This window comes from Streptomyces sp. R11, from assembly GCF_041051905.1.
Taxonomy (GTDB): Bacteria; Actinomycetota; Actinomycetes; order Streptomycetales; family Streptomycetaceae; genus Streptomyces.
Window position 1 is genome coordinate 5681421 of the sequence record NZ_CP163432.1, and the last position, 56357, is coordinate 5737777.

At 70.4% G+C, this 56357-nt stretch carries 55 protein-coding genes and 1 pseudogene (2 of these 56 cut by a window edge); 26 read left to right on the forward strand and 30 right to left on the reverse strand.

Going from position 1 to position 56357, the window contains the following annotated elements:
- The 3 genes from AB5J55_RS26405 to AB5J55_RS26415 all read left to right on the forward strand — a co-directional run.
- Window positions 1–350, forward strand: partial view of a hypothetical protein gene (locus AB5J55_RS26405; RefSeq protein ID WP_369273014.1) — the 3' end only. Its footprint begins 412 nt before the window's first position; the window shows 350 of its 762 coding nt (coding positions 413–762); the start codon falls outside the window, past its left edge; its stop codon occupies window positions 348–350.
- Between the two features lie 358 nt (window positions 351–708).
- Window positions 709–1371 carry an RNA polymerase sigma factor gene (locus AB5J55_RS26410; RefSeq protein ID WP_328424264.1) on the forward strand — a complete coding sequence of 221 codons (663 nt, stop codon included), beginning with the start codon at window positions 709–711 and terminating at the stop codon, window positions 1369–1371.
- On the forward strand, window positions 1371–2501 hold the full coding sequence (locus AB5J55_RS26415; RefSeq protein WP_369273015.1) for a hypothetical protein: 1131 nt from the start codon (window positions 1371–1373) through the stop codon (window positions 2499–2501). Before AB5J55_RS26410 ends, AB5J55_RS26415 begins: the two co-directional genes overlap by 1 nt.
- Window positions 2502–2702: 201 nt before the next feature.
- On the opposite strand, the gene AB5J55_RS26420 is transcribed toward AB5J55_RS26415, so the two are convergent.
- Complete coding sequence (locus AB5J55_RS26420; protein WP_369273016.1) at window positions 2703–3563, reverse strand: L,D-transpeptidase family protein; 861 nt, start codon at window positions 3561–3563, stop codon at window positions 2703–2705.
- A 178-nt stretch (window positions 3564–3741) separates the two neighbouring features.
- Here AB5J55_RS26420 and AB5J55_RS26425 point away from each other — a divergent pair, with 178 nt between their 5' ends.
- Both AB5J55_RS26425 and leuE read left to right on the forward strand, forming a co-directional pair.
- On the forward strand, window positions 3742–5322 hold the full coding sequence (locus AB5J55_RS26425; RefSeq protein WP_369273017.1) for a methylmalonyl-CoA mutase: 1581 nt from the start codon (window positions 3742–3744) through the stop codon (window positions 5320–5322).
- Window positions 5323–5388: 66 nt separating this feature from the next.
- Complete coding sequence (gene leuE, locus AB5J55_RS26430; protein WP_369273018.1) at window positions 5389–6036, forward strand: leucine efflux protein LeuE; 648 nt, start codon at window positions 5389–5391, stop codon at window positions 6034–6036.
- On the opposite strand, the gene AB5J55_RS26435 is transcribed toward leuE, so the two are convergent.
- Window positions 6037–7434: an FAD-dependent oxidoreductase gene (locus tag AB5J55_RS26435; protein ID WP_369276303.1), complete on the reverse strand. Its 1398-nt coding sequence runs from the start codon at window positions 7432–7434 to the stop codon at window positions 6037–6039.
- A 97-nt stretch (window positions 7435–7531) separates the two neighbouring features.
- Here AB5J55_RS26435 and AB5J55_RS26440 point away from each other — a divergent pair, with 97 nt between their 5' ends.
- Window positions 7532–8182: a TetR/AcrR family transcriptional regulator gene (locus AB5J55_RS26440; protein WP_328424254.1), complete on the forward strand. Its 651-nt coding sequence runs from the start codon at window positions 7532–7534 to the stop codon at window positions 8180–8182.
- A gap of 13 nt (window positions 8183–8195) precedes the next feature.
- Here AB5J55_RS26440 and AB5J55_RS26445 read toward each other — a convergent pair whose 3' ends face one another.
- The 5 genes from AB5J55_RS26445 to AB5J55_RS26465 form a co-directional block, all read right to left on the reverse strand.
- Complete coding sequence (locus tag AB5J55_RS26445) at window positions 8196–9125, reverse strand: class I SAM-dependent methyltransferase (protein ID WP_369273019.1); 930 nt, start codon at window positions 9123–9125, stop codon at window positions 8196–8198.
- A gap of 200 nt (window positions 9126–9325) precedes the next feature.
- Window positions 9326–10204, reverse strand: coding sequence for a sulfotransferase (locus AB5J55_RS26450; protein WP_369273020.1), 879 nt, complete (start codon window positions 10202–10204; stop codon window positions 9326–9328).
- A 132-nt stretch (window positions 10205–10336) separates the two neighbouring features.
- Window positions 10337–11506, reverse strand: a complete 1170-nt coding sequence (locus AB5J55_RS26455; protein WP_369273021.1) for an acyltransferase family protein — start codon at window positions 11504–11506, stop codon at window positions 10337–10339.
- 1101 nt (window positions 11507–12607) lie between these two features.
- Entirely contained in the window at window positions 12608–13942 is a 1335-nt protein-coding gene (locus tag AB5J55_RS26460; RefSeq protein ID WP_369273022.1) for a polysialyltransferase family glycosyltransferase, read from the reverse strand.
- On the reverse strand, window positions 13939–14916 hold the full coding sequence (locus AB5J55_RS26465) for a glycosyltransferase family 2 protein (protein WP_369273023.1): 978 nt from the start codon (window positions 14914–14916) through the stop codon (window positions 13939–13941). The genes AB5J55_RS26460 and AB5J55_RS26465 overlap by 4 nt, the downstream gene beginning before the upstream one ends.
- A 198-nt stretch (window positions 14917–15114) precedes the next feature.
- Here AB5J55_RS26465 and AB5J55_RS26470 point away from each other — a divergent pair, with 198 nt between their 5' ends.
- The 4 genes from AB5J55_RS26470 (at window position 15115) to AB5J55_RS26485 (ending at window position 19978) form a co-directional block, all read left to right on the forward strand.
- The gene (locus AB5J55_RS26470) at window positions 15115–16428 is read left to right on the forward strand and encodes a DUF6716 putative glycosyltransferase (RefSeq protein WP_369273024.1); all 1314 of its coding nucleotides are present in this window, start codon (window positions 15115–15117) and stop codon (window positions 16426–16428) included.
- 65 nt (window positions 16429–16493) lie between these two features.
- Entirely contained in the window at window positions 16494–17792 is a 1299-nt protein-coding gene (locus AB5J55_RS26475; RefSeq protein ID WP_369273025.1) for an NTP transferase domain-containing protein, read from the forward strand.
- Between the two features lie 13 nt (window positions 17793–17805).
- Window positions 17806–18744, forward strand: coding sequence for an N-acetylneuraminate synthase family protein (locus tag AB5J55_RS26480; protein WP_369273026.1), 939 nt, complete (start codon window positions 17806–17808; stop codon window positions 18742–18744).
- A 163-nt stretch (window positions 18745–18907) separates the two neighbouring features.
- Window positions 18908–19978 carry a hypothetical protein gene (locus AB5J55_RS26485; RefSeq protein ID WP_369276304.1) on the forward strand — a complete coding sequence of 357 codons (1071 nt, stop codon included), beginning with the start codon at window positions 18908–18910 and terminating at the stop codon, window positions 19976–19978.
- Here AB5J55_RS26485 and AB5J55_RS26490 read toward each other — a convergent pair whose 3' ends face one another.
- Both AB5J55_RS26490 and AB5J55_RS26495 read right to left on the reverse strand, forming a co-directional pair.
- Window positions 19979–20173: a DUF397 domain-containing protein gene (locus tag AB5J55_RS26490; RefSeq protein ID WP_369273027.1), complete on the reverse strand. Its 195-nt coding sequence runs from the start codon at window positions 20171–20173 to the stop codon at window positions 19979–19981.
- A gap of 8 nt (window positions 20174–20181) precedes the next feature.
- Window positions 20182–21036 carry a helix-turn-helix domain-containing protein gene (locus AB5J55_RS26495; protein ID WP_369276305.1) on the reverse strand — a complete coding sequence of 285 codons (855 nt, stop codon included), beginning with the start codon at window positions 21034–21036 and terminating at the stop codon, window positions 20182–20184.
- 228 nt (window positions 21037–21264) lie between these two features.
- Between AB5J55_RS26495 and AB5J55_RS26500 the strand changes: the two are divergent.
- Window positions 21265–21680 (forward strand): annotated as a pseudogene (locus AB5J55_RS26500) (ATP-binding protein).
- Window position 21681: 1 nt separating this feature from the next.
- Here AB5J55_RS26500 and AB5J55_RS26505 read toward each other — a convergent pair.
- On the reverse strand, window positions 21682–22371 hold the full coding sequence (locus tag AB5J55_RS26505; RefSeq protein ID WP_369276306.1) for a class I SAM-dependent methyltransferase: 690 nt from the start codon (window positions 22369–22371) through the stop codon (window positions 21682–21684).
- A gap of 154 nt (window positions 22372–22525) precedes the next feature.
- On the opposite strand from AB5J55_RS26505, the gene AB5J55_RS26510 reads away from it, so the two are divergent.
- The 3 genes from AB5J55_RS26510 (at window position 22526) to AB5J55_RS26520 (ending at window position 26255) form a co-directional block, all read left to right on the forward strand.
- A complete protein-coding gene (locus AB5J55_RS26510) occupies window positions 22526–22843 on the forward strand; it encodes a hypothetical protein (RefSeq protein WP_369273028.1) in 318 nt (105 codons plus the stop codon).
- 483 nt (window positions 22844–23326) lie between these two features.
- Window positions 23327–24547 carry a M20 family metallopeptidase gene (locus AB5J55_RS26515; RefSeq protein ID WP_369273029.1) on the forward strand — a complete coding sequence of 407 codons (1221 nt, stop codon included), beginning with the start codon at window positions 23327–23329 and terminating at the stop codon, window positions 24545–24547.
- A 658-nt stretch (window positions 24548–25205) separates the two neighbouring features.
- Window positions 25206–26255: a BMP family protein gene (locus AB5J55_RS26520; protein ID WP_369273030.1), complete on the forward strand. Its 1050-nt coding sequence runs from the start codon at window positions 25206–25208 to the stop codon at window positions 26253–26255.
- Here the strand turns inward: AB5J55_RS26520 and AB5J55_RS26525 are convergent, their stop codons facing one another.
- Window positions 26256–26432, reverse strand: coding sequence for a hypothetical protein (locus tag AB5J55_RS26525; protein WP_369273031.1), 177 nt, complete (start codon window positions 26430–26432; stop codon window positions 26256–26258). It lies immediately after the preceding gene.
- A 136-nt stretch (window positions 26433–26568) separates the two neighbouring features.
- Here AB5J55_RS26525 and AB5J55_RS26530 point away from each other — a divergent pair, with 136 nt between their 5' ends.
- The 6 genes from AB5J55_RS26530 (at window position 26569) to AB5J55_RS26555 (ending at window position 33591) form a co-directional block, all read left to right on the forward strand.
- A complete protein-coding gene (locus tag AB5J55_RS26530) occupies window positions 26569–27618 on the forward strand; it encodes a BMP family protein (RefSeq protein ID WP_369273032.1) in 1050 nt (349 codons plus the stop codon).
- 219 nt (window positions 27619–27837) lie between these two features.
- Complete coding sequence (locus AB5J55_RS26535; protein ID WP_369273033.1) at window positions 27838–29424, forward strand: ABC transporter ATP-binding protein; 1587 nt, start codon at window positions 27838–27840, stop codon at window positions 29422–29424.
- A complete protein-coding gene (locus tag AB5J55_RS26540) occupies window positions 29424–30548 on the forward strand; it encodes an ABC transporter permease (protein ID WP_369273034.1) in 1125 nt (374 codons plus the stop codon). The genes AB5J55_RS26535 and AB5J55_RS26540 overlap by 1 nt, the downstream gene beginning before the upstream one ends.
- On the forward strand, window positions 30545–31819 hold the full coding sequence (locus AB5J55_RS26545) for an ABC transporter permease (RefSeq protein WP_369273035.1): 1275 nt from the start codon (window positions 30545–30547) through the stop codon (window positions 31817–31819). Before AB5J55_RS26540 ends, AB5J55_RS26545 begins: the two co-directional genes overlap by 4 nt.
- Entirely contained in the window at window positions 31816–32223 is a 408-nt protein-coding gene (locus AB5J55_RS26550; protein WP_369273036.1) for a cytidine deaminase, read from the forward strand. Before AB5J55_RS26545 ends, AB5J55_RS26550 begins: the two co-directional genes overlap by 4 nt.
- Before the next feature lie 90 nt (window positions 32224–32313).
- Window positions 32314–33591: a thymidine phosphorylase gene (locus AB5J55_RS26555; protein WP_328879700.1), complete on the forward strand. Its 1278-nt coding sequence runs from the start codon at window positions 32314–32316 to the stop codon at window positions 33589–33591.
- Window positions 33592–33670: 79 nt separating this feature from the next.
- Here the strand turns inward: AB5J55_RS26555 and AB5J55_RS26560 are convergent, their stop codons facing one another.
- Window positions 33671–34591 carry an AEC family transporter gene (locus AB5J55_RS26560; protein WP_369273037.1) on the reverse strand — a complete coding sequence of 307 codons (921 nt, stop codon included), beginning with the start codon at window positions 34589–34591 and terminating at the stop codon, window positions 33671–33673.
- Window positions 34592–34808: 217 nt separating this feature from the next.
- Between AB5J55_RS26560 and AB5J55_RS26565 the strand changes: the two genes are divergently transcribed.
- On the forward strand, window positions 34809–35153 hold the full coding sequence (locus AB5J55_RS26565) for an STAS domain-containing protein (RefSeq protein ID WP_369273038.1): 345 nt from the start codon (window positions 34809–34811) through the stop codon (window positions 35151–35153).
- Here the strand turns inward: AB5J55_RS26565 and AB5J55_RS26570 are convergent.
- The 3 genes from AB5J55_RS26570 to AB5J55_RS26580 all read right to left on the reverse strand — a co-directional run bounded on the left by AB5J55_RS26570 (window position 35037) and on the right by AB5J55_RS26580 (window position 37918).
- The gene (locus AB5J55_RS26570; protein ID WP_369273039.1) at window positions 35037–36056 is read right to left on the reverse strand and encodes a sigma-70 family RNA polymerase sigma factor; all 1020 of its coding nucleotides are present in this window, start codon (window positions 36054–36056) and stop codon (window positions 35037–35039) included. The genes AB5J55_RS26565 and AB5J55_RS26570 overlap by 117 nt on opposite strands.
- Window positions 36057–36247: 191 nt before the next feature.
- Window positions 36248–36616 (reverse strand): ATP-binding protein, encoded by a 369-nt coding sequence (locus tag AB5J55_RS26575; RefSeq protein WP_369273040.1) that lies wholly within the window; start codon window positions 36614–36616, stop codon window positions 36248–36250.
- Between the two features lie 138 nt (window positions 36617–36754).
- Window positions 36755–37918 carry an adenosine deaminase gene (locus AB5J55_RS26580; protein WP_369273041.1) on the reverse strand — a complete coding sequence of 388 codons (1164 nt, stop codon included), beginning with the start codon at window positions 37916–37918 and terminating at the stop codon, window positions 36755–36757.
- A 173-nt stretch (window positions 37919–38091) separates the two neighbouring features.
- Here AB5J55_RS26580 and AB5J55_RS26585 point away from each other — a divergent pair, with 173 nt between their 5' ends.
- Window positions 38092–38853 carry an alpha/beta hydrolase gene (locus AB5J55_RS26585; protein ID WP_369273042.1) on the forward strand — a complete coding sequence of 254 codons (762 nt, stop codon included), beginning with the start codon at window positions 38092–38094 and terminating at the stop codon, window positions 38851–38853.
- 72 nt (window positions 38854–38925) lie between these two features.
- Here AB5J55_RS26585 and AB5J55_RS26590 read toward each other — a convergent pair whose 3' ends face one another.
- Complete coding sequence (locus tag AB5J55_RS26590; protein WP_369273043.1) at window positions 38926–39879, reverse strand: LysR substrate-binding domain-containing protein; 954 nt, start codon at window positions 39877–39879, stop codon at window positions 38926–38928.
- Between the two features lie 62 nt (window positions 39880–39941).
- Here AB5J55_RS26590 and AB5J55_RS26595 point away from each other — a divergent pair, with 62 nt between their 5' ends.
- Window positions 39942–41216: an MFS transporter gene (locus tag AB5J55_RS26595; protein WP_369273044.1), complete on the forward strand. Its 1275-nt coding sequence runs from the start codon at window positions 39942–39944 to the stop codon at window positions 41214–41216.
- A 119-nt stretch (window positions 41217–41335) separates the two neighbouring features.
- On the opposite strand, the gene AB5J55_RS26600 is transcribed toward AB5J55_RS26595, so the two are convergent.
- The 5 genes from AB5J55_RS26600 to afsQ1 form a co-directional block, all read right to left on the reverse strand.
- Window positions 41336–41545 (reverse strand): PspC domain-containing protein, encoded by a 210-nt coding sequence (locus tag AB5J55_RS26600; RefSeq protein WP_369273045.1) that lies wholly within the window; start codon window positions 41543–41545, stop codon window positions 41336–41338.
- A gap of 108 nt (window positions 41546–41653) precedes the next feature.
- Window positions 41654–42205 carry a VanZ family protein gene (locus AB5J55_RS26605; RefSeq protein WP_369273046.1) on the reverse strand — a complete coding sequence of 184 codons (552 nt, stop codon included), beginning with the start codon at window positions 42203–42205 and terminating at the stop codon, window positions 41654–41656.
- Between the two features lie 113 nt (window positions 42206–42318).
- Window positions 42319–42981, reverse strand: coding sequence for a hypothetical protein (locus AB5J55_RS26610; protein ID WP_369273047.1), 663 nt, complete (start codon window positions 42979–42981; stop codon window positions 42319–42321).
- On the reverse strand, window positions 42981–44564 hold the full coding sequence (locus AB5J55_RS26615; protein ID WP_369273048.1) for an ATP-binding protein: 1584 nt from the start codon (window positions 44562–44564) through the stop codon (window positions 42981–42983). The genes AB5J55_RS26610 and AB5J55_RS26615 overlap by 1 nt, the downstream gene beginning before the upstream one ends.
- A complete protein-coding gene (afsQ1, locus tag AB5J55_RS26620) occupies window positions 44561–45238 on the reverse strand; it encodes a two-component system response regulator AfsQ1 (RefSeq protein ID WP_031477770.1) in 678 nt (225 codons plus the stop codon). Before afsQ1 ends, AB5J55_RS26615 begins: the two co-directional genes overlap by 4 nt.
- A gap of 267 nt (window positions 45239–45505) precedes the next feature.
- Between afsQ1 and AB5J55_RS26625 the strand changes: the two genes are divergently transcribed.
- Window positions 45506–46252: a SigE family RNA polymerase sigma factor gene (locus tag AB5J55_RS26625; protein ID WP_369273049.1), complete on the forward strand. Its 747-nt coding sequence runs from the start codon at window positions 45506–45508 to the stop codon at window positions 46250–46252.
- A gap of 194 nt (window positions 46253–46446) precedes the next feature.
- On the opposite strand, the gene AB5J55_RS26630 is transcribed toward AB5J55_RS26625, so the two are convergent.
- The 5 genes from AB5J55_RS26630 to deoC all read right to left on the reverse strand — a co-directional run bounded on the left by AB5J55_RS26630 (window position 46447) and on the right by deoC (window position 51030).
- Entirely contained in the window at window positions 46447–46788 is a 342-nt protein-coding gene (locus tag AB5J55_RS26630; RefSeq protein WP_369273050.1) for a DUF6281 family protein, read from the reverse strand.
- A 61-nt stretch (window positions 46789–46849) separates the two neighbouring features.
- The gene (locus tag AB5J55_RS26635; RefSeq protein ID WP_369273051.1) at window positions 46850–47494 is read right to left on the reverse strand and encodes a uridine kinase; all 645 of its coding nucleotides are present in this window, start codon (window positions 47492–47494) and stop codon (window positions 46850–46852) included.
- Between the two features lie 189 nt (window positions 47495–47683).
- A complete protein-coding gene (locus AB5J55_RS26640; RefSeq protein ID WP_369273052.1) occupies window positions 47684–48604 on the reverse strand; it encodes an aldehyde dehydrogenase in 921 nt (306 codons plus the stop codon).
- Window positions 48605–50062 carry an aldehyde dehydrogenase family protein gene (locus AB5J55_RS26645; protein ID WP_369273053.1) on the reverse strand — a complete coding sequence of 486 codons (1458 nt, stop codon included), beginning with the start codon at window positions 50060–50062 and terminating at the stop codon, window positions 48605–48607.
- Between the two features lie 5 nt (window positions 50063–50067).
- A complete protein-coding gene (deoC, locus tag AB5J55_RS26650; protein WP_369276307.1) occupies window positions 50068–51030 on the reverse strand; it encodes a deoxyribose-phosphate aldolase in 963 nt (320 codons plus the stop codon).
- 237 nt (window positions 51031–51267) lie between these two features.
- On the opposite strand from deoC, the gene AB5J55_RS26655 reads away from it, so the two are divergent.
- A complete protein-coding gene (locus AB5J55_RS26655) occupies window positions 51268–51969 on the forward strand; it encodes a PH domain-containing protein (protein ID WP_369273054.1) in 702 nt (233 codons plus the stop codon).
- Window positions 51970–52295: 326 nt separating this feature from the next.
- On the opposite strand, the gene AB5J55_RS26660 is transcribed toward AB5J55_RS26655, so the two are convergent.
- The 4 genes from AB5J55_RS26660 to AB5J55_RS26675 all read right to left on the reverse strand — a co-directional run bounded on the left by AB5J55_RS26660 (window position 52296) and on the right by AB5J55_RS26675 (window position 55888).
- Complete coding sequence (locus AB5J55_RS26660; protein ID WP_369273055.1) at window positions 52296–53936, reverse strand: phospho-sugar mutase; 1641 nt, start codon at window positions 53934–53936, stop codon at window positions 52296–52298.
- A gap of 251 nt (window positions 53937–54187) precedes the next feature.
- On the reverse strand, window positions 54188–55012 hold the full coding sequence (locus tag AB5J55_RS26665) for a purine-nucleoside phosphorylase (RefSeq protein ID WP_369273056.1): 825 nt from the start codon (window positions 55010–55012) through the stop codon (window positions 54188–54190).
- 109 nt (window positions 55013–55121) lie between these two features.
- On the reverse strand, window positions 55122–55400 hold the full coding sequence (locus tag AB5J55_RS26670) for a hypothetical protein (RefSeq protein WP_362385170.1): 279 nt from the start codon (window positions 55398–55400) through the stop codon (window positions 55122–55124).
- 50 nt (window positions 55401–55450) lie between these two features.
- Window positions 55451–55888 carry a gamma-glutamylcyclotransferase gene (locus AB5J55_RS26675; protein WP_328879680.1) on the reverse strand — a complete coding sequence of 146 codons (438 nt, stop codon included), beginning with the start codon at window positions 55886–55888 and terminating at the stop codon, window positions 55451–55453.
- Between the two features lie 96 nt (window positions 55889–55984).
- Here AB5J55_RS26675 and AB5J55_RS26680 point away from each other — a divergent pair, with 96 nt between their 5' ends.
- Window positions 55985–56357, forward strand: the 5' end (the start) of a protein-coding gene (locus AB5J55_RS26680; protein WP_328879679.1) for an NAD(P)H-quinone dehydrogenase. The gene runs 1076 nt beyond the window's last position; 373 of the gene's 1449 nt are visible here — the first part of the coding sequence; the start codon lies at window positions 55985–55987; its stop codon lies off the right edge, out of view.

Below are 56357 nucleotides of genomic sequence, written 5' to 3' on the forward strand. Positions count from 1 at the left end.
CCCCCGACCGGCCGACCGCCGTGCACCCCTCCGCGGCGTCCGGTGCCGCCTCCGCCAGGCCCGGCCACCCGACCACCGCCCAGGACACCGAGGCCAAGTGCAGGGCGTACGCCCAGGTCGAGGATCGCGGCAACGCCATGGACTCGACGGCCTGGCAGCGGCTCGTCGCGGCGGCGGGCGGTGCGGACAAGGTGGCCGCGTACTGTGCCGAGCAGTTGGACCGGACGGGGAGTGGGCCGACGAACGCCCCCTCGAACAAGGCTGACGGGGGCGGCGTCACCGGCAACGGCCGGAGCCAGGGCCCGGGCGACAAGGGTGGGTCCGGCAAGAGCGCCGAGAAGAAGGACTGACTCCGCGCCGACGCAACACGGGCCTTGCGCGAGACGACCGGGGCCGCCACCCCCCACAGGAGAGGCCCCGGCCGTCGCGCGGCACGGGCCGCGCGGCGGCCCGTACTTTCTACAGCGCCATGACTGCGTTTTCTGTCACACCTGGGCGGACACATCGCGGAATCCGGGGTAGTTGCACGTTGTACGGACATGGACGAGCAGCGCTTTCAGGCCGTAACGTGCCTTTCGCGCCGGACGCGGAAGGTGTATGACCACCGCAACGACCTGCGGTTCCAGAACCGCAACCATCAACTGAGGAACCACGACGGCGAGAACCGGTCCGCGACAGCGGCACCGGCTTAGGCGCAAAAGGGGCGCAGTGCTGGGGGACGACGCGGAGCTGACCGCCGCGGTGCTTGCGGCACAGGACGGGGACGAGAGCGCGTTCCGGACTGTGTACCGCGCTGTGCACCCGCGGCTGCTCGGGTACGTACGGACGCTGGTCGGTGACCCGGACGCGGAGGACGTCGCGTCGGAGGCGTGGCTGCAGATAGCGCGTGACCTGGAGCGGTTCAGCGGGGACGCGGACCGCTTCCGTGGCTGGGCCGCCCGGATAGCCCGAAACCGCGCCCTGGACCACATACGCATGCGCGGCCGCCGCCCCGCGATCGGCGGCGACGAGACGGAGCTGACCGGGAAGGCCGCCGAGTCCGACACGGCGGGGGAGGCCATGGAGGCCCTGGCCACCGACGGCACCCTCTCCCTCATCGCCCGGCTGCCGCAGGACCAGGCCGAGGCCGTCGTCCTGCGCGTGGTCGTGGGGCTCGACGCCAAGACGGCCGCCCAGACGCTGGGCAAACGCCCGGGTGCCGTACGAACCGCCGCGCACCGGGGTCTGAAGCGGCTCGCCGAGCTGCTCGGCGACGATCCGGAATCGACCGGGGTGCTCGACGCCCTGCCTCCTCAGCGAGGAACCCGCGACCGCGCGGTGACGTCTGCGAGTGTGACGCATATGCGTTCGCGGACGCAGAAGGATGTGTGATGGCCGACGAGCAGTACAGGTGGCTGGACCGCGAAACGGCGGAGCGTTTGCTGCGCGGAGAGTCACTCGAAGCTGTCGATCCGGCCGACCGTGACCAGGCCGAACGTCTCGCCAAGACGCTTGAGGCGCTGACCGCCGAACCCCCGCTGAGCAGCACGGAACTCCCCGGAGAGGCCGCAGCGCTGGCGGCGTTCCGCGCGGCGCGAGCGGGCCGGGGCACCGAGTCCGCGACCGTCGGCCACGGCTCCGCGTCCGGTGCCTGCGAGGCCGGCGAAGCCCTCGACGCCGGGCCCGTCGACGTCGGGCTGGTCCGTATCGGTCGCGCCGACAACGGTGTCCGCCGAGCCCCCTGGGCCCGTCCCGTACGGCTCGGTCTTGCCGCCGCGCTGGCCGTCGGCATGGTCGGCGGGGTTGCGGTCGCGGCTGGAACCGGAGTCCTGACATCGCCGTTCGTCGAAGACGAAGGGAGCCGCCCGGCCGCCACGGTCTCGACACCGGCACCACCGGAACGCCCGCTCTTCTCGCCCTCGCCGGACGGCGGCGTGTGGGGCGGACCCACGCCCGACGACGATTCGCGGGCACCCACCGATCCGGGCACGACCGAGGGCGCCGAACCGGGCGGTTCTGCCCCGGACCGCGGATCGGCCCGCGACCGGGACGAGGCCGGGGGCGGCTGGTGGAAGGTCGTCACCGCGTACTGCCGCGACCTGCGCGACGGCAAGGAGCTGTCCAACGACCGCCGCCGAGCCCTGGAGCGCGCGGCGGGGGACTCCGAACGCGTGCGGAAGTACTGCGACGGCGTCCTCAAGGCCGTCGCCGACGGCACCTGGGGCAAGTCGGGCAGCGGCACGGACCGGGACCGCGACCGGGACCGGGAGCGGGAACGGGAACGGGACAGGAACCGAGACCGGGACGACGACGAGGGCGACCGTGCCGATTCGCGAGGCGACGGCCGGGGCGGCCGGCACGGCGACGACGACCGCGACCACCACGGTGACCGCGGCCGTGACCGTGACGGCGGCCGTGACGGCCACCGCACGCAAAGCGCCGTAGCAGCTCCGTCCACCGTGGTGGCGCGCGCGGAGGCCCTCCTGCCGGACCGCGTCGTCACTTCCGTAACAGGCCGCTGACCTGCGATTTTGTAATTGGTTGAAAATTCTTCGCCGCAGGAGTGACACTTTCGGCCGCCATGGCGCTGATGTGAGTGAGCCGACTGGTCATCGGCCGTCGCACAGAGCCGGGGTTCCCCCCGTACCTACGGCTCGTGCATCGGCGCGGGCGGGACACGTTCCCCCGGTCCCGCCCGCGCCCCACACCCACCCTCCCGCGCCTCACCAGTGGACGACGACCTTGTCGCCGGTCCTCACCTGCGCGAACATCTCCGCGATCGCCCGCTCGTCCCGTACGTTGACGCAGCCGTGCGAGGCGCCCGCGTAACCCGTGGCCGCGAAGTCCGACGAGTAGTGCACCGCCTGGCCGCCGCTGAAGAACATCGCGTACGGCATCGGCGAGTCATACAGCGTCGACACATGGTGCCGTGACTTCCAGTAGACGCTGAACACACCTTCCCGGGTCGGTGTGTACTGCGACCCGAACCGCACCGGCACCGTCAGGACCGACCGCCCGTCGATCATCCAGCGCAGCGTCCGGCTCGACTTGCTGATGCACAGCACCCTGCCGGTCAGGCACCGGGCGTCCGGCGCGTCGGCCGGCTGGCCGCCCATCAGATACAGGTCCCACTTGCCGGGCTCGCGTGTCATCCTCAGCAGCCGTTGCCAGGTGACCTCGTCGGTCTTTCCCGTTTTCGGCAGCCCCCGCTTGCCCTGGAAGCCCCTGACCGCCTGCTCCGTCAGATCGTCGTACGTCCCGGTCGGCCCGTCGAAGAGCCAGGCGATCTGACGCAGACGGGCCTGGAGCTCCCGTATGTCACGGCCCTCGTCACCCCGCGACCACAGCACGGCGGGTGGTGCCGCGGGCGTGGGCTTCGCGCTCGGCTTGTCGTCGGGCGGTGCCGACTTCGGGGACGGTGTGCCACTCGGGAGCTCTATGCGCACGGGCGAGCGCCGCTCCTCCTCGCCGGAGGCCTGCACGGTGCAACCGCACAGCACGGTCAGCGCGGCACCGCAGGCCAGTACGGCGGTCCCACTCCCCAAGCCCCTGCCCCGTGTCCGCCCCATACCCCTGGTACGCATCCCGGCCCCCGTCGTCTCACCGCGGCCACTCCCGACCGCCCGACCGCCCTGGTGTCACCTGAGATGCTCCCCGCACGTGACCGGTTGCGAACTACGCGGCATGGTTGGACACAGAGGTGAAGGAGACCGTCCGCATCCGCGGGCGGCAACCACCACGGCGACCTCGGAGGCACACACCATGACGCGCGAGTCCGAGTCCGGAGTGCCCATCGAGCCGGTCTACGGGCCGGACGTGCTCAGTGGGTGGGACCCGGCCGAGAAGCTGGGGGAGCCGGGCTCATACCCCTTCACCCGCGGTGTCTACCCCACGATGTACACCGGCCGCCCCTGGACGATGCGCCAGTACGCCGGCTTCGGCACGGCGACGGAGTCCAACGCCCGCTACCGGCAGCTGATCGCCCACGGCACGACCGGCCTGTCGGTCGCCTTCGACCTGCCCACCCAGATGGGCCACGACTCCGACGCGCCGATCGCGCACGGCGAGGTCGGCAAGGTGGGCGTGGCCATCGACTCGATCGACGACATGCGGGTGCTGTTCGGCGGGATCCCGCTGGACAAGGTGTCGACGTCGATGACGATCAACGCGCCGGCCGCGCTGCTGCTTCTGCTGTACCAACTGGTGGCGGAGGAGCAGGGGGTCCCCGCGGACCGGCTCACCGGCACGATCCAGAACGACGTGCTGAAGGAGTACATCGCTCGCGGGACGTACATCTTCCCGCCGAAGCCCTCGCTCCGGCTGATCGCCGACATCTTCCGGTACTGCCAGGCCGAGATCCCGCGCTGGAACACGATCTCGATCTCCGGCTACCACATGGCCGAGGCGGGCGCGTCCCCCGCGCAGGAGATCGCCTTCACGCTCGCCGACGGCATCGAGTACGTCCGCACGGCGGTGGCGGCGGGCATGGACGTGGACGACTTCGCGCCCCGCCTGTCCTTCTTCTTCGTGGCCCGTACGACGATCCTGGAGGAGGTCGCCAAGTTCCGCGCGGCCCGCCGGATCTGGGCCCGGGTGATGCGGGACGAGTTCGGCGCGCGGAACCCCAAGTCCCTGATGCTGCGCTTCCACACGCAGACGGCCGGCGTCCAGCTGACGGCCCAGCAGCCCGAGGTGAACCTGGTGCGCGTGGCGGTGCAGGGCCTCGCGGCCGTCCTCGGCGGCACCCAGTCCCTGCACACGAACTCGTTCGACGAGGCGATCGCGCTGCCCACGGACAAGAGCGCCCGCCTCGCCCTGCGCACCCAGCAGGTGCTGGCGTACGAGACGGACGTGACGGCGACGGTGGACCCCTTCGCGGGCTCGTACGCCATCGAGCGGATGACCGACGACGTCGAGGCGGCCGCGGTCGAGCTGATGCAGCGCGTCGAGGACCTCGGCGGCGCGGTGGCGGCCATCGAGCACGGTTTCCAGAAGGGCGAGATCGAGCGCAGTGCCTACCGGATCGCCCAGGAGACGGACTCCGGCGAACGGGTCGTCGTCGGCGTCAACCGCTTCAAGCTCGACGCGGAGGAGCCGTACGAGCCGCTCCGCGTCGACCCCGCCATCGAGGCCCGCCAGGCGGAGCGCCTCGCGGAGCTGCGCGCCGGGCGCGACCGGTCCGCGGTGGACTCGGCCCTGGCCGCGCTGAGGAAGGCCGCCGCGGGGGAGGACAACGTCCTGTACCCGATGAAGGACGCGCTGCGGGCCCGGGCGACGGTGGGGGAGGTGTGCAACGCGCTGCGGGAGGTCTGGGGGACGTACGTCCCGAGCGACGCCTTCTGATCCGCGCCGTCTCGCCCGCTGAAATCCGGGATCGGATTGTCGTACCTGCGTGCCACACTCCTTTTCATGTTCGGTGTCATCGACCTCCCCACCTACCTCGCGGGCCTGATCCTGATCGTCCTGCTGCCCGGTCCCAACTCGCTGTACGTACTGTCCGTCGCCGCGCGCCGGGGCGTCCGTCCCGGGTACACCGCCGCGGCCGGTGTCTGGTGCGGGGACACCGTGTTGATGACACTGTCCGCCGCCGGAGTGGCGTCCCTGCTGCAGACGAACGCCGTGCTGTTCGGGATCGTGAAGTACGCGGGAGCCGGGTATCTGACCTGGCTGGCGATCGGGATGATGCGGGCGGCCTGGGGGATGTGGCGGGCCCGGCGCGAGGCGGTCGTCGAGGACAGCCTGGCCCCGGCCGCCGAGGAGCGGCCCTTCCGGCGGGCCTTCGTCGTCAGCCTCCTCAACCCCAAGGCGATCCTCTTCTTCGTCGCCTTCTTCGTGCAGTTCGTCGATCCGGCGTACGCCTACCCCGCGCTGTCGTTCGTCGTGCTCGGCGCCTTCGCGCAGCTCGCGAGCTTCCTGTACCTCAGCGCCCTGATATTCGGCGGCACAAAGCTGGCGGCAGCCTTCCGCAGGCGCAAGCGGCTGTCGGCCGGGGCCACTTCGGCGGCGGGGGCGTTGTTCCTCGGGTTCGCGGTGAAGCTCTCGCTCGCCGGCACCTGATCAGAGGCCGACGCGCGCGAGGTAGGCGGGCAGGCCGTCGGCCGTCTCGCCCGCCCACCCCACATACCCGTCAGGCCGGACCAGGAGCAGGCCCTTGCCGTACGACGCCTGCACCTGCCCGCCGACCACCCGTACCGCCTCCGGCAGTTCCGGTGCCTGCGCGCCCACCGCGACCAGCGTCCAGTGCGGCCCCCGGAACGCGTCGAACAGCCGCACTCCACCCAGCGCCCCGTCCGGCGCGCGGTCACCCGCCCGCACCGGGCCCGGCGTCGGCCGTGTCTCCCGGGTGAGCGACGACTCCCGGTACCCCAGGCCGAGCTGGCGGGTCGCCTCGCCGCGGCGCACCTGGCCGCGGTGCACGCTCGTCGACAGGCCGAGCATGTCCGCGGCGATGGGACGCCGTTCCTCCTCGTAGCTGTCGAGGAGCGCCGCGTCGGCCCCGTCCCGCAGCACCGCACCCAGCTTCCAACCCAGGTTGTAGGCGTCCTGGACGCTGGTGTTGAGGCCCTGCCCGCCCGCCGGCGAGTGGACGTGCGCGGCGTCCCCCGCGAGGAACACCCGCCCGTCCCGGAACCGGTCCGCCAGGGCCGCGCGCGGCCGGAAGTCCGAGGCCCAGCGGACCTCCGTCACGTCGTCCGGCGCGAGGTGGGAACGCGCGGCGACCGCCTTGCGCACACCATCCGGTGAGACGTCCACCGACGTCCCCTCGGGGAACCGGGCCGCGACCTGGAAGTCCTCCGTGCCCGCGAGCGGGCAGATCGCGAGGAAGTCCTGGCCGTCCCCACGCGGCGGGAAGATGTGCCAGTTGTCCCGGTCCAGGCCCGTGATCCTGACGTCCGCCACCAGCGTCGGGCTCGGGTCGACGGTCTCCCCGCTCATGCCGATGCCGAGGGCCCGCCGTACGGCCGAACGGCCGCCGTCGGCGGCGACGACGTACCGCGCGCGGACGCTCTCGCCGGCCGCGAAGCGAGCCGTCACGCCGTCCTCGTCCTGCGTGATCCCGACGACCTCCCGGCCGAAGGCGACCCCGCCGCCCAGCTCCGCCAGCCGCGCGAAGAGAATCTCCTGCGTGCGCCACTGCGGAACCATCCACGGCTCGGTGTACGGCGAGTCCTCCGTGACCTCCGCCGGGTCGAACATCTGGTGCTCGCCGACCCGCCGGCCGTCCTGCCAGATCATCCCGACGGGATAGCTGCCGCCCGCCGCGCGGATCGCGTCGAGGACGCCCAGGTCGTCGAAGACCTCCATCGTGCGGGGCTGGATCCCCTTGCCGCGCGACCCGGGAAAGAGCCGCTCCGCCCGCTCGACGACCAGCGCGTCCACGCCGCGCCGGGCGAGGTCGATGCCGAGGGCGAGGCCGGTGGGGCCCGCGCCGACGATCAGTACGTCCGTGTCCACCGGTACATCCGCATGTGTGTTCATGAGCGCCGTCTCCTTAACGCTGTTAAGTAGCTTCGCTCACGAGCGTGCCCTTAACGGCGTTAAGCTGTCAAGCGTGAATACGGAACGCCGAGCGCCCCTCGATCGCACACGCGTGGCGGACACCGCCCTCAAGCTCCTGAACGAGGTCGGTCTCGACGGCCTGACCCTGCGTGCCATCGCCAAGGAGCTGGACGTCAAGGCGCCGGCCCTGTACTGGCACTTCAAGGACAAACAGGCGCTGCTCGACGAGATGGCGACCGAGATGTACCGGCGGATGGTCGCCGCGACGCCCCTCGACCCGGACGAGGGCTGGCGGGAGCGGCTCCTGAGGTCCAACCGCGGGCTGCGCGCGGCGCTGCTCGGCTACCGCGACGGGGCCAAGGTCTTCAGCGGCTCACGCTTCACCGGCATCGAGCACGCCGAGCAGATGGAGGACAACCTGCGCCTGTTCACGGCCGCCGGCTTCGCCCTCGCCGACGCGGTCCGGGCGACCTCGACGACGTACTTCTACACTCTCGGCTTCGTCACCGAGGAACAGGGCGTCGAGCCGCTCGCGGGTGAGCGCCGCGAGGGGTACGACATAGAGCAGCGCGCCCGCCTGATGGCCGACTTTCCCTTGTCGGCTCAGGCGGGCGCGGAGATCTTCACCGACTACGACCGGCACTTCGAGGAGGGTCTGGCGGTGGTGATCGCCGGGATCGAGGCGCGGTACGGGGTCGGCTGAGCGGTGCGGCGGATCAACTCGCCCGGCGGCGGGCGTTGCGGATCGCGCGGGTGACGACCGGCGGGAGCACATCCGCGGCGAGCCTGCGGGCGCGGCTGCGGGGCGCCTTCGGGCGCGCGGGACGAGCGGCGGAGGCGGCGGGCGCGGCGGGTGCGGCGGGCTCAGCGGGGATGCTGTCCGCGTGCCGGGACGGCGGGAACGGCGGAGCCTGCGTGCCCTTGGCCTTGAGGCGGATGATGCGGTGCCCGGCCGCCTGCTGGACGCTGAGGTGGCAGTCCTTGCGCGCCCGCACCATCGCCAGCAGCTCCTCCTGGACCGGCTCGGGGTCGCCCCAGGTGGCGTACAGCTTCTGGGTGCTCAGACAGATCGGGCGCAGGCCACGGTTGATCACGGCCTCCCAGGTGGCTATCGCCACTCCCGGGGTGTGCTCGGAGCGGAAGTCGTCCAGGACGACCACCCCGTCGGGCAGCAGCAGGTCGTGGGCCGCGCCGATGTCCGCGTACACGTGCTCGTACAGGTGCGACCCGTCGACGTGGACGAACCGGCAGGAGCCCGCCGGGACCTCGTCGGGCACGATCGAGCTGGGGCCCTGCAGGACGCGCGGCAGCTCGTCGTGGAAGGAGAGGTAGTTCTCCTCGAAGGCCTGCCGGGTCAGCGCGCTGTACGACTTCGCCGACTCCGCCTTGTTGGCGTCGTCCGGCGCGTCGCCCTCGAAGAGGTCGCACACCGTGTAGCGCTCACCCGGCTGGAGGCGTTGGCCGGTGAAGATCGCGCTCTTGCCCATGAACACCCCGATCTCCAGCAGGTCGCCGCGCATCCCCGCGGACTGCTGCCGGTCGAGGAGCCAGTCGAAGAGCACCTGGTCGAGCGGGGGAAACCAGCCGGGGACGTCGTCAAGGGTGCGAGGGCGTCGGACGGCGGGCGTGGACTGTGTGGCTGCCATAGGCGCGAGCACTCCGTTGTGATCCTGCGAGTCGGACGGGGTACTCCGGTGTCTGCCCCGTGCGAATACGCCAAACCAGCTGTGCGATGAACGGCAGGACAACATCGCATGGTCAACGGGGGGCTCATCGGTTTCCTGGTGGTGTACCGGATCGCCGAGGGTGGCAGGCCGCCCCGGACGGGGTGCCGGACCAGCGGTTTTCAGTCCGGATACCCCCACGCCCGCGCCACTTCTGCCAGCCGCTCCGGAAGCTCTACGTCCGGGTGTGCGGAGCGGGCGGGCTGGATCCGGCCGGACTTGAGGGTGCTGGACCAGTCGCCGAGCTGAGGGCGGAGGGTGCCGTGGTCGTGTGCGCCGTAGTCGAGCATGGCGGGCTCCCACGGAAGGTCGAGATAGGCGCAGATGCCGCGGGTGATCCGTTCCGGCTCCGCGGTCAGCTCCTCGTACCGGATCACATGGGCGTCGAGGTGGCGGCGTGCCTCCTCCAGCTTCTCGCTGTAGGCGAGGACCTCGGCGCGGATGGCCTCGTGGTCGGGGTCCGCCCGGCGGCTGGTCAGGGACGCGATCACGGCGGCCGGGTGCCGCAGCAGCAGGATGTGGCGGGCCTGCGGCCAACATCGGTGCAGCCGGGGCCAGATGAGGGTGTTCGGCGGGGTCTTGTCGACGATGACGTCCTTGCCGCTGCGGGTGAGCTCCAGGTGCAGCACCCGGTCCCACAGCAGGTGTTCCAGCTCGTCCTTGTCGAGCTCCAGCTCCCTCATGGCAGCCGCGGTGAACTCGCGGGACAGGTGCACGTGCAAGGTGCGCAGATGCATCTCGTGCGGGGCCCGGATCCGGCTGTGGCTGTTCAGCAGTACCCGGAGCAGCGTCGAGCCGGAACGCACCGAGGACAGGACGAAGACCGGCGACTCCACGAGACGCGGCGCGGGCGGGGCGGTGTAGCCGGCGTCGCCGTCATCGGGGCTGCGGGGCGAGGGGACGGCGTTGAGGTTCCCGCGCGGTGGGCTCACGGCCTGCATCATCAGCCTGCCCCGACGCTTCAGTCCCTTGCCGATCGCCGTCATCCGAGGGTCTCGCACGGTGACACCTTTCTCTCGCGCTGTGCCCTCCGCATCCCAGGAGCGGCAGTTGAACGGCAGATGACGCGCGGGAGAAGCCAAGCGGGGACGTGCGTGCGCACATCCCCGCTGACCAGGTGTCTTACCGCTTCCTTAATTCTTCCTGGGAATCGAGGCCAGCTTGCGACGAATCAGCGGAGTGGCCCAGTCCTCCACGTACCGGTTGAGCAGCCGGGCGAGCAGCAGCATCGCGCCGACGGTCAGCAGGACGGTGGCGTACGACGGGATGTTCAGCCCCTGGTGGAGTGCCTTGATGACGACCCAGCCCAGGTGCTCGTGCACGAGGTAGAAGGGGTACGTCAGGGCGCCCGCGACCGTCAGCCAGCGCCAGTTGGCCCAGTGCAGCCAGCCCAGCGCGATCGCCGCCACGGCGACGTAGCCCAGGGTGACCACCAGCATGATGCCGAAGGAGCTGCGGTAGGAGAAGGCGTCCACGTCGGGGGCGTGCCACAGCCGCGACACCGCGTAGTGCTGGCCGATCAGCCAGCTCACGATCACGATGCCCCAGGCGTACGCGTCCTTGCGGTCGCGGTGCACCAGGTACAGGCCGACGCCGCCGATGAAGTACGGGGCGTACTCGGGCATCAGGACGATGTCGAGGAGCGGCTCCTGCGCGCCCTCCGTGATGACCGCGGCGAGGGTCCAGACGGCGCAGAACAGGATCACGCGGCGCCGGGTCGCACCGGGCAGCACGACGCACAGCGCGAACAGGGCGTAGAAGCGGATCTCCGCCCACAGGGTCCAGCACACGCCGAGCACCCGGTCGACGCCCAGCGGCTGCTGAAGCATCGTCAGGTTCACCAGGGCGTCGCTGGGGGACACCGCCTTGTAGGTGACGACCGGCAGCGCGAAGACGAGCGTCACGATGATGATGGCCGCCCAGTAGGCCGGCAGCAGCCGGGCGGCGCGGGACGCGAAGAACGACTTCAGCGGTCTGCCCCAACCGCTCATGCAGATCACGAACCCACTGATCACGAAGAACACCTGGACGCCCAGGCAGCCGTACGCGAAGTAGCCGTGCAGCGTGGGGAACTGCTGTTGGGGCGAGCTCCCCCAGGCGTCGGTGACCTCGCCGCCGCGGCCGCCGTAGTGGTACGCCGCCACCATCAGCGCCGCGACCAGGCGCAGTCCGTCCAGTGCGCGCAGCCGGGGCTCGCGGGGCTTGTCCGGCTTGGGCGGGCGGGACGAGGCGGCCGATGGGAGGACGGTGCGTACCACGGTGCCCGTGGAGGTCACTTTGGTGTCCTCGGGCGTGTCGATCACAGGATTCCCCTCGCTGGGATTCAGCCGGACCACAGCACACTAGTCCGAATCCCGACGCCCAAATCGGCGAGCGGCGCAAGATTCGCCCCGCCGTCCGCGCGAGTTCACCTATGCGTCGCTTCCAACTCCGGCCCCACCGGCACCACCCCCGTGACGCCTCGCGGTTGTGAAAACGCCGCATAGACGGAGTGTCGTTTCGGCGACGTTGGGGTGCCGTGCTGGGGGGCCGGTTGGGCGGACCCATGTGGGTGAGGGGAGTTGAACAACTGCTCGACTGGGAGGGGCGGGCGGGGCGCCCTACGGTCGTATGAGCGTTACGTCGAGTCGCCGCCGGAGGACGGGTGGCTGAGACCGGAGCCGCTCTGCTGAACAGCGGCAGGCTGGCGGGGAAGGAAGGGAAGCAGCACGCTCCGCCCGGGCGCCGAGCCCCCCGCCTTACCGCTCGGCGCGCAACCCGCACCGACCGCCGAGGGCGCCCCCGCGCGGGAGCGCCCATCGCGCCACCGAGCTCTTACGGCCGGGGCTCCGCCTGCCTCGACCGGCAGCCGAACGCACCCGGTGGTCGAAAGCCTCGCGCGGGCGCCCCGCAGCACCGCCGCCCTTTCCCATCTACGGTCGGCGACCGGCTGTCCCCACGCTCAGTCGGCAGTCGGCTGGCCCCTGTTCTCGCAGGCCTAGTGCGTCGCGACCCGGCGTCCCACCCCGGCCGACAGCCGAAGGGTCGCCACCCTCGACCGGCAGTCGGACACCGCCCGGCCCGCACGGCCTCACGCCGGGTGCCTCAGCGGCGCTGCCCCCTGCCGCGGCCGGCGGCTGGAGGCTTCCCGCGCTCGAACAGCCTCGCCGCAGCGCCGCCACTCTTCCGCGGCGGCCGGCCGGAGGCTCCTCCTGCTCGAAGAGTCCTGCGCGAAGGCGCCCTAACAGGGCCCCCGGCGGACGCATTCCGGGCTCGCGTCAGCCCCCGCGCGCGGGGTACCCACAGCGTGGCCTCTTTTCCGCCGCCGGCCACCGGAGACTCCCCGTGCCGAAGAGAGGAGTCTGGGGCGCCCCCCGGCGACAAACCCCCGTCAGTTTCCGTCCGAGTGGTCCGCCGGCGAGGCGTCAGCGGCGTACCGCCCGCCGCAGGTTGCGGGCCTTGCGGGCCATGCGGCGGACCGTGGCGTTGCGGGGGATGAAGGACAGCTGGGCCGGGACGCCGCCCGGCAGGGCCAGGGACGTCAGGCGCTTGCGCTTGAAGTAGCGGAGCGTCCGTTCGCTCAGGTTCTTCGCCAGGTACCGCTCGGTCTCCTCGCGCAGCCCCGGCAGGATCTTCGGCTGCATCGCGAAGCCCACCGCACGTACCAGCGCCCCCAGTGCATCGACGTCCATGCTCCGGCGCTGCTCGGTGACCGCGGTACGGTCGCCCAGCTCCGGAAGCAGCGCGTGCACGATCGTGACCGGCACCCGGTTGCTGTTCTCGTACGGTGTCAGCCGCTCCAGCAGCAGCTCGGTGCCCACCTGCGCGACCGGAAGGCCGTACAGCGCGGACGCGGTGAGCAGGGCGGTCGAGAAGCAGCCCACCACCAGCGCGGGCCGCATCCGCTGGTACAGCACCTCGGCGAGGACCGGCGTGTCGAGCACGGTGAGCTCGACGCCGAGCTTCTCCGCCTCCTTCTCCAGGCTGCGGGTGAAGCGGGCCGGAGCCGAGGGGTGCGGCTTGAACACCACCTTGTCGTGGCCCAGTCCGGCCGCGCCCTTCAGCATCCGCACATGCAGGGCCTCCTCCTCGTCGTCGCTGAGGATGCCGAGCGCGGAGAGGTACTGGCCCAGCAGCAGCGCGGGCTCCTCGATCTCCGGCAGCGCGTCACCGGAGGAGACGAGTTCGGCCAGCACCTTGGTGATGGCCGGAGTCGGCACGATCTCCGCCGGCACACCGAACTCGGTGAGCAGCAGCGGCTTCAGACCGGGCACCAGGTCGAGGTGCAGCACCCGGTCCACGCGGGTGCCGACCAGCGGGTCGATCTTGTTGCGGGTGGGGCCGTAGCTCATCAGGCCGTCGGCGTAGACGGTGACCGGCGCGCCGGTGAAGATCTGCGCGATGCCCAGCGACGGGTTGACCTGGATCGACTCGACCGCCAACTCGACGTCGTCGTCTCCGAGTTGCCACTCGTGGCGCAGGAACCTCTCCCAGAGCGGCAGATCGTCCTGCCGCGGCGACCAGCCACCGGGGTGGAAGGGGAAGATCGTCTCGTTGTACGACAGCACGTCGTCGAAGCGCTCACGCAGCCGCTCGAAACCCGGCATCTCGTCGAGGCCGGGCGTCGTCTCGGGCGTGGCGGCGTTGTTGCAGACCAGCAGGATGCGCCGGTCGGCGGGGCGGAAGCAGCCGGAGTCCAGGGCGGTGGCGAGGGTGGCCACGCCGTACAGGGTGGACGCCTGGAAGATCTGGGTGGTCACGCGGCGACCCCCGCAGGGGCGGGACGGCGACGCAGCCGGCGCAGCCGCGTGGCGCGCTGGATGTCCATGGAGTCCAGCGCCTCGTCCAGAACGTTCTGCGGCATGCGCCGCAGGGCCGCGGCACTCATGGATTTCAGCTTTTTCGCCACCGCGGGCTCGAACCTTTCGATGGATCCCAGATGATGGGAAATGATGGCGCAATAAGTACGCACGGCCTTCGGCAGGAGTTTGTCCGCCTCAGCGTCCTGCGCGGTTTCCTCGATGACCTGGTCGAACGCGCGAATGAAATCGAGTTGGCGCACATCACCGATCTGGGTGAGCGACGAGGCGACGCCACGCCGGTAGAAGACGCCGAGCAGGCTCACCGCGGCGAAGGAATCCGCCTCCCGGTGCAGCTTCCAGATCCACGGCCGGTCCTCGGCCGTGCGGAGCCCGTCGGTGAAGTGCAGCACCCCCTTGTCGACCAGCCGGCGGTGGTAGATCCCCGCCCAGGCGTACGCGTAGTCGACGGAGGTGGAACGGTCGGCGGGCAGGATCGCCTCACGCGGATTCATCACGACGTTCCGGCGCCCGTGCGGCACCCGGTGCACAGCGCGCGCCCGCGCCGTGCACTGGACGTGGTCGGTGCGCAGGAAGTCGCAGCCCAACTCCTCGATCGCGGCGACCAGTCGGGGGTAGTAGCCGGGGGCGAGCCAGTCGTCGCCGTCCAGGAACGTCAGGTACTCGCCGCGCGCGCGGTCGATGCCGGTGTTGCGCGCGGTCGCCAGTCCCCCGTTCTTCTCGTGTCTGACATGTACGGCGCCTGGCAACTCGCGTTCCGCGCGCGCGAGGATCTCTGGCGTCCCGTCGCGCGAGCAGTCGTCGACGAGAATGAATTCGAAGTCCTCACGTGCGTTCGCACGCAGGCTCCTCAGGGTGTCGGGCGCGTATTGCTGCACGTTGTAGAACGGCACGATGACGGAGAGCTTGACCACGCAATGGACGTTAGGACGAAGCCCGTCATTCGTCTTGACGATCGCCTTGAATCGAGGTGAACGACGTGTGGCGAAGCCGTGAACCGGGCTTTTTTACAGCCCGTTCCCGGCTCGATTCGCCGTTCGTCGATGTGCTGTTAACCGTCTGTTGCATTCTGGTTGGGCAGAACCTCGAAAAGGCTTCCTAGCGTCTTCGATGTGCCAGCAAGTGCGACGAAGACCCGACGAGTTGCCGTCCTCGCGGATTCCGATACCCGGTGGAAATGGGGCGCGCTCACCGCGAACCGTATCTCCCCGGAGGATTCGGACATCCGTCTGGACGGATTCCTCCTGCGTGGCCGGGCCACCCCCACCGCCCGCCAGCTCCAGGAGGTGGGCGTCCACGCCGACTCCCTCCGTGAGGTGAGCGCCGTGGAGTTCCTGCGCACCATGGCGCAGGAGTCGTACGACGTCCTGGTCCTCGCCCTCGTCGGCGGGGGCGTGCAGGCCATGCTGCACGGCCTCAAGCGGGTCTGGGAAGGGCAGCCCCAGCGGCCCGTGGTCGTCACCGGCTACGTCGGTGTCGTCTACGAGAAGCTCGCCGACGGCCTGCTGCTGCGGCACGGCGCGGACCTCGTCCTCGCCAACTCCCGCCAGGACGCCGAGCGGTTCCGCGCGGTGTACGACGGGGTCGGCGCCGACTCCTCGGCGGTGACCGAGGTCGCCCTGCCGTTCCTCGGCGGCGCGCCCTACCCCGGCGAGCACGACCCGTACACCGTCGTCTTCGCCGCCCAGCCCTCCGTGCCGGACAGCCGCAAGGACCGCACGTACCTGCTGAACCGGCTCATCCAGCACGCCCGCAGGCACCCCGAGCGCGAGGTGCTGCTCAAGCTGCGCTCCAAGCCGGGCGAACACACCACGCACATCGAGGAGTTGCCGTACCAGAAGCTGATCCAGCGGCTCGACCCGCCGGCCAACTTCAAACTGGTGTACGGGAACATGGGCGAGGTCCTCGACCGCACCGACCTGCTGGTCACGATCAGCTCCACGGCAGCGCTGGAGTCGCTGCACCGCCGTATCCCCACCGTCGTCCTCAGCGACCTCGGCGTGCGCGAGGTGCTCGGCAACCACCACTTCGTGGGCTCCGGCTGCCTCGCCTCCTGGGACCAGCTGGACGACGGGCACAGCCCGACGCCCGACGAGGAGTGGGTGTCCCGGCAGGGCGTGTGCGCCGACGGCTCGTACGCCACCGCCTTCGACGCGGCCCGCGAGCGCATCGACAAGCTGCTGGAGCGTCCGGGCGGACTGCCCGCCCTCACGCCGTACTACACGCCGGCCACCGCGCCCGGCTATCTGCCCGGCATCCTCGCCCGCCACCACCTCGGCCCGGACGGCAGCCCGCTGCCCGGCGCCCCCGCCCACGACAGGGAGCCCGGCCCCGTCCGGCAGATCGTGCGCCGGGCGGCGCGCGGCGCCTACCGGCACGGCGTGCAGCGCGTGGCCCCCGTCATCCGGCGGATGGGGGAGCTGTGAGCGACCCGACCGGGGCGCCGGGACGCGCCCCGAAGCCTTTGCAAGGAGCCCAAGGAGTGGAGCCCATGTCCAACCCGGAAGCAGGTCAAGGCACCTCGGTGCCCAGGGTGCTCGCCGTGATCCCCGCGCGCGGCGGCTCCAAGGGCGTGCCCGCGAAGAACCTCATGCCCGTCGGCGGCGTACCGCTGGTGTCGCGTGCCGTACGTGAGTGCCGGGCCTCGCGGCTCGTCACGGACGTCGTCGTCTCCACCGACGACCAGGGCATCGCGGCCGCCGCCCGCCAGGCCGGCGCCGAGGTCGTGCTGCGCCCCGCCGCCATCGCCGGCGACACCGCCAGCTCCGAGGCCGCCGTCCTGCACGCCATGGACGCCCACGAGACGCTGCACGGCTCGCCGGTGGACGTGGTCCTGCTCGTGCAGTGCACCAGCCCGTTCATCATCCGCGAGGACCTCGACGGCGTCGTCAAGGCGATCGTCGCCAACGGCGCCGACACGGCCCTGACCGTCGCGCCCTTCCACGGCTTCGTGTGGCGCCACGGCGACGACGAGCCGACCGCCCTGCGCGCCGAGCGCGAGGCCGCCGAGGGCGGCACCGACACGGTCACCACCCGCACCACCAGCGGCGGCGGCTACGGCGTCAACCACGACAAGTCCTTCCGCCCGCGCCGCCAGGACCGCCCCCAGGACTTCCTGGAGACCGGCGCCGCCTACGCGATGGACGCCGCGGGCTTCCGCGAGCACAAGCACCGCTTCTTCGGCCGCACGGAACTCGTGCGCACCGACCCCGCCCGGGTCCTGGAGATCGACGATCCCCACGACCTGGCCCGCGCCCGCGCGCTGGCCCCGCTGTTCGACGCGGACCGGCCCGGCGCCCTCCCGACCGCCGACGACATCGACGCGGTCGTACTGGACTTCGACGGCACCCAGACCGATGACCGGGTGCTGATCGATGCCGATGGAAAGGAGTTCGTCTCCGTGCACCGCGGAGACGGCCTCGGCATCGGAGCCCTGCGCAAGAGCGGGCTCAGGATGCTCATCCTCTCCACGGAGCAGAACCCGGTCGTCGCCGCCCGCGCACGGAAGCTGCAGATTCCCGTGCTGCACGGCATCGACCGGAAGGACCTCGCACTCAAGCAGTGGTGCGAGGAGCAGGGCATCGCGCCTGAGCGCGTGCTCTACGTCGGCAACGACGTCAACGACCTCCCGTGCTTCGCCCTCGTGGGCTGGCCCGTGGCGGTCGCGAGCGCCCACGACGTCGTGCGCGGCGCCGCACGCGCGGTCACCACCACCCCCGGTGGCGACGGCGCAATCCGAGAGATCGCCAGCTGGATCCTCGGCCCCTCTCTCGACTCCCTCACCAAGTAAGGACATCTCTGCCATGAGCACCTACTCCCGCCTGCGCAACTTCGGTTCGCGTGAAGTCGGCCCGGGTAAGCCCGTCTACATCTGCGGCGAGATCGGCATCAACCACAACGGTGAGCTGGAGAACGCCTTCAAGCTCATCGACGTGGCCGCCGAGGCCGGCTGTGACGCCGTGAAGTTCCAGAAGCGCACGCCGGAGATCTGCACCCCGCGCGACCAGTGGGACATCGAGCGCGACACCCCCTGGGGCCGGATGACCTACATCGACTACCGCCACCGGGTGGAGTTCGGTGAGGACGAGTACCGCCAGATCGACGAGTACTGCAAGTCCAAGAACATCGACTGGTTCGCCTCCCCGTGGGACACCGAGGCCGTCGCCTTCCTGGAGAAGTTCGACATCCCGGCCCACAAGGTCGCGTCCGCGTCCCTCACGGACGACGAGCTGCTGAAGGCGCTGCGCGCCACCGGCCGCGCCGTCATCCTCTCCACCGGCATGTCGACGCCGAAGCAGATCCGCCACGCGGTCGAGGTCCTCGGCTCCGACAACATCGTCATGTGCCACGCCACCTCGACGTACCCGGCGAAGGCCGAGGAGCTCAACCTCCGTGTGATCAACACGCTGGAGAAGGAGTTCCCGAACGTCCCGATCGGCTACTCCGGCCACGAGACGGGCCTGCAGACCACGCTGGCCGCGGTCGCCCTCGGCGCCGTCTTCGTCGAGCGTCACATCACCCTGGACCGCGCGATGTGGGGTTCGGACCAGGCAGCCTCGGTCGAGCCGCAGGGCCTGACGCGCCTCGTCCGCGACATCCGCACCATCGAGGCCTCCCTCGGTGACGGCGTCAAGAAGGTCTACGACTCCGAGCTCGGCCCGATGAAGAAGCTGCGCCGCGTCGCCGGTGTGGTCGCCGAGGCGGAGATCGCCGCGGCGGCGGGCGAGCCGGTTTCGGTCTGACCCGAAACGCCCAGAGTTCGAACGTGCGCCGATGTCCGAGTGCCCCGAGCAGGGGGCGCTCGGGCTCGGCGCCCTTCGAGCTCCCCGAACACGAGCAGCGCGAGCTGCACGAGCTGAATACGAGCGCCGCATGAGCGCCTTACGACGGGACGGTCGTACGTCGATGAGCCCCCGCGCCGGGAACACCGGCCCCCACACTCTCGCCTTCGTCGAGAGCCCGGTACAGCTCCTAAATGTGCTGGAGTGGGCGCACGCCCGCCGGCACGCCGTCGGCACGGGACTCACCCTCGTCGTCCTGTCCCCGATCGACCCCATGACCCGCGGCCAGCTGCGCCGGATGGCCGAACTGGCACGCGAGGACGGGCACGCCGTCCGCTGGGAGGAGGCGCGCGGCGGCCCCGCGGCCCCCTTCCAGACGATCGGCGGCCTGGCGGGCCTGCTCCGCCGCGCCGACCGGATCGTCCTGGGCGACCCCTTCTCCCGTTACGTACAACTCCTGCTGACCATCACCAAGGCCCGTGACATCGTCGTCGTCGACGACGGCACGGCGACCATGGAGTTCGTCGTCCAACTCGCCCGCGGCGAGCGCCTGGTCCGCTGGCACCGCAAGGGCGGCCGCCCCGGCCCCCGCGACCTGGTCTTCGCGCCGGTGTCCTCCGCGGCCCGCAAGCGTCTGACGCCGAGCGAGCGCCGGACTGTCGAGATCTTCTCGTCGATGCCGATGGAGGAGACACCGGCCGGCGTGACGGTCACCGCCAACACCTTCGCGTGGACCCGCGACCGCTTCGGCCCGCCGCGCATCACCAAGGGCGCGGACATGGTGGGCACGTCGCTGGTCGAAACGGGCGTGGTCGACGGCGACCGCTACCTCGAAGCCGTCCGCTCCCTGGCCAAGGCGCACGGCGCCACGCGTTACTTCGCCCACCGCCGCGAGAGCGCGGAGAAGCTGCACCGGCTGGCGGTGGAGACGGGGTTGGAGGTCGTGCGGCCCGATTTGCCGCTGGAGCTGATCGCTCGGCGCGGGCCAATCGGCCGTACGATCCTGAGCTTCCCGTCGACGGTCGTCCACACCCTGCCGCTGGCGCTGTCGGGGACCGAGGTCCGGGTGGCGGTGTGCGACATCGACCCGGCCTGGCTGACGGAGAACGCGTCGCCGCGGGCGCAGGGGTTTTTGTCGGGGGTTACGGGGACGGCGCGGGATGTGCACCGGTTGTCGGCGGTTACGGCTGTGTGATCAGGGGGTTGAAGGGGCCTTCAGGGCTTCGATGAAGGGGGTGAAGGCTTCGGCCGGGACCGTGAGGATTCCGTACGCCGGGGCCTTTGAGTCGCGGATGGCTATGTGGGTGGGGGAGGCGGCGATCTCCACACAGTTGTTGCCGTCGCCGCCGCCGGAGTAGGACGACTTGCGCCAGGTGTCAGGGGTGGTCACGGTGTGCCTCACAGTTCCTTGGCCAGGTCGTGGATGAAGTCGCGCGACCTCATGGGGTCGAGCGATACCGCTTCTACCCTACGGAAGACTGTTCGAAAGACGCTGAGCTGAGCTTCGGAGTCGATGAACGCCGTGCCGTGCGGTGCGTCTCGCACGGCCGTGTCCAGCCTGGGGACTGTGCCGCCGGCCAGCATCATGGTGCCCCATGCCCCGCCGAAGCCATCGAGGTCGAAGGGGACGACACGTACTGTGATGTGACCGGCTTCCGAGAGTTCCAGGACGCGGCTCAGCTGGTCTCGGGCGATGGCGCGGTCGCCGACCCGGACGCGCAGTGCTGCCTCATGGATGATTGCCTTGTACGGGATCGGGGCGGGACCTTCGAGGACCACCCTGCGTTGCATCCGGTGCCGGACGCGCAGTTCCAGGTCCTCGCCCGAGAGTTCGGGGACTCGGGAGGAGAAGGCGGCGTGTGCGTAAGCCTCGGTCTGAAGCAAGCCGGGGATGAGCAAGAACTCCACGTCGTCGCGGTGGGTGGCGTGGTGCTCCAACTCTGAGATGTCCAAGAAGGGCGTGGGCAGAAGGCCTCGGTATTCCTCCCACCAGCCGCGCGTCCGATCCGTTGCCATCGCTGCGAGGGCATCGATCAACTCCGCATCTGTGCAGGAGTAGTTGGAGGCCAGTCGACGCAGGCGCTTCTCGCTCACGCCGCTGAGAGCCGACTCGATCTGATTGATCTGCGTGGAGCTCACCCCGAGCAGGGCAGCCGCCTCGCGGCCCGTGAGGCCTGCCGCGTCACGAAGCCTGCGCAGTTCGACGCCCAAGCGCACCTGACGTGCTGTCTGCTCGCGCCTCAACCCCGCCATTTTCAGCTCACCCCGGTGTAACACGCCTGCATACACGACTCGTTCGGGGGCCAGGTTACGCGATTGGCTTGCTGGACCTGTAAATCCAGGTCTACCGTCGGTGACGCGACGCACACCCTGCGGAACCCCGGGACCCCCGGAAGCGCACCACTCCGTCCTGCCAAGACGGCTGCGGCACTGCCACCGCCCGCCGACCGCACCCCCGCACCACCGAACCGGAGCTGCCGCATGCCCGAAACCGAGCCCGAGTCCGAGCCCTGGGAGTACTCCCTCTACATCCCGAACGACGTCCGAGCCGTCACGGTGTCCCGCCGCACCCTCCGCCTGATCCTCACCATGCACGGCCTGATCAACCTCGTCGACGTCGCCGAACTGCTCGCCACGGAGCTGGTCTCCAACGCCGTACGCCACACGAAGGGCCCCGCCGCCCTGCGGGTGCGCGGGCAGCGGGTGTGCTGCGGATCGGGGCCCGGGACGCCGATCCCGAGCCGCCCGAACCGCCAGGGCCGTTGGATGACCCGGCCGAGCTGGAGGACGGGCGCGGCCTCGCCCTCGTCCGGGCCTGCTCCGACCTGTGGGGATGTCAGCCGCTGTCCCGGCACGGCAACCGGGGCAAATACGTGTGGTGCGAACTGGCCAGGTAGGTCACGACTGCTTGCGGGCCAGGACGAACGCGCGGGGGCGCGTCTCCTGGTCGACCGGCTCGCGCAGCACGCGGGCCTGGGTCGGCAGGTGCGCCTTGGCCAGGTGGGCGGCGACCGCCTCCGGGGTGCGCCAGTAGTAGTCGAGCGAGATCTCGTGGCCGAAGCGCTCCGCGAGGTGGAGGTGCTCCTCGTCCCCGTCGGGGCCGCCGGACTGGAACCCGAGGAGCACGTGCCCGCCGGGGACCAGAACGCGGTGGAACTCGGCGAACGTGGCTGCGAGATGCTCGGTCGGGATGTGGATGACCGAGTACAGCGCGATGATCCCGCCCAGCGTCTCGTCCGGGAGGTCGAGGGAGGTCATCGAGCCCACATGGAACCGTAGTTCGGGGTGCGCGCGGCGGGCCAGGGCGACCATGCGGGGCGAGATGTCGACGCCGAAGACCGGGAGGCCGAGGGCGTTGAGGTGGGCGGTGACGGAGCCGGGGCCGCTGCCGAGGTCGGCGACGGGGGCCGGGATGCGCTCGCGGGCCAGTTCGGCGAAGGCGGTGATCAGGGAGCGGTCGAGTGGGTGGCTGTCGGCCGGCCAGTCGGGGAAGCGGTCCGTGTAGGCGAGGGCTATCGCGTCGTACGAGGCCCGGGTGGCCTCGATGAAGTCGGCGTACTGGGAGTTCTCGGGGGACTGGGGGCTCACCGGGATCTGCGGTATCTGGGGCTCGTCGGCGCTCACGGCGCACACCCTAGCCCCGGCTTTCCCGTTCCCTCTTTGATCTCATTTCGTTCATCTGCATCGCGTGCACTGACCACGACACGCGTGCACCAACCACGCTGGGGGCGCAATGAGACACATGACGGCCGATGCCCGCGACATCATGGTCACAGCGCAGGAGGTCGCCAGGCTTCGGGATGCGGTGCAGCTCGAAGTCAGGGATGTCGCGTTGGCCGCGCTGTTCCACCACTTCCTTCGCGCGTCGGCGGAAGTGGTGGGCCCAGCGGATCTGTCGTTCTCACCGGAGCAACTGCCGATGGCCGATGAGGTGCGGGAAATCATGACTGCCGGAGAGGGCGCCCTCCGGAATCTTGACCTTGTCGAACTGGCGCGCCGGGACGAGTCCGGACTCTCCGATTATTTGGCGCCTGTGTGGCGCGCGATGACGGACCGCTGACGCTCCTCGCCCTGCTCTGCCAAGGTGTGGCTGGCGTACGACGTCATGGTGGCCGACATCCGGTCCCGCATGACCGAGGCGCGCCTCACCGGGGTCGAACATGGCGATCGCCGGCTTCCTCGCCGCGTTCGGCATGCCCGCCAGGGCCCGGCGCGCCCACCCGCGTCCGGAACATCAGGCCCAAATCGCCTCCGGTCCGCGACGGCGACACCGCCCCGGAGCCGGCACATCTCAGGACGCGGGCTCCGACAGATGAACAGAACCGACGGGACGCGGCTGAACGTGGTATCCGTGGAGGAGGGTGAGATCCTCACTCTCCGTCGATTTCATGATCGACTCGACGGAGTTGGGCGAGTTTACCCACCCAATCCGATCCCTACGCGTCGGGCGGCCAGATTTTCTTCCCCAAACGGGTTGAACTTTTGTTGATCGAGGGTCAGTTGGCCACCTCGGCGTCCTACCCTTCAGAGGGTGAACCAACAGATGTCCCCAGAGTCCGAGGCCGATCACCCAGGGGAAGCCGTTCTCCCCGGCACCTTGCCGGAGGCGCTCCGTGCCGAACTCATCGAGTTCCGGCGCGACTTGCACATGCACCCGGAGCTCGGCAACCAGGAGTTCCGTACGACCGCCGCGATCAAGGGCCGCCTGGAGAAGGCCGGCCTGAGGCCCCGCGTACTCGACTCCGGAACCGGGCTCGTCTGTGACATCGGGGAGTGGGACGGCGAGCGCCCCATGCTCGCCCTGCGCGCCGACATCGACGGCCTGCCCATCCCGGACACGAAGAGTGAGTGCTCGTATCGCTCGACCGTGCCGGACCGGGCGCACGCCTGCGGGCACGACGTGCACACCACCGTGGTGCTTGGCACCGGCCTGGTCCTGGCCGAGCTGCACCGGCGCGGGCAGCTGCCCCGCCCCGTCCGCCTCCTCTTCCAGCCCGCCGAGGAGGTCCTCCCCGGCGGCGCCCTCGACGCCATCAAGTACGGGGTGCTCGAAGGGGTCGGCCGGTTCCTCGCCCTGCACTGCGACCCCAAGGTGGACGCCGGGAAGCTCGGCCTGCGGGTGGGCCCCATCACCTCCGCCTGCGACCGGCTGGAAATCGCCCTGGACGGGCCCGGCGGGCACACGGCCCGCCCCCATCTGACGACCGACCTCGTCACCGCCGCCGCCCGGGTGGTCACCGACGTGCCCGCTGTCGTCTCCCGGCGCACCGACGCCCGCAGCGGCCTGTCCGTGACCTGGGGCCGGATCGAGTCCGGCCATGCGCCCAACGTCATCCCGCAGCATGCCGAGCTCTCCGGCACCGTGCGCTGCCTGGATCTCGACACTTGGCGGCAGGCGCCCGATCTCGTCGTCGCCGCCATCGACGAGGTCGCCAATCTGCACCGCGCCAAGTCGGAGATCAACTACGTCCGCGGCGTCCCGCCCGTCGTCAACGACGAGGACTCGACCGAGCTGCTGCGCGCCGCCATGACCGCCCGCCGTGGCGCCGACTCCGTCGAGAGCACCGAGCAGAGCCTCGGCGGGGAGGACTTCTCCTGGTACCTGGAGCACGTGCCCGGCGCCATGGCCCGACTGGGAGTCCGTGTGCCCGGTGACCGGATCGGGCGCGACCTGCACCAAGGCGACTTCGACGTGGACGAGTCCGCCATCAAGGTGGGCGTGGAGCTGTTCACGGCGGCAGCACTGCTCGACGCCGCGGGTTAGGCGTGACCCAGTCGCCGTAACCCTTCGCGGGGTGGCGTGCACGGCGTTGGTCACGACCCGCTGCGTTCGACGCCGTCGGTCAAGCGGGGGCCAGTCGTCGTAGGGGCTTGCAGCTGGATGGCGGCTGCGGGGGCTGTCGTGGCTGGTCGCGCCCGCGTGGCGGATCCGCACGTCGAACACAGCCCCGTGCCCCTTTGCGGCATGGCCGTGCTCGGCGCTTTGCCCGACCCGCCGCGCTCGACGCAGTGGGTCGAGCGGGGGTCGGTCGCCGTAGGGGCTTGCAGCCCGATGGCGGCTGCGGGCCCGTCGTGGCTGATGGCCCCGCGTGTCGGACCCGCATGTCGAACACCGTCCCGCGCCCCGTTGTGGCGCGGCCGTGCACGGCGTTGCACCCTACGCTCCGCTCCGCTTGCGGGCCGCGCCGAGCGGGGGGAGTCTTGCCCCATGGCGGGCGGTCCTGAGCGCCATCGTGGCTAAGGCACCACCGGTGCTGTCGCCCCATACGTGCCTTTCGATCAGGTGGTTCACAAGGACGTAACCGGCCATCGGCACGAATGGATAACGGCCGGGCGAAACCCCGTTCCCAGGAGTGTCTACGCGCGTTAATGTGCGCCGAACTCAGCACCCACTGCGGGGCTTGGAGAATGGGGACTTCACGATGCGTCGGACATCCAAACTGACCCGTGTCGCGGTGGGGGTCGCGTCGATCGCGCTCGCTGCCACGGCGTGCGGTGGTACCAGCAGCGACAGCGGCAGCGACGGCGGCGGCGAGACCAAGGGCCTCGCCATCGCGTACGACATCGGCGGCAAGGGCGACCAGTCCTTCAACGACGCCGCGTACGCCGGTCTGCAGAAGGCTCAGAAGGAGTTCAAGTACAAGACGGCCGACATCGAGCCCACCGAGGGTGAGACGAATGCCGACAAGGAGCAGCGGCTGGCGTCCCTCGCCAAGCAGGGCTACAACCCGGTGATCGGCGTCGGCTTCGCCTACGGCCCCGCGATGGAGGCCGTGGCCAAGAAGTACCCGGACACCACCTTCGGCATCGTCGACTCGGTGGTCGAGGGCGACAATGTCGCCTCACTCGTGTTCGCCGAGGAGCAGGCCTCCTACCTGGCGGGCGTCGCTGCCGCCAAGGCCACCAAGAGCAACACGGTCGGCTTCATCGGCGGTGTGGACATCCCGCTGATCCACAAGTTCGAGGCCGGCTACAAGCAGGGCGTCCAGGACGCCAGCGGCGGCAAGGTCAAGGTCCTGTCGCAGTACCTGACGCAGACCGCGGAGGAGGGCGGCTTCTCCAGCCCCGACAAGGGCAAGGCAGCCGCCGAGGGCCAGATCGAGAAGAACGCCGACGTCCTCTACCAGGCGGCGGGTCTGTCCGGTCAGGGCGTCATCGAGGCCGCCGCGAAGGCCAAGGTCTGGGCGATCGGCGTCGACTCCGACCAGTACGAGCAGGCCGCTCTGTCGGCGTACAAGGGCTACATCCTGACCTCCGCCCTCAAGGACGTCGGTGGCGCGGTCTACGCCCTGGCCAAGTCCGTCGAGGACGGCAAGCCGCTGACTGGCACCCAGACCTTCGACCTGAAGGTCAACGGTGTCGGCCTGTCCGAGTCCAACCCGGAGTTCGCGAAGATCCCGGGCCTCACGGACGCCGTGGCGAAGGCCAAGGAAGGCATCATCGACGGCTCGATCAAGGTCAAGACCGAGTAGTCACAGTCGTCGTACGAGGTCGTACCAGGCCGTAGTGGGCCACACCAGGTGGTACGGCTGGAAGCGGGCGGGCATCCGAGGATGTCCGCCCGCTTCGCTGTTCCCGGCCTCCTCCACCTCCGCTCCCGCTTTGCGATCGGCAAGCCCCGGGTCAAGGTCGCGCGTGGACTTGGCCACGGGCGCATAACAAGGTGGACAGAAGGGGTTTTCAGGTTGGTCTACGCGCGTTAATCTGCGGCGAAAGCCAGCGCCGTTGCTGTGACTGCTGTACCGAGCTGTACCGTCCGGCGCTTGTACTAAGGAGCACCCACACATGCGCCGGATTTCCCGGATCACGGTCGCAGGCGCAGCGACCGCCTCCCTGGCCCTCGCGCTCTCCGCCTGCGGCGGCACCTCCACCGAGGCCTCGTCGGAGTCGAAGGGCGGCGACAAGGGCCTCGCCATCGCGTACGACGTCGGCGGCAAGGGCGACCAGTCCTTCAACGACGCCGCGTACGCGGGCCTGGAGCAGGCGAAGAAGGAATTCGGCTATGACACGGCCGACATCGAGCCCACCGAGGGTGAGACGAACGCCGACAAGGAGCAGCGACTGGCGTCGCTGGCCAGGCAGGGCTACAACCCGGTCATCGGTGTCGGCTACGCCTACGCGGCCGCCGTCAAGGGCGCCGCGGAGAAGTTCCCCGACACCACCTTCGGCATCGTGGACGACTCCACCGTCGAGTCGAAGAACGTCGCCGACCTGGTCTTCTCCGAGGAGGAGGCTTCGTACCTGGCGGGCGTCGCCGCGGCCAAGAGCACCAAGACGAACACGGTCGGCTTCGTGGGCGGTGTGGACATCCCGCTCATCCACAAGTTCCAGGCCGGCTTCGAGCAGGGCGTCAAGGACACCAACCCGCAGGCCAAGGTCCTGACCCAGTACCTCACGCAGACCGCGGAGGAGGGTGGCTTCTCCAGCCCCGACAAGGGCAAGTCGGCCGCCGAGGGCCAGATCGAGAAGAAGGCCGACGTCGTCTACGCGGCCGCCGGTCTGTCCGGTCAGGGCGTCATCGAGGCCGCCGCCGCCAACAAGGTGTGGGCGATCGGTGTCGACTCCGACCAGTACAAGCAGGAAGCCCTCGCCAAGTACAAGGACTCGATCCTGACCTCGGCGATGAAGGACGTCGCCAAGGCGGTGCACAACCTGGCGAAGTCGGTCGAGGACGGCAAGCCCGAGACCGGTATCGTTCGTGGCGATCTGAAGACCGGCGAGGTGAGCCTGTCGAACTCCAACCCGAAGTTCGCGGACAACACCGAGCTGCAGGACGCCATCAAGACGGCCAAGGAGAAGATCATCAGCGGCGAGATCAAGGTCAAGTCCAGCTGATTGCAGCAACACCCTGAGCAGCGGTAACCCCGGGGTTACGTCCGCTCAACGGGGTACGGGGAGGCTTTCCAAGGGCTTTCCCCGTACCCCGTTGTTCGCGGTGCGTCGGCCCCTTTCAGGCCATAGGGGCGCTACGCGCGTAGACGACCCCCGTCCCCAGGAGAGTGCGCCATCAACGCGTCCAGCAGCCCTCCGGCCGGAGCGGCGGTCAACGGTCAGGTGACCGCCGTCGAGCTCGCCGGGATCACCAAGCGTTTCCCGGGCGTCGTGGCCAACCACGACATCCACCTCACCGTCCGCAAGGGCACCGTCCACGCCCTCGTCGGCGAGAACGGCGCCGGCAAGTCGACGCTGATGAAGATCCTGTACGGCATGCAGAAGCCGGACGAGGGCACCATCGCCATCGACGGCCGGCAGGTCACCTTCTCGTCGCCGGCCGACGCCATCGTCCGCGGCATCGGCATGGTGCACCAGCACTTCATGCTCGCCGACAACCTCACCGTCCTCGAGAACGTCGTGCTGGGCAGCGAGAAGCTCCACGGCATCGGCGCCAAGGCCCGCCGCAAGATCAAGGAGATCTCCGAGCGCTACGGCCTCGGCGTGGAGCCCGACCGCCTCGTCGAGGAGCTCGGTGTCGCCGCCCGCCAGCGCGTGGAGATCCTCAAGGTCCTCTACCGCGGCGCCACCACGCTGATCCTCGACGAGCCCACGGCCGTCCTGGTGCCGCAGGAGGTCGACGCGCTCTTCGACAACCTGCGCGAGCTGAAGTCCGAGGGCCTGTCGGTCATCTTCATCTCCCACAAGCTCGGCGAGGTCCTCTCCGTCGCCGACGAGATCACCGTCATCCGCCGCGGCACGACGGTCGGTACTGCCGTGCCCGCCGAGACCACTCCGAAGCAGCTGGCCGAGATGATGGTCGGCAGCGAGCTGCCGACGCCGGAGACCGCCGAGTCCACGGTCACCGACCGCCCGGTCATCACCGTCGACAAGCTGCGCCTGGAGACGGCGGGCGGCAAGGCCCTGCTGGACGACATCACCTTCACCATCCACGCGGGCGAGGTCCTGGGCATCGCCGGCGTCGAGGGCAACGGCCAGACCGAGCTGGTCGACGCGCTCATCGGCCTCAAGGGCGCCGACTCCGGCACGATCACCCTCATCGACGAGGAGATCACCGGCTGGGCCACCCGCAAGCGCCGCGAGCAGGGCATCGGGTACATCCCCGAGGACCGCCACCGCCATGGTCTGCTCCTGGAGGCCCCCCTCTGGGAGAACCGCATCCTCGGCCACGTCACCGAGAAGCCCCTCGCCAAGGGCGTCTGGCTGGACCCGAAGGCGGCCCAGGAGGACACCAGGCGGATCGTGACGGAGTACGACGTCCGTACCCCCGGCATCGACGTCACCGCCGCGTCCCTGTCCGGCGGCAACCAGCAGAAGCTGATCGTCGGCCGCGAGATGAGCCACAAGCCGCGCTTCCTGATCGCCGCGCACCCCACCCGTGGTGTGGACGTCGGTGCGCAGGCCGCGATCTGGGACCACATCCGCGAGGCCCGCCGCGAGGGCCTGGCCGTACTGCTGATCTCCGCCGACCTGGACGAGCTCATCGGCCTGTCCGACACCCTCCGCGTGATCTACAACGGCAAGCTGGTCGCCGACGCCGACCCGGCCACCATCACCCCGGAGGAGCTCGGTTCGGCGATGACCGGCGCCGCGACCGGTCACCTGGAACACGACGAGACCCCCGAGACCCCGGCAGACACCCCCGAGATCCGCAAGTCTCCCGAGTCCGGCGAAGACGAGGCCCGCTGATGAAGAAGTTCGACAAGGAGCGCGTGCTCCTCGCGGTGGCCGGCCCGGTCATCGCGCTCGCCGTGGCCTTCGTGCTCAGCGCGATCGTGCTGGTCGCCTCAGGCAAGAGCCCGGTCGAGCCGTACACCCTGATGTTCGAGCAGCTCGGCTTCTCGGACATCCAGGTCCTGATCATCAACCAGGCCTCGATGTACTACATCGCGGCCCTCGCGGTGGCCATCGGCTTCCGCATGAACCTGTTCAACATCGGCGTCGACGGCCAGTACCAGCTCGCCGCCATGATGGCCGCGGTCGTAGGCGCCCACGCGAACCTGCCGGCCGCCCTGCAGATCCCGCTGCTGCTCCTCACCGCCGTCTGCACCGGCGCCTTCTGGTCCGGAATCGCCGGTGTCCTCAAGGTCACCCGCGGTGTCAGCGAGGTCGTCGCGACGATCATGCTCAACGCGATCGCCACGTCGGTCATCGCCTACCTGTGGCTGCCGAACGTCTTCGGCGTGAAGGTGGGCAACAACAACACCACCGGCGAGATGCACGAGTCCGGCTGGGTCCCCGGCATCAACATGGGCGACGCCGGCGAGATCTACGGCCTGGTCTTCCTCGCCATCCTGCTCGGCATCGCCTACTGGGTCGTCCTCAACCGCACCCGCTTCGGTTTCGACCTGCGCGCCTCCGGCGCCTCGCAGACCGCCGCCGCGGCCAGTGGTGTCGACCCCAAGCGCATGGTGCTCACCGCCATGCTGCTCTCCGGCGGTCTCGCGGGCCTCGCCGGCCTGCCGATCCTGCTCGGCGACAGCCACACCTACAGCCTGAACTTCCCCACCGGCATCGGCTTCCTCGGCATCGGCATCGCCCTGCTCGGCCGTAACAGCCCCGTCGGCATCGCGTTCGCCGCCCTGCTGTGGGCCTGGCTCGACAAGGCGTCGCCAGAACTCGACTTCCACGGCTACGACAAGGAGATCGCGGTCATCATGCAGGGCCTGATCGTGCTCTCGGTCGTCGTCTCCTACGAGGCCGTCCGTGAGTGGGGCCTGCGCCGCCAGCAGCGCCAGGTCGGCGCCGAACTCGCCGCCGGTCACGTCCTCGGCGCCGACAACAACACCACGAAGGAGGTGGCTGGCCGATGACCGCCCCGACCTCGGCGACCGACGTCAACCAGCCCACGCTGCAGCCCGCGGCACCGACCGGCCGCCGCCTCTCGTGGCCCGTCCTGCTCCTGGCCATCGCCGGAGCCCTTGCGCTGACCTCGATCGTCCGCCTCATCACCGGCGCCGACGGCATCACCAACGTCAGCCAGATGTCCACCGCGCTCCAGCTCGCCGTGCCGATCGGCCTCGCCGGTCTGGGTGGTCTGTGGGCCGAGCGGGCGGGCGTCGTCAACATCGGCCTCGAGGGCATGATGATCCTCGGCACCTGGTTCGGCGCCTGGGCCGGCTTCCAGTGGGGCCCGTGGACCGGTGTCGTCGTCGGCATCATCGGCGGCTGCATCGGCGGCATCCTGCACGCCATCGCCACCGTCACCTTCCGGGTCAACCACATCGTCTCCGGTGTGGCGATCAACATCCTCGCCCTCGGCATCACCCGCTACCTCGCGCCCCTCGCCTTCGAGGGCCACGCGGGCGGCTCCGCCAAGCAGTCCCCGGCGGTCGACTCCCTCGGCCACTTCACGGTGCCCGGCCTGTCCGACGGGCTGCGGGACCTGAACAACCAGGGCTGGTTCTTCATCTCCGACATCGCCGGCCTGCTCGGCGGTCTGGTCACCAACGTCTCCTGGCTGACCCTGATCGCCATCGCTCTGATCCCCGGCACCTGGTGGATCCTGTGGCGCACCGCCTTCGGTCTTCGCCTGCGTTCCTGCGGTGAGAACCCGGTCGCGGCCGAGTCCCTCGGCGTGAACGTCTACAAGTACAAGTACATCGCCGTGATCATCTCCGGCGGCCTGGCCGGCCTCGGTGGCGTCTTCCTCTCCATCGTCGCCAACCCCTTCTATCTGGAGGGCCAGGTCAGCGGCCGCGGTTACATCGGCCTCGCCGCGATGATCTTCGGTAACTGGATGCCGGGCGGCCTCGCCCTCGGCGCCGGCCTGTTCGGCTACACCGACAGCCTCAACCTGCGCGGCGGCTCCACGAACGTGCACGCCCTGCTGCTGCTCGGCGCGCTCCTGCTGATCATCGGTGCCATCTGGCTGGTGATCCGCAAGAAGTACGCCCCGTCGATGATCACCGCGGTGGTCGGCGCCCTGGTCTACACCTGGTACGCCACCACCAACGAGGTCCCGAACCAGGTCGTCTCCGCCACGCCGTACGTCGTCACGCTCGTCGTCCTCACGCTGTCCGCGCAACGCCTGCGGATGCCGAAGGCGGACGGCCTGCCGTACAAGAAGGGCCAGGGCAAGTGACCCCGGCCGCCTCCCACGACGTCGACTGGGACAAGCTCCGCGCGGCGGCCCGGGACGCCATGTCCCGCGCCTACGCCCCGTACTCCGGCTACCCGGTCGGCGTCGCGGCTCTCGTCGACGACGGCCGTACGGTCACCGGCTGCAACGTCGAGAACGCGTCGTACGGCGTCGGCCTGTGCGCCGAGTGCGGACTGGTATCGGAGCTGCAGAACACCGGTGGCGGCCGCCTGACGCACTTCACCTGCGTCGACGGCGAGGGCGACATCCTCGTCCCCTGCGGCCGCTGCCGCCAGCTGCTCCACGAGTTCGGCGGCCCGGAGCTCCTGCTGGAGACCCCGGCGGGCATCCTGCCGCTGTCGGAGATGCTGCCGCAGGCCTTCGGGCCGGGTCACCTCAGAAAGTAACTCCCGTGCGGCCCTTCCGAGTTGCTCCCATGAGCCGCTCGGAGGGGCCGTACCGTTTCCGAAAGTTCGGCCGGAAGGAAAGTCATGGCCATGGACGCAATCTCTGTCATCCGCACCAAGCGGGACCGCGGTGAGCTCAGCGACGAGCAGATCGACTGGGTCATCGACGCGTACACCCGCGGGGAGGTCGCCGACGAGCAGATGTCCGCGCTCGCCATGGCGATCCTGATCAACGGCATGAACCGCCGCGAGATCGCCCGCTGGACGGCGGCGATGATCGCCTCCGGCGAGCGCATGGACTTCTCGTCGCTGTCGCGCCCGACGGCCGACAAGCACTCGACGGGCGGCGTGGGCGACAAGATCACGCTGCCGCTGGCTCCCCTGGTCGCGGCCTGCGGCGCGGCCGTCCCCCAGCTCTCCGGCCGGGGCCTCGGCCACACGGGCGGCACGCTGGACAAGCTGGAGTCGATCCCGGGCTGGCGCGCCCTCCTCTCGAACGAGGAGATGCTGTCGGTGCTGGACGGCACCGGCGCGGTGATCTGCGCGGCGGGCGACGGCCTGGCCCCCGCGGACAAGAAGCTGTACGCGCTGCGCGACGTCACCGGCACCGTCGAGGCGATCCCCCTGATCGCCTCGTCGATCATGTCGAAGAAGATCGCGGAGGGCACGGGCTCCCTGGTCCTGGACGTGAAGGTCGGCACGGGTGCCTTCATGAAGACGATCGAGGACGCGCGCGAGCTGGCGTCCACGATGGTGGGCCTGGGCACGGACCACGGCGTCAAGACGGTCGCGCTCCTCACGGACATGTCCACGCCCCTCGGCCTCACGGCGGGCAACGCCCTTGAGGTCCGCGAGTCGGTCGAGGTCCTGGCGGGCGGCGGCCCGGCGGACGTCGTGGAACTGACCATCGCCCTGGCCCGCGAGATGCTGGACGCCGCCGGGGTGAAGGACGCAGACCCGGCCAAGGCCCTGGCCGACGGCTCGGCGATGGACGTCTGGCGCCGCATGATCGCGGCCCAGGGCGGCGACCCGGACGCGAAGCTGCCGGTGGCGCGCGAGCAGCACGTCATCAAGGCCCCGTCCTCCGGCGTACTGACCCGCCTCGACGCCTACGACATCGGCGTGGCCGCCTGGCGCCTGGGCGCCGGACGCGCCCGCAAGGAGGACCCCGTGCAGGCGGGCGCGGGCATCGAGCTCCATGCCAAGCCCGGCGACACGGTCACCGAGGGCCAGCCCCTGCTGACGCTGCACACCGACACCCCGGAGCGCTTCGAGTACGCGCTCCAGTCGGTGGAGGGCTCGTACGACATCGCGGGGGCGGGGACGGACTTCACGGCTTCGCCGGTGGTGCTGGAGCGGATTGCCTGAGGCGCATGAGCGGGCGGCGGGCCGGGGCCTTCGGGTCCCGGCCCGTCGTGCTTCGTCCTCCTTCGGGCCCCCGCCCGGGTCAGCCGAGAAGTGCGGCTACGACCACCAGCACCGGCACCGAGATCACCGTCGACAGCAGAATCGAGTCCCGCGCCAACCGCTCGCCCACCCCGTAACTCGACGCATACGTATAGAGGTTCTGCGCGGCGGGCAGCGCCGACGTCACCACCACGTCCAGCAGTGGCGCGCCCCGCAGGCCGAAGACGCCCGCCGCGAGTGCCCAGGCTGCCGCGGGCTGGCCCAGGGACTTCAGGGCGACCGAGAGCAGGACCGGATGCCGGTCGGGCCCCCGACCGGGCATCGTGCTGCCGCACAGGGAGATGCCGAAGGCCAGCAGGACCGCCGGGACCGACATGCCGCCGATCAGGGTCAGGGGGTCCAGGACGGGGGCCGGGATGCGCAGCCCCGTCGCCGACACCGCCACACCCGCCAGAGAGCCGACCGCGATCGGGTTGCGCAGTGGGGTCAGCAGGCGGCGCCACAGCGGGCCCTTCCCGCCCCCGCCGGACAGGTCGAGGATCGTCAGGGCGATCGGGGTGACCCCGACCAGCTGGAACAGCAGCACCGGAGCCACCAGCGAGGCGTCGCCCAGGACGTACACCGCGATCGGGATGCCGAGGTTGCCGGAGTTGACGTAACTGGAGCACAGCGCGCCGATCGTCGTACGGCCCACTCCCCAGCGCCGTACGACACCCACCGCGACGAAGACGCCGGCCGCCGCGGCCGTGCTCAGGGCGGTCACCAGGAGGCGGCTGGAGAAGATCACCGACAGGTCGGTCTGCGCGAGCGTGGTGAACAGCAGTGCCGGGGACGCCACGTGGAAGGCCAGCTTGGTGAGGACCTCGCGGCCGTGGTCGCCGAGGTAGCCGCGCCGGCCGATCGCATAGCCCACCCCGATGACGACCGCGATCACCGCGAACCCCGTCAACACCCCCTGCACGGCACCTCCTTGGCGGAAAGGAAACCGCAGGGTATTCGGGGAGGTGCTGATACGTGGGGCATACAGGCAACCCTCCGGGGAAGGAGGGCACCGGGTCAATGTGATCCCGGCAGGCGGACACCCCACGGCGCACGGACACCGGGCGGCGGGCGACGGACGGGGGCCTCCGGCCGCGATGAGTTATCCGTCGCCGCCCGGTCTACCGATCGTGGATGCCATGACACCCGCTGTACTCGTGCTGGCCGGCCCCGTCACCCGGGATGAGGTGGCAGGGCTGTGCGACGACGTGCGGGCCCGGCTGGAGGCCGGCAGAGCGGGCGTCGTGGTGTGCGATGTCGGCGGGCTCGGACCCCCGGGACTGGGCACCGTCGACCTGCTGGCGCGGCTCCAGCTGGCCGCCCGGCGCGCCGGGGGCCGGATACGGCTGCGCGACCCCGACCCCGCGCTACACGCCCTCCTCGACCTGGTGGGCCTCCGCTTCGAGATGGAGGGGGAGCCCGAACAGCGGGAACCAGCGCTTGGTGTCGAGGAAACAGTGGAACCCGGTGATCCGGCCGTCTGAGACCTCCAGCACCTGCACCGCCCACGGGGTGAAGCCGCCCGCCTCCGGGTCCGGCTTGTACTGGGCGAAGCCCGGCAGCCCGTTGACCTGGACCGGCAGCAGGCGCGAGCCCGCGCAGGGGGCGCCGAGCGTCGTCATGAAGCCCGTGATGTCCTTGACGCCGGTCAGCCACAGGTCGAACGGCGGCATCGTCATGATGGCGTCCTCGTGCAGCAGCGCCGTGAGCGCCGTCATGTCGTAGCCCTCGAAGGCCGCGACATACCGCTCCAGGAGCTTTTGCTGCTCCTCGTCCAGCGGATCGGAGACGGCGGCCTCGCCGCCCGGCTGCTGCTGCTCGGCGAGCGTGGCGCGCGCCCGCTGCAACGCGCTGTTGACCGAAGCGACCGTCGTGTCGAGCAGCTCGGCGACCTCGCTCGCCTTCCAGGCCAGCACCTCGCGCAGGATCAGCACCGCGCGCTGCTTGGCCGGCAGCTGCTGCAGTGCGGCCATGAAGGCGAGCCGCACCGTCTCCTTGGCGACCGCGGCCTCCGCCGGGTCCTCGGTGCTGGGCAGCACCCGGTTGTCCGGCATCGGCTCCAGCCAGGTGTTGTCCGGGCGGGGCGAGAGCGCCGCCTGCGCGAGCGGGGTCGACTCCGTGAGGTCCATGGGCCTGGCCCGCTTGTTGCCCGCCGTCAGCATGTCCAGGCACACGTTCGTCGCGATGCGGTACAGCCACGACCTGAGACTGGAGCGCCCCTCGAACTTGTCGTAACTCCGCCAGGCGCGCACCATCGTGTCCTGCACCGCGTCCTCGGCCTCGAAGGAGGAGCCGAGCATGCGGTAGCAGTACCCGGTCAGTTCGACGCGGTGTTTCTCCAGCCTGACGTCGAGGTCCGTTGTCGTAGTCGCCGTGCCGTCGCTCATCGTCCACCCACCCCTGTGGCCGTATCCCGAAGTGCGCCTCATCGCGCCCAACACTTCGGAAGCTACCGCAGCCCACTGACAATGGCCCCCGGAGCGAACAAAGCAGCAGTTCAAAAGGGGTGGACAGGACGCCGCTGGGGCGCACCCGGTTTCCATGGGTGCGCCCCAGCGGCGTGATGCCGGGATGCGGCTCAGGCGAGCGGCAGACCGTTCAGGGGCAGGCCCTGGGCGGGCAGGGTCTGCGCCACCGGCAGACCGCCGAGCAGCCCGGTCGGGCCCGCAGCCAGCGCCTGCTCGGCCGCCGGCTGGGCGGCGGCCAGTCCGGCGCCGAGCGCCTCCTGACCCTGGGCGAGACCCGCACTGCCCTGGGCGAGACCCGCACCGGCGGCGGGCGCCGCCTGGGAGAGGTTCTCGGCCGGGAGCGTCCGGGTGACGGTGTCCAGCGCCGAACCGGCGGCGTCCGGGGCGACCGGCGCGGCGTTCGCGGCACCCGCACCGGCGGCGGCGAAGGCGGCACCGAGAGCGGCGACACCGAGGGTCTTGGCAGCAGACTGCTTCATGAAGGTAAGTCCTCGAAATTCGTTACGGGGTTGTGAGCGGTTCTCGACCGTAAACACGCCCCGCACGCCACCGCAAACATCGAAATGCGGACGGATTGTGAATGGCGTCCGCATTCCGTGTGCGCGGAGAACTCCCGGTCAGGCCTCCTCGCCCTCAGAACCGCTGGTAGGGCTGGTCTGACGGAACAACCATTCGGACTTGAGTTCGGCATATCCGGGCTTGATCACGTCATTGATCATCGCGAGTCGTTCATCGAAAGGAATGAACGATGATTTCATCGCATTGACGGAGAACCACTGCATGTCATCGAGCGTGTAACCGAATGCCTCGACAAGATGCTCGAATTCCCGGCTCATGCTGGTGTGGGACATCAGGCGGTTGTCGGTGTTCACGGTGGCGCGGAAGTGCAGCCGCCGCAGCAGGCCGATGGGGTGCGCGGTGTAGGAGTCGGCCGCGCCCGTCTGGAGGTTGGAGCTGGGGCACAGCTCCAGCGGGATGCGCTTGTCCCGGACGTACGAGGCGAGCCGGCCGAGCTTCACGGAGCCGTCGGACTGCACCTGGATGTCGTCGATGATGCGCACCCCGTGCCCCAGCCGGTCGGCGCCGCACCACTGCAGGGCCTGCCAGATGGACGGCAGGCCGAAGGCCTCGCCCGCGTGGATGGTGAAGTGGTTGTTCTCGCGCTTGAGGTACTCGAAGGCGTCGAGATGCCGGGTGGGCGGATGGCCGGCCTCGGCGCCCGCGATGTCGAAGCCGACGACACCGAGATCGCGGTAGCGGTTGGCGAGTTCGGCGATCTCCAGCGCACGGGCGGCGTGCCGCATGGCGGTGAGCAGCGCGCCCACGCGGATGCGGTGGCCGTTCTCCCGGGCGATCCGCTCGCCCTCCCGGAAGCCCTCGTTGACGGCCTCGACGACCTCTTCGAGGCTGAGTCCGCCCTCGAGGTGCTGTTCGGGCGCGTACCGCACCTCGGCGTAGACGACCCCGTCCTCGGCGAGGTCCTCCGCGCACTCGCGCGCGACCCGGACGAGGGCTTCGCGGGTCTGCATCACCGCGACGGTGTGGGAGAAGGTCTCCAGGTACCGCTCCAGGGAACCGGAGTCGGCCGCCTCGTGGAACCACACGCCGAGCTTGTCGGGGTCGGTCTCGGGGAGCTGGGTGTAGCCCGTCTCGCGGGCGAGCTCGACGATCGTGCCGGGACGGAGCCCGCCGTCGAGGTGGTCGTGCAGCAGAACCTTCGGCGCCCGGCGGATCTGGTCCGAGCTCGGGGTGTTCGCCTTCGGGGCAGTCTCGCTCGTCATTTTCGCACTCTAACGCCTACGCGCGTAGATCGCTCCGTCATCACTGATTTCCCTGCCGCCGTCGCGCATTTCTCCCCTGGTGTACGAATCCGTCGGGTGTACGAATCCGTCGATACGTAACGGTGACCCCAAGGACGGGTGGCGTACACCCGTGCTTCTGACACTGTTCTGTCATGGCACAGCAAGTGACGCCGGTGCGCAGGGTCCGGCTGGGCAAGGCGATCGGGCCGGAGCTGACGGCCGTGAGCGGAGTGGTGCTGCTGCTTCCCGGAGGTGACGAGGTCTCACATCGCAAGCCGGCGACGTTGTTGGCGACGTCCTACGTGCGCACCCTCGGGCGTCGGCTGGCGCGGGCGGGGCGTGAGGAGGGCCTGGCCGCGCATGTCGTCCGCTACCGCTTTCGCGGGTGGAACGGCAGCGACGCGAACCTCGTGAGCGACGCGTTGTGGGCCGCCGACGAGGTCGTACGGCGCTACGGCGACGTCCCCGTGTGCCTCGCCGGGATCGACATGGGCGCGCGGGCTGCGGTGCGGGCGGGGGGCCACGAGGCCGTCAACTCCGTGCTGGCCATGGCTCCTTGGCTGCCGGAGGAGGACGTGGCGGCGTCACCCGAACCGGTGAAACAGCTCGGGGGGCGGCGGGTGATGTTCGTCCACGGCACCAACGACGAGCGGACCGATCCCGAGCTGTCGTTCCGGCTGGCGGAGCGGGCGAAGAAGGCGAACCGGGATGTGTGCCGGTTCGAAGTGCACTCCGATCGGCACGGGTTGCAGCAGCATCGGGATGAAGTCCTCGCGTTGGCCGAGGACTTTGTCATGGGGGTGCTGTTCGGGAGGTCGTTCTCCCGGCCTGTCGCCGATGCGTTTGCGGCTCCGCCTCCTTTGGGGTTGCGGATGCCGTTGGCTGCGGGGTTCGGTAAGTCGTTGCGGCGGTAGCGCCGTTGGGGTTCGGGCCTGGTCGGCGGCTGCCGGCTGTGTGTGGTTGCTCGCGCAGTTCCCCGTGCCCCTTCAGGTTGGCAGCAGATTGCCTCTTCTTGAGAGCAGGAACTTCTTGAAAGCGGCCACCGGGGGCGTGTCCGGGCGGTCGGCCATCCAGGCGACGCCGATCTCGCGTGCTGCCCGCGGTGCTGTGACCGTCAGTTCCATGACCCCTGGGCGAGGTACCGCGGGTGGCGGCAGGAGTGCGACTCCGAGGCCCGCCGCCACCAGACCCCTCAGTGTCTCCGCCTCCTCGCCCTCGAAGGCGATGCGGGGCCTGAAGCCTGCCTCCTTGCACAGGTCGTCGGTGATGCGGCGCAGGCCGTAGCCCGGTTCCAGGGTTACGAAGATCTCGTCGGCCGCCTCCGCCAGACGGATGCGCTTGCGGGCGGCCAGGCGGTGGTCGGCGGGGACGACGAGGCGGAGTTTCTGTTCGTCCAGGCGACGGGCGACCAGGTCGGGGGCGTCCGGGACGGGAGAGGTGAGGCAGAGGTCGAGCTCGCCGGTCCGGAGTCGTTCGAGCATGGCCTCGCCGTAGTTCTGGACCAGGCTGAAGCGGACGCCGGGATGGTCGGCGCGGAAGGCGTGGATGAGGCCGGGGACCGTTTCGGCACCCATGGTGTGCAGGAAGCCGAACGCGACCTTGCCGGTGGCTGGGTCGGCGTCGGCGCGGACCTCGTCGGCGGCGCGCCGGATCTCGGCGAGGGCGCGTTCGGCCGAGGCGAGGAAGGTGCGGCCGGCGGGGGTGAGGGAGACCGTACGGCCGTGCCGGGCGAACAGGTCGACGCCCAGGTCCTGTTCCAGGCGGACCATGGCACGCGAGAGCGTGGACTGCGGTACCTGCATCTCCTGGGCGGCCCGCGTGACGTGCTCGGTGCGGGCCACGCCGGCGAAGTACGCGAGGCGGGGCGCGAGCAACATCGTCATGTCTTCTGTGTCACTGGATGGTGACAGTCGAGGCTGTGAACTGTACTGATGCGCCATGGGAACGATTATGGCGAATCCATGCATTGGACGGATGAGTGGGGCGTACGTAGCTTCGAAGCATGTCTCCCGCCAGTACCGGGGCGTCCACCACCGTGGGCGCCGCACCTGCAGTCCCTGTCGTCGACTCCCGAATGGCCCCGGGCGGCCCCGGCTACCGCCGGATGAGCTTCGCCCTCTTCCTCGCCGGGGTCGCGACCTTCGCACTCCTCTACTCCACGCAGGCCCTGCTGCCGCTGATCTCCGGAGAGTTCGGGGTGGCGGCGAGCGAGGCGAGCTGGACGGTGGCGGCCGCGACGGGCGGTCTGGCGCTGTTCGTGCTGCCCATGAGCGCGCTGTCGGAGCGGTTCGGACGCCGTACGGTCATGACGGCGTCGCTGGCGGTCGCGGTGGCGGTCGGGGTGCTGGTCCCCTTCGCGCCCAACCTGACCTCGCTGGTCGTGCTGCGGGCGGTCCAGGGAGCGGCGCTGGCGGGTCTGCCCGCGTCGGCGACGGCGTATCTGGCCGAGGAGGTCCGGCCGAAGGCTCTGGTCACGGCCATCGGGCTGTTCGTCGCGGGCAACAGCGTCGGAGGGATGAGCGGCCGGGTGATCACCGGCTGGGTCGCGCAGGAGTGGGGCTGGCGGATCGCGGTCGGCGTGATCGGTGTGCTCGCGGTGGCGTGCGCGGTGGCCTTCCGGCTGCTGCTCCCGGCGCCGCGCCACTTCAAGCCGGGCTCGCTGCGCCCTCGCGTCCTCGCCCGAGCGGTCCGCGGCCACCTCTCCAACCCGCTGCTGTGCCGTCTGTACGCGATCGGCGCCCTGTTCATGACCGTCTTCGGCGGCGTGTACACCGTCATCGGCTACCGCCTCACGGAGGCGCCGTTCTCGCTGCCCCAGGGCATCATCGGCTCGATCTTCCTCGTGTACCTGGTCGGCACGGTGTCCGCGTCCACGGCTGGACGGCTGGTGAGCCGCCTGGGCCGCCGAGGCGCGCTGTACGCGGCCGGCGCCACGACGGCAGCGGGCCTGCTGCTGTCCCTGGCGGGCTCGCTCCCGCTGGTCCTCCTCGGCCTGGTCCTCATCACGGGCGGCTTCTTCGCGGGCCACGCGGCCGCCTCCTCGGCGGTCAGCAAGACGGCCACCCACGGCCGCGCCCAGGCCTCGGCGCTCTACCAGTCCGCCTACTACATCGGCTCCAGCGCGGGCAGCACGGTCGGCGCGGTGGCCTTCCACGCGGGCGGCTGGGCCGGCACGGTCGGGGTCGGCCTGCTGGCGGTGCTCGGCGTCGTGACGATCACGGTGTTCGGAACCCGCGCGGCACGGCTGGAACAGCGGCGACTGGCCACGGCGGCCTGAGGCGGGGCGCGGCTTGTAGGTCGTACCTCGTACCTCGTAAGTTCCGCCCTCTGTGGCAGAAAAGCAGGTGCGCCCCGCCGTACATCGGCGGGGCGCACCTGTTTCTGCGGTTTCTGCGGTTACCAGGCTTCGCGCGTCTTGTTCGCCTTGTCCTCGGAGGGGAGCAGGATCCAGAGGGCTATGTAGAGGAGGAACTGCGGGCCGGGGAGCAGGCAGGAGATCAGGAAGATCACGCGCATCGTCGTCGCGGAGGTGCCGAAGCGCCGTGCCAGCGCGGCGCACACTCCGCCGATCATGCGGCCGTTGGTGGGTCGGGCGAGCGCGGTCATGGTGCGGCTCCTTCGCGAGCGTCGGTCGGAGGCCCCCTTGTGGGGCCTCCCGAGGGCTTCCCTCATCTGACATCCACGCTACGGCGACGAACCGGGCAAAGCGTCGCTCTATGGAGCTATCCCGACCCTGGGAATCGTCGGGGTCCGACCCTGAGAGAGCTCCTCCTGGGGGACGGCTGCCCGGTCTGTGCGCTCGGACCTGCGGCGGAGCCAGGCGCGGGCCGCGGGGACGACCGCAGCGTGCGCCAGGGCCACACCCACGGTGTTCAGCAGCAGGGAGTCGACGTCGACGATCTGGCCGGGTACGCCGGTCTGCAACAGCTCGATGCCCAGCGAGATCAGGGCGCCGGCGGCGACCGCCCGGACCAGGGAGCCCAACGGGGATGCGTTGATCCTGCCGTGTGCCGTCGGGATCAGCACACCCAGCGGTGCTAGCAGGGCGAGTCCCTCGGCGATGTGCCGGGCGCCTTCCTGCCAGCCCAGCGCCAGATCGGCTCTGATCCCGGCGAACGGCCGCAGGTTGGGCGGCATCACCCAGGGGACGTCCAGGGGGCGCAGCGTGAGCCAGGCGACGAACGCGAGGTGCGCGACCAGGAGAACACCCCCCGTCGCACGGATGCGGATCGCGGCGCTGCCGCCGATGGAGCCTTGACGCTGCACGCCCCCCTAGACGCGCCCCCCGGCGGGATCGGTTCCGGGAGAGGGCTTACTGGGGTGAGGCGTCCGCCACACGGGGCCTCCGGTGGTGGGGCCGCGCCGGGGGGCTTCCCCCGTCAGTTGTCCGTGATCTCCGTCGACGGGGGCTCGTTGCTGCCGGGGCGGGTGCGGACCTCGTCCGTGCATTCGTAGCGGCGCAATGGCTCGGCGCCCGGGCCGCCCAGGATCACCGAGCCGTCGCCCTCGGCCGCCGTCGAGTCCGAGAACGTGCAGACGATCTGGGCGAGGGCGTACGAGGTGAGGTCGTCGGGTGGTGTGCTCAGGCGCAGGGTCTCGTCGGGGTCGCCGGCGTGCGGGCCGCTCACGGCCATGGCGCCGCGTACGTCGGTGGTGTAGCCGGCCTCCTTCTCGGCGGCCGACGGCGTTGCCTCCAACTCGTCGAGCAGCCCCTGCGCCACCAGCACGCGCCGCGCCGAGTCCGCCGTACCGTCCGTCACCCGCACGGTTCGGTCCACGGCCACCAGCTGTGACCCGCACAGCAGGAAGACCTGCACCGAAAGCCCGCGCGTGGCCTGCGTCGACACGTTCGGCTCGGAGAGCGAGCAGTGCACGCGCGAGGGTGCGGGGCCGAAGTTGGTCGGTACCTCCGTGGAACGGATACCGCACCCGGTCAGCAGCGCGGCGGTCGCTGCGGAGAGGGCCAGGAGGCTGCCTACGCGCCTGCGGCGTACGTCCGCCCTGCCTCCGGCGCCAACGCCCGCCGGGCCGCGTACCTTCATCAGGCGTCCCCCTTCTTCGGCCCGTCGGAGCCCTTGCCGTCGGTCTCGTTGGCGTCCTGCTCTGCCAGTTTCGATGCGTCCCGGGGGAGGCGCAGGGTGAATACCGCGCCGCCGTCGGGGGAGTTGGCGGCGGTGATCTCGCCGCCGTGGATGTGAGCGTTCTCCAGGGCGATGGACAGCCCGAGGCCACTGCCCTCGGAACGGGGGCGGGAGGCGCTGGCCTTGTAGAAGCGGTCGAAGACGTGCGGGAGGACGTCCTCGGGGATGCCGGGGCCGTGGTCCCGTACGGCGATCACGATCGAGTCGTCCGCCTCCCGGACCGCGACCCGGACCGGCGAGCCGCCGTGCTTGAGCGCGTTGCCGATGAGGTTGGCCAGGATGACGTCCAGGCGGCGCGGGTCCAGGCGGGCCATGATGCCGCGCTCGGCGTCCAGGTCGACCGCGTCCAGCCAGGCGCGGGCGTCGATGCAGGCCGTGATCTGGTCGGCGAGGTCGACCTGGTCGAGGACCAGGCGGGCCGTGCCCGCGTCGAAGCGGGTGACCTCCATGAGGTTCTCGACGAGGTCGTTCAGGCGGCGGGTCTCGCTGACGACCAGGCGTACGGCCGGTTCGATCATCGGGTCCATGGAGCCGGTCTCCATCTCCAGCTCCTCCTCCAGCACCTCCGTAACGGCGGTGATCGCGGTGAGGGGGGTGCGCAGTTCGTGGGACATGTCGGCCACGAAGCGGCGGGACGCATCGTCCCGTCCGGCCATGTCGGCGACCCGTTTCTCCAGCGCCTCGGCGGCCTTGTTGAACGTCCGGGAGAGATCGGCCAGTTCGTCCGTGCCGGAGACGCGCAGGCGGGTGTCCAGCTTGCCCTCGCCGAGCCGGCGGGCGGCGGCACCGAGGCGTTGGACCGGCTTCAGTACGGTCGTGGCGGCGGCCTGCGCGAGCAGCGCGGAGCCGATCAGCGCGAGGCCGGTGGCGATGCCCAGCGACCAGGCGAGGGAGTTGAGGTCCTTGGCCTCCGGCTCCAGGGACTTGAGCATGTAACCGGTGGGGCCGCCGCCGATCACCTTCGTGCCGGCGACCAGGTAGGGGGTGTCGTCGGCGACTATCCGCTGCCAGTACAGGTGGTACTCGGCCTTGTTGGAGGAGTCGACCTGCTGCTTCTCGTTCACCGCCGTGCGCAGCGACCGGGGCACGTCCGCGAGCGTGAAGCCGTCCAGGCCGCCGGAGTTGCCGTACGCGGGCTTGCCGTCCGCGCCCTGGGCGACGAGCAGCACGCTGAAGCGCTGACTGCTGTTGGCCATCTGCCCGGCGGTGTGCTGCAGTTCGTCCTGCGTCGGCTCCTCGGGCAGCAGCCCCGCGCGGTTCTGCATCTCCTGCTCGAAGTCGCGCAGCACCGCGTCCTGGGTGCGGGTGAGCACCGCCTCGCGGTTGAGCCAGTACGCGATCCCGGACGCGGACACGGCGGCCGTGAGCGCCACGAGGCCGAAGACGACCACCAGTCGCAGGCGCAGGCTGGTGAAACGCAGCCTCGACCACACTCCCTTGCGAGCCGCGACCCAGCCGCGGAATCCCCCCTGCACGTCTGTCACTGAGGCGCGTCCAGGCGGTAGCCGACTCCGCGGACGGTACGGATGAGCGTGGGGGAGGACGGGACGTCCTCGACCTTGGCGCGCAGGCGCTGGACGCAGGCGTCCACCAGGCGGGAGTCGCCCAGGTAGTCGTGCTCCCAGACCAGGCGCAGCAGCTGCTGGCGGGACAGGGCCTGGCCCGGCCGGCGGCTCAGTTCGAGCAGCAGGCGCAGCTCGGTCGGGGTGAGCTGGAGGTCCTCGCCGTTCTTCGTCACGGTCATCGCCGCGCGGTCGATGACGAGGCTGCCGTAGGTCGCCGCGTCGTTCGACTCGCGCTCCCCGCGCCGCAGCACGGCACGGATCCGGGCGTCGAGGACCCGCCCCTGGACGGGTTTGACCACGTAGTCGTCGGCGCCGGACTCCAGTCCGACCACGACGTCGATGTCGTCGCTGCGCGCGGTCAGCAGAATGATCGGCAGCTGGTCCGTGCGCCGGATGCGCCGGCACACCTCGAACCCGTCGATGCCGGGCAGCATCACGTCCAGCACGATCAGGTCCGGCCGCTGCTCACGCAGCAGTTTCAGACCGTCCTCGCCGGTGGCAGCGGTGGCCACCCGGTGCCCCTGGCGCGTCAGTGAGAGCTCCAGGGCCGTACGGATGGCGTCGTCGTCCTCGATCAGCAACAGGGAAGGCACGGGGCTCATTCTGGCCCATGCGGGGGTGGTGTTTCGACACCTGTACGAGCTGTACGGCTACGGGCACGTAGCGCTCATGACTGGGTCCGCGCTGTCGCCCGCCTGGGGGCGACCTACGACACAGGCCCCTGTGACACGTCTGTGACAGTCGGCGGACACGGCCATGAAGGTGCCCCGGCAAGCTTTTCGGCACAGGCAGAACAGCAGGACGCAACACAGCAAGCAGCACCGAGCAGAACACCGGAAGTCCACGACGGGGGGCGCGAGATGAACACGCTGCACGGCACCAGCACCAGCGCAGTGATCACGCGTCTGCACGACGTGAACGGGGGCCGGGGTTCCGAGAAGTCCGGTGCCGTGAGCGGGCGGGGGTGCGCTCGCGGCACCGGGCGTCAGCACACCGCGTTCATGACGGTGGTTGACGGTTTCACGGGGGAAACGCACGGGGGAGCCGCGTACAGGGAGGACTCGGGGGAGCGTCGTCGCTCGCTGTCGGAGGCGGAGTTCACCGCCTACGTCCAGGAGCGCCGCGCCTCCCTGTACGCAACCGCCTACCACCTGACCGGTGACCGCTTCGAGGCCGAGGACCTGCTCCAGAGCGCGCTGTTCTCGACGTACAAGGCGTGGGACCGGATCAGTGACAAGGCCGCGGTCGGCGGATACCTCCGCCGCACCATGACGAACCTGCACATCAGCGCGTGGCGCCGCCGCAAGCTGAACGAGTACCCGACCGAGGAACTGCCGGAGACGCCCGGCGACACGGACGCGATGCGCGGCACCGAACTGCGCGCCGTCCTGTGGCAGGCGCTGGCCCGGCTGCCCGAACTCCAGCGGACGATGCTGGTCCTTCGTTACTACGAGGGCCGCACCGACCCGGAGATCGCGGACATCCTCGACATCAGTGTCGGCACGGTGAAGTCCAGCATCTGGCGGTCGCTCCGCCGGCTGCGCGAGGACGAGGTCCTCAGCTTCGGCCGTGACGAGGAAGACGCCTTCGGGGAGCTTGTCGCCTGAAGGTCCGGGGGGACCGTACCGGGGGGAATGCAACGGGGGAACGGTAGGTAGGGGGGACCCACGGGGGTCGGGGGGCCCACGGGGGACCAACGGGGGAAACACGGGGGAGTGCTCCCACGGGGGATACGGGGGAGCACGACGAGAGCGGGGCTGGAGGGCCGGGGGGTCCGTCCAGTCCCGTTCTTCGTGTGCGCTCAGCGGGCCTTCATGAGGATCGCTCCGGTGGGAGTGCCACCGACGGCGATGGCGACGGCCGGGTCCATTCCCTCGACCGCGTACGCGGTGATCCGCTGCTCGCCGACGGCGTCCGGGGGATCGTTCGGGGTGTCGTCGCACGCCGGGATCGTGGCGGTGCCCAGCTTCTTCCCGACGGTGAAGTCGGTGTTCGCGACGTCCGGGTAGGAGCGGTTCGCGTACGTCACCACGTACGCGCAGGACGCCTCGGCCGCACCGCCCGCCTCCGTACAGCCCACGGCCGCGGTGACGAGCAGGGCAGCCATGAGCAGGCGTCGGCCGGGCTGGAGGGCAGCGGGCATCGGCATTCCTCTCCGCGGGGACCGTTTTCGGGTCCTACGACGGAGAGGGCGCCGTGTTCGTTCAGGTGGCCGGCGTCGCCGGAGCGGCCGCCGGGCAGCGGCCCGCTGCGGCTGCGGTGAGGCGGCCCAGGGCCTCGTCCCTGTCGCAGGCGTGGGCGCCCAGGGACGTCTGGTGGGCGACGATCGAGCGTTCCAGGCGCATCAGGCGCCAGCCGCGGCGCAGCAGGAACGGGACCGACTTGCGACCCTCTCGCAGGTCGCGGACGAAGCGGCGGCGGAACGTCTTCACGGGCCCGCGGCTCAGGCACAGCGCGTCCGCGAGGAGGCCGAGCTCCCGGCAACGGGTCACGATCTCGGCCGCGAAGATGCCCTCGGCGATGAAGAGGGGGGTACGGCCGATGTCGACGGTCTCCTCGCCGGTGCGGGCGCTGAGGGAGATGTCGTAGAGGGGCACGTTCGTACGGCCCGTGCGGCACAGTTCCGCTATCGCCGCGACGGCCGTGTCGGCGTCCCACGAGTCGGGGTGGTCCCAGTCGATGTCGGAGCTCCCGAGGACCTGCGGCAGGGTCGGGTCGTCAGCCTCTTTGTAGAAGTCGTCGAGCCGCAGCACCGGAAGACCGGAGTGGGCGGCGAGAAGGGACTTGCCGGAGCCGGAAGGGCCGCAGAGCAGCACGACTCGCGTCGGTATGGGCGGATGGGAACTCACGGGACACCAGTGTGAGGCATCGCGGGGCCCGAGTACGACCCGGCGTACCGCAATTGAAGCGCGCGTCACACCTCACAGCCCTCTCGCGTTCACCTGACAACTCCTCGTCGCGACCGCACAGCAGAGAGCCGTGCCTCCCCCGGACGGAGGGGAGGCACGGCTCTCCGGTCTTCAGGGAGGCCCGGTACGTCAGTACGACGAGCCGGACGCCCCCAGCGAACCCGTCGGGTGCCAGACCGTCTTGGTCTCCAGGAACGCTGTCATGCGGTCGATGCCGGGGGCGGCGGCCCAGTCGTCCACAGGCTGTGGACGCAGGACGCGCTTGAGGTTGTCGGCCGCCGCGATCTCCAGTTCCTTCGCCAAGACGTCGTCGGCGCCGGCCAGGTCGATCGCGTTGACGTCCTGGTGCGCGGCCAGCGGCGTCGCGATCTCCGCCGTACGGCCGGACAGGACGTTGACGACGCCGCCCGGCAGGTCGGACGTGGCCAGGACCTCGCCCAGGGAGAGGGCGGGGAGCGGGGACTTCTCGGACGCCACCACGATCGCCGTGTTGCCCGTCGCGATCACCGGCGCCAGCACCGAGACCAGGCCCAGGAAGGACGACTCCTGCGGGGCGAGGACGGCCACGACGCCCGTCGGCTCGGGGGACGACAGGTTGAAGAACGGGCCCGCGACCGGGTTTCCGCCGCCGACCACCTGGGCGATCTTGTCCGTCCAGCCCGCGTACCAGACCCACCGGTCGATCGCCGCGTCGACCTGAGCCGCCGCCTTCGACTTCGACAGGCCCTCGGCGTCGGCGACTTCACGGACGTACTGCTCGCGGCGGCCCTCCAGCATCTCCGCGATGCGGTAGAGGATCTGGCCGCGGTTGTACGCCGTCGCGCCGGACCAGCCGCCGAACGCCTTGCGCGCGGCGACCACCGCGTCACGGGCGTCCTTGCGGGATGACAGCGGAACGTTCGCCAGCCAGTTGCCCTTCGAGTCCGTCACCTCGTACACCCGGCCGCTCTCGGAACGCGGGAACTTCCCGCCGACGTACAGCTTGTAGGTCTTGAAGACGGAGAGCCGCTCGGCGCGCTCGGTCTTGTCGTTCTTGTCAACCGTGCTCATTTATCGCTCGCCCTCCGGGCTCGACGGGGCGAGGTACGCCTCCAGGCCGTGGCGGCCGCCCTCGCGGCCGAAGCCCGACTCCTTGTAGCCGCCGAACGGCGAGGTCGGGTCGAACTTGTTGAACGTGTTGGACCAGATGACGCCCGCGCGGAGCTTGTTCGCGACGGCGAGGATCCGCGACCCCTTCTCCGTCCAGATGCCCGCCGACAGGCCGTACGCGCTGTTGTTGGCCTTGGCGACGGCCTCGTCCGGCGTGCGGAAGGTCAGGACCGACAGGACCGGGCCGAAGATCTCGTCGCGGGCGATCCGGTGCGCCTGGGTGACGTTCGTGAAGAGTGTCGGCGCGAACCAGTAACCGCTCTCGGGGAGTTCGCAGGCCGGCGACCAGCGCTCGGCACCTTCCGCCTCGCCCTGCTCGACGAGCGAGGTGATGCGGGTGAGCTGCTCCTCGGAGTTGATCGCGCCGATGTCGGTGTTCTTGTCGAGAGGGTCGCCGAGGCGGAGCGTGGAGAGGCGACGCTTCAGCGACTCCAGCAGCTCGTCCTGGATCGACTCCTGGACCAGCAGCCGGCTGCCGGCGCAGCAGACCTGGCCCTGGTTGAAGAAGATGCCGTTGACGATCCCCTCGACCGCCTGGTCGATCGGGGCGTCGTCGAAGACGATGTTGGCGCCCTTGCCGCCCAGCTCCAGGGTGATCTTCTTGCGGGTACCGGCGACGGTCCGCGCGATCTCCTTGCCGACCGCCGTCGATCCCGTGAAGGCGACCTTGTTGACGTCCGGGTGCGCGACGAGCGCGGCGCCGCTGTCGCCGTAGCCGGGAAGGATGTTGACGACGCCCTTGGGCAGGCCCGCCTGGCGGCAGATGTCCGCGAAGAACAGGGCGGAGAGCGGGGTGGTCTCGGCCGGCTTCAGCACGACGGTGTTGCCGGTCGCCAGCGCCGGGGCGATCTTCCACGCCAGCATCAGCAGCGGGAAGTTCCAGGGGATGACCTGGCCGGCCACACCGAGGGGCCGCGGGCTCGCGCCGAAACCGGCGTGCTCCAGCTTGTCGGCCCAGCCCGCGTAGTAGAAGAAGTGCGCGGCGACCAGGGGGAGGTCGGCGTCGCGGGTCTCCTTGATCGGCTTGCCGTTGTCCAGCGTCTCCAGGACGGCCAGCTCACGGCTGCGCTCCTGGATGATCCGGGCGATACGGAACAGGTACTTCGCGCGCTCGGAGCCGGGCAGCGCGGACCACTTCACGAAGGCCTTGCGGGCGGCCTTCACGGCGCGGTCCACGTCCGCCTCGCCGGCCTGGGCGATCTCGGCGAGGACCTCCTCGGTGGACGGGGAGACGGTCTTGAAGACCTTGCCGTCCGCCGCCTCCACGAACTCGCCGTCGATGAACAGGCCGTACGACGGCGCGATGTCGACGATCGAGCGGGACTCGGGGGCCGGTGCGTATTCGAATACCGATGCCATGGTGATCAGTCCACCGTCACGTAGTCGGGGCCGGAGTAGCGGCCGGTGGCCAGCTTCTGACGCTGCATCAGCAGGTCGTTCAGGAGCGAGGAGGCGCCGAAGCGGAACCAGTGGTTGTCCAGCCAGTCCTCGCCGGCGGTCTCGTTGACCAGGACGAGGAACTTGACGGCGTCCTTGGTCGTCCTGATTCCGCCGGCCGGCTTCACACCCACCTGGATGCCGGTCCGGGCGCGGAAGTCACGCACCGCTTCCAGCATAAGCAGGGTGTTCGCGGGAGTGGCGTTGACGGCGACCTTGCCGGTGGACGTCTTGATGAAGTCGGCGCCCGCCAGCATGCCGAGCCAGCTCGCGCGCCGGATGTTGTCGTACGTCGACAGCTCGCCGGTCTCGAAGATGACCTTGAGGCGGGCGGACGCCCCGCAGGCCTCCTTCACGGCGACGATCTCGTCGTACACCTTCATGTAGTTCCCCGCGAGGAACGCCCCGCGGTCGATGACCATGTCGATCTCGTCCGCACCGGCGGCGACGGCGTCCCGGACGTCCGCCAGCTTCACACCGAGGGCGGCCCGCCCGGCCGGGAAGGCGGTGGCGACCGAGGCGACCTTGACCGAGGAGCCGGCGACGGCCTCCTTGGCGGTGGCCACCATGTCGGGATAGACGCAGACGGCCGCGGTCGCCGGGGTCGTCCGGTCACTCGGGTCGGGGTGGACCGCCTTGGCGCCGAGCGCCCGGACCTTGCCCGGGGTGTCCGCGCCTTCCAGCGTCGTCAGGTCGACCATCGAGATGGCGAGGTCGATGGCGTACGCCTTGGCGGTCGTCTTGATGGAACGGGTACCGAGGGACGCGGCGCGCGCCTCCAGGCCGACCGCGTCGACGCCGGGCAGCCCGTGAAGGAAGCCGCGCAGCGTGCTGTCGGACGCGGTGACGTCCGTGAGGGCGTGAGCTGCGGTAGATGCATTGGTGGGCATGGTCACCAGACGAGCATATCTACGCGCGTAGCGGCTGTACACCCCGAGGGCAAGGGAACTGTTCTGCGGTGCGGGAACGGTCCGCACATCGCACAACGCAGGGCAGCCGCCCAACCCAGGGGGCGCGGGGAACTGCGCGGCCAGCCACCGACCACCCGGACCCGCCCGCAAACCCATCCCCCACGGCGATGAGGCACCCCGCCGAGCCGCCGGCAGGCATACGGCAGAATCGGCCCCATGACGACCCCGGAACCCCAGCCCCCCACCCCGGCCCCCGTGTCGAAGGACCGCGTCTACCGCTCGCCCATGGGCATGATCGGCGGCGTCGCGCTGCTCGGAATCGCCCTCTGGCTGGGCATCGACGCACTGATCCGGGGCGAGGGCCGCACCCAGTGGGTGGCGCTCGCGGCGCTGATCCTGATCGTGCCGCTGGTGTCCGCGTTCACGCTGAGGCCCGCCGTCTACGCCAACGAGGACCGGCTGCGTATCCGCAACCCGCTGCGCGTGATCGTGCTCCCGTGGGGACAGGTCGCCGCACTGCGGTCCAGCTACTCGAACGAGGTCGTCGACAAGTCCGGCACCAAGTTCCAGCTCTGGGCGGTGCCGGTCTCGCTGCGGGCCCGCAAGAAGGCGGCACGGCGTTCGGCCCGGGCCGCGGCGGAGCGGAGCGCTGCCGCGCGGGGTGAGCGGGGCGGCCGCGCCGGCGGGGGGATGGGGTTCGGCGGGCTCGGGTTCGGGGCGCCGCGAGGGGATGTCGACCTGGACGGCCCGGCGCGGGCCGAGACCGACAAGGTCATGGACGACCTGCGGGAACTGCTGGAGCAGCGGGAAAAGCTGGAGTCCTCGCAGGGTGAGGTCACCGTGCGGTGGGCCTACGAGGTGGCGGGGCCGGTCATCGCCGGGGCTGTGCTGCTGGTGATTCTGCTGGCGACGGGCTGACGCGTCGGGTCCGAGCAGCTGGTGCGGGGCGCCTGCGCGGGGGCGGTGAGCCGGACCGGGCTTCGCCGTCGCGGGTGGTGGTCGCTCGGGGAGTCGGCCGGACGGTCGTGGACACGGCGGCGGCTCCGGACAACTCGGTGACGTGCTTGCCCGTCCACCGCTACCCGTCCACCGCTGCCCGTCCACCGCTGTCCGTCCACCGTTGCCTGTGCGCCGGGGCCGGGTGTGGAGCCCGGGTCAACCACCGCGAGGAAATCGCCCGAAGGGGTGCCTCCGAATGGAGGCACCCCTTCGCGAACGACCAGAACTCTTCCTGTTCGTACGGCTCAGATGCCCGCCGCCGCCGACAGATCCCGCTTGATCGTCGCGAGCCGCTCGGCCGCCTCGGCGCGGGCGGCCGGGAGGTCGGCATGGGCCGCGACCGGGACGACGACCTCCAGGTAGCACTTCAGCTTGGGCTCAGTGCCGCTGGGACGGACGATCACGCGGGCGCCCTCGAGCGTGTAGCGCAGGCCGTCGGTGGGCGGGAGGGTGTCCGTGCCCTGGGTGAGGTCCTCGGCGCGGGTGATGGCCAGCCCGGCGAGCTCGGTCGGCGGCTGCTCGCGCAGCTGCCGCATGGCGTCGGCGATGACCGACAGGTCCTGGACGCGCACCGAGAGCTGGTCGGTGGCGTGCAGGCCGTGGGTCACGGCGAGGTCGTCGAGCAGGTCGAGGAGCGTGCGGCCCTCGGACTTCAGGACGGACGCGAGCTCGGTGATCAGCAGCGCGGCGGTGATGCCGTCCTTGTCGCGTACGCCCTCGGGGTCGACGCAGTAGCCGAGGGCCTCCTCGTAGCCGTAGCGCAGACCCTCGACGCGGGCGATCCACTTGAAGCCGGTGAGGGTCTCCTCGTACGGCAGCCCCGCCTTCTCCGCGATACGGCCGAGGAGGGACGAGGAGACGATGGACTCCGCGAAGGTCCCGCGTGCTCCACGGCTGACCAGGTGGGCGGCGAGCAGGGCGCCCACTTCATCGCCGCGGAGCATCCGCCACTCGTCCCCGCTCTCCCCGTCCCGCACGGCCACGGCGCAGCGGTCGGCGTCGGGGTCGTTGGCGATGACGAGGTCGGGGGCCGTCTCGCGGGCCTTGGCGAAGGCCAGGTCCATCGCGCCGGGCTCTTCCGGGTTGGGGAAGGCGACGGTGGGGAAGTCCGGGTCGGGCTCGGCCTGCTCGGCGACGAGGGCGGGGGCGGGGAAGCCGGCGCGCTCGAAGGCGGCGAGGAGGACGTCCTTGCCGACACCGTGCATCGCCGTGTAGACGGTGCGGGCGGTGCGCGGGGAGTCGGGGGACAGGACCGCGTCCGTGCGGGCGAGGTAGGCGTCCAGGACGCTCTCGTCCAGGGTCTCCCAGCCCTCCGTGGGGCGGGGCACGACGGTGAGGGACGGCACCGCGGCGATCTCCCGCGCGATGTCGATGTCCGCGGGCGGGACGATCTGGGAGCCGTCGCCGAGATAGACCTTGTAGCCGTTGTCGCGCGGCGGGTTGTGGCTCGCGGTGACCTCGACTCCGGCGACCGCGCCGAGGTGCCTTATCGCGTACGCGAGGACCGGTGTGGGGAGCGGGCGGGGCAGCACGGCGGCGCGCAGGCCCGCGCCCGTCATCACGGCGGCCGTGTCCCGGGCGAAGTCCTCCGACTTGTGGCGGGCGTCGTAGCCGATGACGACGAGTCCGTCCTCGTGGCCCTGCTTCTTCAGGTACGCGGCGAGGCCGGCCGCGGCGCGGATGACGACCGTGCGGTTCATGCGCATCGGGCCGGCGCCGAGCTCGCCTCGCAGGCCTGCGGTGCCGAACTGGAGGGTGCCGCTGAAGCGGGCGGCGAGTTCCTCGACGTCCGCGGCGTCGATGAGCTTGGCGAGCTCGTCGCGGGTCTCCGGGTCCGGATCCTCGGCGAGCCACGCCTGGGCCAGGGCGATGAGATCGTCGTGCACGTCGGTCAACCTCTCGTTCTTGTGGTGGGGAGGGGGGCTGAGGGTGGCATGGTTCTCGCCCCCGCCGCCCCTACCCGTCCCGTACCTGGGGGCTGCCGCCCCCAGACCCCTGCTTCGGCCTGAACGGCCTCGTCCTCAAACGCCGGACGGGCCGAAAAACCAGCCCCTCCGGCGTTTGAGGAGCGGGGTCGAAGGGGCGGTGCCCCATCAAGGACGGGAAGGGTAGGGGCGGCGGGGGCGAAGAGAACGCCCTACAGACGCCCCAGCACCTGCGCCAGCAGCGACCCCATCTGCGTGGCCGAGTCGCGCCCGGCCTGCAGAACCTCCTCGTGGTTCAGCGGCTCACCCGTCATCCCCGCAGCAAGGTTCGTCACCAGCGAGATCCCCAGCACCTCGGCCCCCGCCTCACGCGCAGCGATCGCTTCCAGCACCGTCGACATGCCCACCAGGTCCGCCCCGATGACCCGAGCCATCCGGATCTCGGCCGGCGTCTCGTAGTGCGGCCCGGGGAACTGGGCGTAGACGCCCTCCTCCAGCGAGGGGTCGATCTCCTTGCACAGGGCCCGCAGCCGCGGCGAGTACAGGTCCGTGAGGTCGACGAAGTTCGCGCCGATGATCGGGGACGTCGCCGTCAGGTTGATGTGGTCGCTGATCAGGACCGGCTGCCCGGGACGCATGCCCTCACGCAGACCGCCACAGCCGTTGGTGAGCACGACCGTCTTGCAGCCGGCGGTCACCGCGGTACGCACCCCGTGCGCGACGGCGGCCACCCCGCGGCCCTCGTAGTAGTGGGTACGGCCCAGGAAGACCAGTGCACGCTTGTTGCCGATCCGGTAGGAGCGGATCTTGCCGCCGTGCCCTTCCACCGCCGGCGGGGGGAACCCCGGCAGCTCGGTGACCTGGAACTCGGCCTCGGGTTCGCCGAGGGCGTCCACGGCCGGAGCCCAGCCGGAGCCCATCACGAGGGCGACGTCGTGGGTCTCGGCGCCCGTGAGTTCGCGCAGGCGTGCGGCGGCGGCGTCGGCGGCGGCGTGCGGGTCGCCCTGGATGTCGTCCGGAAGAAGAGATGCGTTCACGCGACTGAGGGTAGCCGGTTTGGGCCTACGCGCGTAGATGACAGAGCTCACGGGATGGCGATCGTTGTCTTGTCGTTTCCAACGAAGACCGCGCCCGAAAGCGGCACGCTCACTCCTCGGGAATGAGGACGTCCTTGTCGTTGAAGACCTCGACGATGAAGATCAACAGCCGGCCGCGGCTGACCGTGTACTCCACGAGGACGTTCTGCGTGAGCCGGATCGTACGATCGTCGCCCGTGGAGCTTATGGGCCGTGACACCGAGAGGAACGGGTCGCGGGCCAGTAGCGCGATGCCCTTGTCGAACGCGTTGCGCTGCCTGTCGTCGAGCCGGTCACGGGCCTCGGCGGCCTGCACCGTGTAGTAGACGTCATACGTGGTGGGGGCCATGAGTTCTCCCGATGATGGGCCGATTCGCCCAGTCTAGGAGTCGCCCTCCGTCAGCAGGGGCGCTTCCGCAGCTCCATCACGTAATCGTGTGGCGCGCCGGCCGACTCCGCCGCGTCCGCGACCTCGCCGAGGTACCGCGCGGACGGCAGCCCGCCCTCGTACGCGTTCAGCACGTACACCCACGCCGACTCCTCGCCCTCCAGCGTGTGCACGCGCACCCGGAGCCGGCGGTATATGCCGAGACCGACGCCCTCCCAGCGGTCCAGGGAGTCCTCGTCCATCGGGGCGACGTCGTACAGCGCGACGAAGACCTGCTCGCCGGGTTCCTCGACGAGCGTCGCCAGCGCGCCGTCCCAGCCGAGCTGCTCGCCCCCGAACGTCAGTCGCCACCCGTTCAGCCAGCCGGTGGCGCGCAGCGGCGAGTGCGGGGCGCGGCGCGTCATCAGCCGCGCGTCGAGATTGCCGGCGTACGCGGCGTAGAGCGACATGGGGAGAGGGTACGGCAGGTGAATCGTGTGCCCCTCCCGTAACGGTGGTGTCTCGGGCGGGCCCCCAGGCGGTACCACGGTGATGCGTGCGGGACAATGGAGTACGTGACTCGGATCGTGATCATCGGTGGCGGACCCGGCGGATACGAGGCGGCCCTGGTGGCCGCCCAGCTCGGCGCGGAGGTGACCGTCGTCGACTGCGACGGTCTGGGCGGGGCGTCGGTGCTCACCGACTGCGTGCCGTCGAAGACTCTTATCGCCACGGCCGAGGTGATGACCACCTTCGATTCCTCGTACGAGGAGCTGGGGATCATCGTCGCCGACGACACCCCGCACATCGACACGCCCGCGCGCGTCGTCGGCGTGGACCTGGGCAAGGTCAACCGGCGTGTCAAGCGGCTCGCGCTCGCGCAGTCCCACGACATCACCGCCTCCGTCACGCGCGCCGGTGCCCGGGTCCTGCGCGGCC

Bases quoted from the DNA above. Each gene is read 5' to 3' on its own strand.
- AB5J55_RS26600 (WP_369273045.1), bottom strand. From the start codon at position 41,545: ATGACCGCGCTCGCCCGACCCACCAACGGCCGCATGATCGGCGGAGTG.
- AB5J55_RS26495 (WP_369276305.1), bottom strand. From the start codon at position 21,036: ATGGCGGGGTTGAGGCGCGAGCAGACAGCACGTCAGGTGCGCTTGGGC.
- leuE (WP_369273018.1), top strand. From the start codon at position 5,389: ATGTTCGGTGTCATCGACCTCCCCACCTACCTCGCGGGCCTGATCCTG.
- AB5J55_RS26555 (WP_328879700.1), top strand. From the start codon at position 32,314: ATGGACGCAATCTCTGTCATCCGCACCAAGCGGGACCGCGGTGAGCTC.
- AB5J55_RS26610 (WP_369273047.1), bottom strand. From the start codon at position 42,981: ATGAAGGTACGCGGCCCGGCGGGCGTTGGCGCCGGAGGCAGGGCGGAC.
- AB5J55_RS26475 (WP_369273025.1), top strand. From the start codon at position 16,494: ATGTCCAACCCGGAAGCAGGTCAAGGCACCTCGGTGCCCAGGGTGCTC.
- AB5J55_RS26425 (WP_369273017.1), top strand. From the start codon at position 3,742: ATGACGCGCGAGTCCGAGTCCGGAGTGCCCATCGAGCCGGTCTACGGG.
- AB5J55_RS26510 (WP_369273028.1), top strand. From the start codon at position 22,526: ATGACGGCCGATGCCCGCGACATCATGGTCACAGCGCAGGAGGTCGCC.
- AB5J55_RS26570 (WP_369273039.1), bottom strand. From the start codon at position 36,056: ATGAGCGACGGCACGGCGACTACGACAACGGACCTCGACGTCAGGCTG.
- AB5J55_RS26645 (WP_369273053.1), bottom strand. From the start codon at position 50,062: ATGGCATCGGTATTCGAATACGCACCGGCCCCCGAGTCCCGCTCGATC.
- AB5J55_RS26580 (WP_369273041.1), bottom strand. From the start codon at position 37,918: ATGACGAGCGAGACTGCCCCGAAGGCGAACACCCCGAGCTCGGACCAG.
- AB5J55_RS26655 (WP_369273054.1), top strand. From the start codon at position 51,268: ATGACGACCCCGGAACCCCAGCCCCCCACCCCGGCCCCCGTGTCGAAG.
- AB5J55_RS26415 (WP_369273015.1), top strand. From the start codon at position 1,371: ATGGCCGACGAGCAGTACAGGTGGCTGGACCGCGAAACGGCGGAGCGT.
- AB5J55_RS26585 (WP_369273042.1), top strand. From the start codon at position 38,092: ATGGCACAGCAAGTGACGCCGGTGCGCAGGGTCCGGCTGGGCAAGGCG.
- AB5J55_RS26445 (WP_369273019.1), bottom strand. From the start codon at position 9,125: ATGGCAGCCACACAGTCCACGCCCGCCGTCCGACGCCCTCGCACCCTT.
- AB5J55_RS26575 (WP_369273040.1), bottom strand. From the start codon at position 36,616: ATGAAGCAGTCTGCTGCCAAGACCCTCGGTGTCGCCGCTCTCGGTGCC.
- AB5J55_RS26675 (WP_328879680.1), bottom strand. From the start codon at position 55,888: ATGTCGCTCTACGCCGCGTACGCCGGCAATCTCGACGCGCGGCTGATG.
- AB5J55_RS26630 (WP_369273050.1), bottom strand. From the start codon at position 46,788: ATGCCCGCTGCCCTCCAGCCCGGCCGACGCCTGCTCATGGCTGCCCTG.
- AB5J55_RS26625 (WP_369273049.1), top strand. From the start codon at position 45,506: ATGAACACGCTGCACGGCACCAGCACCAGCGCAGTGATCACGCGTCTG.
- deoC (WP_369276307.1), bottom strand. From the start codon at position 51,030: ATGCCCACCAATGCATCTACCGCAGCTCACGCCCTCACGGACGTCACC.
- AB5J55_RS26670 (WP_362385170.1), bottom strand. From the start codon at position 55,400: ATGGCCCCCACCACGTATGACGTCTACTACACGGTGCAGGCCGCCGAG.
- AB5J55_RS26595 (WP_369273044.1), top strand. From the start codon at position 39,942: ATGTCTCCCGCCAGTACCGGGGCGTCCACCACCGTGGGCGCCGCACCT.
- AB5J55_RS26640 (WP_369273052.1), bottom strand. From the start codon at position 48,604: ATGAGCACGGTTGACAAGAACGACAAGACCGAGCGCGCCGAGCGGCTC.
- AB5J55_RS26515 (WP_369273029.1), top strand. From the start codon at position 23,327: ATGTCCCCAGAGTCCGAGGCCGATCACCCAGGGGAAGCCGTTCTCCCC.
- AB5J55_RS26520 (WP_369273030.1), top strand. From the start codon at position 25,206: ATGCGTCGGACATCCAAACTGACCCGTGTCGCGGTGGGGGTCGCGTCG.
- AB5J55_RS26530 (WP_369273032.1), top strand. From the start codon at position 26,569: ATGCGCCGGATTTCCCGGATCACGGTCGCAGGCGCAGCGACCGCCTCC.
- AB5J55_RS26420 (WP_369273016.1), bottom strand. From the start codon at position 3,563: ATGCGTACCAGGGGTATGGGGCGGACACGGGGCAGGGGCTTGGGGAGT.
- AB5J55_RS26480 (WP_369273026.1), top strand. From the start codon at position 17,806: ATGAGCACCTACTCCCGCCTGCGCAACTTCGGTTCGCGTGAAGTCGGC.
- AB5J55_RS26485 (WP_369276304.1), top strand. From the start codon at position 18,908: ATGAGCCCCCGCGCCGGGAACACCGGCCCCCACACTCTCGCCTTCGTC.
- AB5J55_RS26540 (WP_369273034.1), top strand. From the start codon at position 29,424: ATGAAGAAGTTCGACAAGGAGCGCGTGCTCCTCGCGGTGGCCGGCCCG.
- AB5J55_RS26565 (WP_369273038.1), top strand. From the start codon at position 34,809: ATGACACCCGCTGTACTCGTGCTGGCCGGCCCCGTCACCCGGGATGAG.
- AB5J55_RS26545 (WP_369273035.1), top strand. From the start codon at position 30,545: ATGACCGCCCCGACCTCGGCGACCGACGTCAACCAGCCCACGCTGCAG.
- AB5J55_RS26590 (WP_369273043.1), bottom strand. From the start codon at position 39,879: ATGGCGCATCAGTACAGTTCACAGCCTCGACTGTCACCATCCAGTGAC.